The organism is Streptococcus pseudopneumoniae (assembly GCF_001072925.1).
Classification (GTDB): domain Bacteria; phylum Bacillota; class Bacilli; order Lactobacillales; family Streptococcaceae; genus Streptococcus; species Streptococcus pseudopneumoniae_Q.
This window is the reverse complement of sequence record NZ_JVHE01000054.1, coordinates 1-57,671: the sequence shown is the minus strand read 5'-3', so window position 1 is coordinate 57,671 and position 57,671 is coordinate 1. Positions and strand designations below refer to the sequence as shown.

General features: G+C 37.6%; 53 protein-coding genes and 1 pseudogene. 28 read left to right on the top strand and 26 right to left on the bottom strand.

All coding sequences use genetic code 11. The features are described 5' to 3' along the window. Nucleotides 1-378: 378 nt before the first annotated feature. Nucleotides 379-630: pseudogene (locus ADH81_RS11665) on the top strand (IS5/IS1182 family transposase); the annotation flags it as partial. Here ADH81_RS11665 and ADH81_RS02820 read toward each other — a convergent pair. Further along, the gene (locus ADH81_RS02820) at nt 620-1,315 is read right to left on the bottom strand and encodes a VIT1/CCC1 transporter family protein (protein WP_049526351.1); all 696 of its coding nucleotides are present in this window, start codon (nt 1,313-1,315) and stop codon (nt 620-622) included. The pseudogene ADH81_RS11665 and the gene ADH81_RS02820 overlap by 11 nt on opposite strands. 218 nt (nt 1,316-1,533) lie before the next feature. Here ADH81_RS02820 and ADH81_RS02815 point away from each other — a divergent pair, with 218 nt between their 5' ends. Beyond that, on the top strand, nt 1,534-2,814 hold the full coding sequence (locus ADH81_RS02815) for an O-acetylhomoserine aminocarboxypropyltransferase/cysteine synthase family protein (RefSeq protein WP_049526362.1): 1,281 nt from the start codon (nt 1,534-1,536) through the stop codon (nt 2,812-2,814). A gap of 63 nt (nt 2,815-2,877) precedes the next feature. Then, on the top strand, nt 2,878-3,558 hold the full coding sequence (radC, locus tag ADH81_RS02810; protein ID WP_049526348.1) for a RadC family protein: 681 nt from the start codon (nt 2,878-2,880) through the stop codon (nt 3,556-3,558). A 23-nt stretch (nt 3,559-3,581) separates the two neighbouring features. Here the strand turns inward: radC and ADH81_RS02805 are convergent, their stop codons facing one another. The 7 genes from ADH81_RS02805 to ADH81_RS02775 all read right to left on the bottom strand — a co-directional run bounded on the left by ADH81_RS02805 (nt 3,582) and on the right by ADH81_RS02775 (nt 8,356). Further along, nucleotides 3,582-4,271 carry a gamma-glutamyl-gamma-aminobutyrate hydrolase family protein gene (locus ADH81_RS02805; RefSeq protein WP_049526345.1) on the bottom strand — a complete coding sequence of 230 codons (690 nt, stop codon included), beginning with the start codon at nt 4,269-4,271 and terminating at the stop codon, nt 3,582-3,584. A 15-nt stretch (nt 4,272-4,286) separates the two neighbouring features. Beyond that, nucleotides 4,287-4,928, bottom strand: coding sequence for a redox-sensing transcriptional repressor Rex (locus ADH81_RS02800; protein WP_049526344.1), 642 nt, complete (start codon nt 4,926-4,928; stop codon nt 4,287-4,289). Nucleotides 4,929-5,009: 81 nt separating this feature from the next. Next, nucleotides 5,010-5,225: a DUF4649 family protein gene (locus ADH81_RS02795; RefSeq protein WP_049526343.1), complete on the bottom strand. Its 216-nt coding sequence runs from the start codon at nt 5,223-5,225 to the stop codon at nt 5,010-5,012. Nucleotides 5,226-5,234: 9 nt separating this feature from the next. Continuing rightward, the gene (locus ADH81_RS02790; RefSeq protein WP_049526341.1) at nt 5,235-5,582 is read right to left on the bottom strand and encodes a DUF1831 domain-containing protein; all 348 of its coding nucleotides are present in this window, start codon (nt 5,580-5,582) and stop codon (nt 5,235-5,237) included. A gap of 4 nt (nt 5,583-5,586) precedes the next feature. Then, complete coding sequence (locus ADH81_RS02785; protein ID WP_049526339.1) at nt 5,587-6,702, bottom strand: cysteine desulfurase family protein; 1,116 nt, start codon at nt 6,700-6,702, stop codon at nt 5,587-5,589. A 15-nt stretch (nt 6,703-6,717) separates the two neighbouring features. Further along, nucleotides 6,718-7,662, bottom strand: a complete 945-nt coding sequence (locus ADH81_RS02780; RefSeq protein WP_049526337.1) for a ribose-phosphate diphosphokinase — start codon at nt 7,660-7,662, stop codon at nt 6,718-6,720. A gap of 124 nt (nt 7,663-7,786) precedes the next feature. Then, nucleotides 7,787-8,356 (bottom strand): CYTH domain-containing protein, encoded by a 570-nt coding sequence (locus ADH81_RS02775; protein WP_049526335.1) that lies wholly within the window; start codon nt 8,354-8,356, stop codon nt 7,787-7,789. Between the two features lie 134 nt (nt 8,357-8,490). Here ADH81_RS02775 and ADH81_RS02770 point away from each other — a divergent pair, with 134 nt between their 5' ends. The 22 genes from ADH81_RS02770 to ADH81_RS02670 all read left to right on the top strand — a co-directional run bounded on the left by ADH81_RS02770 (nt 8,491) and on the right by ADH81_RS02670 (nt 28,319). After that, on the top strand, nt 8,491-9,162 hold the full coding sequence (locus ADH81_RS02770; RefSeq protein ID WP_000627444.1) for a GTP pyrophosphokinase: 672 nt from the start codon (nt 8,491-8,493) through the stop codon (nt 9,160-9,162). Next, nucleotides 9,146-9,964: an NAD kinase gene (locus ADH81_RS02765; protein WP_049526333.1), complete on the top strand. Its 819-nt coding sequence runs from the start codon at nt 9,146-9,148 to the stop codon at nt 9,962-9,964. Before ADH81_RS02770 ends, ADH81_RS02765 begins: the two co-directional genes overlap by 17 nt. Then, on the top strand, nt 9,961-10,860 hold the full coding sequence (locus ADH81_RS02760) for an RluA family pseudouridine synthase (protein ID WP_049526331.1): 900 nt from the start codon (nt 9,961-9,963) through the stop codon (nt 10,858-10,860). Before ADH81_RS02765 ends, ADH81_RS02760 begins: the two co-directional genes overlap by 4 nt. Before the next feature lie 15 nt (nt 10,861-10,875). After that, entirely contained in the window at nt 10,876-11,850 is a 975-nt protein-coding gene (gene pta, locus ADH81_RS02755) for a phosphate acetyltransferase (protein ID WP_049526329.1), read from the top strand. 104 nt (nt 11,851-11,954) lie between these two features. Then, nucleotides 11,955-12,248, top strand: a complete 294-nt coding sequence (locus tag ADH81_RS02750) for a hypothetical protein (RefSeq protein WP_049509199.1) — start codon at nt 11,955-11,957, stop codon at nt 12,246-12,248. After that, complete coding sequence (locus ADH81_RS02745) at nt 12,241-12,579, top strand: type II toxin-antitoxin system RelE/ParE family toxin (RefSeq protein WP_049509216.1); 339 nt, start codon at nt 12,241-12,243, stop codon at nt 12,577-12,579. The genes ADH81_RS02750 and ADH81_RS02745 overlap by 8 nt, the downstream gene beginning before the upstream one ends. Before the next feature lie 74 nt (nt 12,580-12,653). Next, entirely contained in the window at nt 12,654-13,346 is a 693-nt protein-coding gene (locus ADH81_RS02740) for a YjjG family noncanonical pyrimidine nucleotidase (RefSeq protein ID WP_049526327.1), read from the top strand. 435 nt (nt 13,347-13,781) lie between these two features. After that, nucleotides 13,782-14,873: a hypothetical protein gene (locus ADH81_RS02735; RefSeq protein WP_239682079.1), complete on the top strand. Its 1,092-nt coding sequence runs from the start codon at nt 13,782-13,784 to the stop codon at nt 14,871-14,873. Nucleotides 14,874-15,306: 433 nt separating this feature from the next. Continuing rightward, nucleotides 15,307-15,684, top strand: a complete 378-nt coding sequence (locus tag ADH81_RS11385) for a hypothetical protein (RefSeq protein WP_152904374.1) — start codon at nt 15,307-15,309, stop codon at nt 15,682-15,684. A 26-nt stretch (nt 15,685-15,710) separates the two neighbouring features. Continuing rightward, a complete protein-coding gene (locus ADH81_RS11380) occupies nt 15,711-16,217 on the top strand; it encodes a hypothetical protein (protein ID WP_204374224.1) in 507 nt (168 codons plus the stop codon). 120 nt (nt 16,218-16,337) lie between these two features. Next, nucleotides 16,338-17,093 carry a DUF4336 domain-containing protein gene (locus ADH81_RS02725; protein ID WP_049526324.1) on the top strand — a complete coding sequence of 252 codons (756 nt, stop codon included), beginning with the start codon at nt 16,338-16,340 and terminating at the stop codon, nt 17,091-17,093. A gap of 11 nt (nt 17,094-17,104) precedes the next feature. Continuing rightward, nucleotides 17,105-17,758 (top strand): uracil-DNA glycosylase, encoded by a 654-nt coding sequence (locus ADH81_RS02720; protein WP_049526323.1) that lies wholly within the window; start codon nt 17,105-17,107, stop codon nt 17,756-17,758. Between the two features lie 9 nt (nt 17,759-17,767). Continuing rightward, nucleotides 17,768-18,232, top strand: coding sequence for an NUDIX hydrolase (locus tag ADH81_RS02715; protein WP_001135775.1), 465 nt, complete (start codon nt 17,768-17,770; stop codon nt 18,230-18,232). 12 nt (nt 18,233-18,244) lie between these two features. Beyond that, a complete protein-coding gene (locus ADH81_RS02710) occupies nt 18,245-19,516 on the top strand; it encodes a dihydroorotase (RefSeq protein WP_049526322.1) in 1,272 nt (423 codons plus the stop codon). A gap of 10 nt (nt 19,517-19,526) precedes the next feature. Continuing rightward, on the top strand, nt 19,527-19,787 hold the full coding sequence (locus ADH81_RS02705; RefSeq protein ID WP_049526320.1) for a hypothetical protein: 261 nt from the start codon (nt 19,527-19,529) through the stop codon (nt 19,785-19,787). An 11-nt stretch (nt 19,788-19,798) separates the two neighbouring features. Continuing rightward, complete coding sequence (locus ADH81_RS02700; protein WP_049526319.1) at nt 19,799-21,139, top strand: MATE family efflux transporter; 1,341 nt, start codon at nt 19,799-19,801, stop codon at nt 21,137-21,139. Between the two features lie 177 nt (nt 21,140-21,316). Next, on the top strand, nt 21,317-22,285 hold the full coding sequence (locus ADH81_RS02695; RefSeq protein ID WP_000105346.1) for a thiamine pyrophosphate-dependent dehydrogenase E1 component subunit alpha: 969 nt from the start codon (nt 21,317-21,319) through the stop codon (nt 22,283-22,285). A 17-nt stretch (nt 22,286-22,302) separates the two neighbouring features. After that, nucleotides 22,303-23,295, top strand: coding sequence for an alpha-ketoacid dehydrogenase subunit beta (locus ADH81_RS02690; RefSeq protein ID WP_049503338.1), 993 nt, complete (start codon nt 22,303-22,305; stop codon nt 23,293-23,295). A 441-nt stretch (nt 23,296-23,736) separates the two neighbouring features. Further along, nucleotides 23,737-24,780 carry a dihydrolipoamide acetyltransferase gene (locus ADH81_RS02685; protein ID WP_049509678.1) on the top strand — a complete coding sequence of 348 codons (1,044 nt, stop codon included), beginning with the start codon at nt 23,737-23,739 and terminating at the stop codon, nt 24,778-24,780. 38 nt (nt 24,781-24,818) lie between these two features. After that, complete coding sequence (lpdA, locus tag ADH81_RS02680) at nt 24,819-26,522, top strand: dihydrolipoyl dehydrogenase (protein ID WP_049526318.1); 1,704 nt, start codon at nt 24,819-24,821, stop codon at nt 26,520-26,522. 58 nt (nt 26,523-26,580) lie between these two features. Beyond that, nucleotides 26,581-27,570, top strand: a complete 990-nt coding sequence (locus ADH81_RS02675; RefSeq protein WP_006150700.1) for a lipoate--protein ligase — start codon at nt 26,581-26,583, stop codon at nt 27,568-27,570. A gap of 107 nt (nt 27,571-27,677) precedes the next feature. Continuing rightward, complete coding sequence (locus tag ADH81_RS02670; RefSeq protein ID WP_049526317.1) at nt 27,678-28,319, top strand: hypothetical protein; 642 nt, start codon at nt 27,678-27,680, stop codon at nt 28,317-28,319. A gap of 82 nt (nt 28,320-28,401) precedes the next feature. On the opposite strand, the gene xerS is transcribed toward ADH81_RS02670, so the two are convergent. The 14 genes from xerS to ADH81_RS02595 all read right to left on the bottom strand — a co-directional run bounded on the left by xerS (nt 28,402) and on the right by ADH81_RS02595 (nt 50,047). Beyond that, entirely contained in the window at nt 28,402-29,472 is a 1,071-nt protein-coding gene (xerS, locus tag ADH81_RS02665; protein ID WP_049509685.1) for a tyrosine recombinase XerS, read from the bottom strand. Between the two features lie 365 nt (nt 29,473-29,837). After that, a complete protein-coding gene (locus tag ADH81_RS02660) occupies nt 29,838-31,388 on the bottom strand; it encodes a ClC family H(+)/Cl(-) exchange transporter (protein WP_049526316.1) in 1,551 nt (516 codons plus the stop codon). An 11-nt stretch (nt 31,389-31,399) separates the two neighbouring features. After that, nucleotides 31,400-32,182: a ribonuclease HII gene (locus ADH81_RS02655; protein WP_049526315.1), complete on the bottom strand. Its 783-nt coding sequence runs from the start codon at nt 32,180-32,182 to the stop codon at nt 31,400-31,402. Continuing rightward, complete coding sequence (ylqF, locus tag ADH81_RS02650) at nt 32,169-33,020, bottom strand: ribosome biogenesis GTPase YlqF (RefSeq protein WP_049526313.1); 852 nt, start codon at nt 33,018-33,020, stop codon at nt 32,169-32,171. The genes ADH81_RS02655 and ylqF overlap by 14 nt, the downstream gene beginning before the upstream one ends. Before the next feature lie 575 nt (nt 33,021-33,595). Beyond that, on the bottom strand, nt 33,596-35,608 hold the full coding sequence (locus ADH81_RS02640) for a glucosaminidase domain-containing protein (protein WP_049526310.1): 2,013 nt from the start codon (nt 35,606-35,608) through the stop codon (nt 33,596-33,598). A 214-nt stretch (nt 35,609-35,822) separates the two neighbouring features. After that, nucleotides 35,823-36,269 carry a hypothetical protein gene (locus ADH81_RS02635; protein ID WP_049526358.1) on the bottom strand — a complete coding sequence of 149 codons (447 nt, stop codon included), beginning with the start codon at nt 36,267-36,269 and terminating at the stop codon, nt 35,823-35,825. After that, the gene (locus tag ADH81_RS02630) at nt 36,250-37,161 is read right to left on the bottom strand and encodes a phosphodiester glycosidase family protein (RefSeq protein ID WP_049526308.1); all 912 of its coding nucleotides are present in this window, start codon (nt 37,159-37,161) and stop codon (nt 36,250-36,252) included. The genes ADH81_RS02635 and ADH81_RS02630 overlap by 20 nt, the downstream gene beginning before the upstream one ends. Then, nucleotides 37,158-38,207 (bottom strand): bifunctional glycosyltransferase family 2/GtrA family protein, encoded by a 1,050-nt coding sequence (locus ADH81_RS02625; RefSeq protein ID WP_152904372.1) that lies wholly within the window; start codon nt 38,205-38,207, stop codon nt 37,158-37,160. Before ADH81_RS02625 ends, ADH81_RS02630 begins: the two co-directional genes overlap by 4 nt. 275 nt (nt 38,208-38,482) lie before the next feature. Continuing rightward, nucleotides 38,483-40,321 carry a peptidase gene (locus tag ADH81_RS02620; protein ID WP_049526304.1) on the bottom strand — a complete coding sequence of 613 codons (1,839 nt, stop codon included), beginning with the start codon at nt 40,319-40,321 and terminating at the stop codon, nt 38,483-38,485. Between the two features lie 207 nt (nt 40,322-40,528). Continuing rightward, a complete protein-coding gene (locus ADH81_RS02615) occupies nt 40,529-41,026 on the bottom strand; it encodes a YkgJ family cysteine cluster protein (protein ID WP_049526302.1) in 498 nt (165 codons plus the stop codon). A 127-nt stretch (nt 41,027-41,153) separates the two neighbouring features. Beyond that, nucleotides 41,154-42,332, bottom strand: coding sequence for a hypothetical protein (locus ADH81_RS02610; RefSeq protein WP_049526300.1), 1,179 nt, complete (start codon nt 42,330-42,332; stop codon nt 41,154-41,156). A gap of 16 nt (nt 42,333-42,348) precedes the next feature. Further along, nucleotides 42,349-45,996 carry a helicase-exonuclease AddAB subunit AddA gene (gene addA, locus ADH81_RS02605; protein WP_049526298.1) on the bottom strand — a complete coding sequence of 1,216 codons (3,648 nt, stop codon included), beginning with the start codon at nt 45,994-45,996 and terminating at the stop codon, nt 42,349-42,351. Continuing rightward, the gene (gene rexB / locus ADH81_RS02600; protein WP_049526357.1) at nt 45,993-49,244 is read right to left on the bottom strand and encodes an ATP-dependent nuclease subunit B; all 3,252 of its coding nucleotides are present in this window, start codon (nt 49,242-49,244) and stop codon (nt 45,993-45,995) included. Before rexB ends, addA begins: the two co-directional genes overlap by 4 nt. A gap of 137 nt (nt 49,245-49,381) precedes the next feature. Next, a complete protein-coding gene (locus ADH81_RS02595) occupies nt 49,382-50,047 on the bottom strand; it encodes a CPBP family intramembrane glutamic endopeptidase (RefSeq protein ID WP_049526297.1) in 666 nt (221 codons plus the stop codon). A gap of 179 nt (nt 50,048-50,226) precedes the next feature. On the opposite strand from ADH81_RS02595, the gene ADH81_RS02590 reads away from it, so the two are divergent. From ADH81_RS02590 to ADH81_RS02580, 3 genes are all read left to right on the top strand, one after another. Further along, the gene (locus ADH81_RS02590; protein WP_049526295.1) at nt 50,227-51,036 is read left to right on the top strand and encodes a Cof-type HAD-IIB family hydrolase; all 810 of its coding nucleotides are present in this window, start codon (nt 50,227-50,229) and stop codon (nt 51,034-51,036) included. Nucleotides 51,037-51,200: 164 nt separating this feature from the next. Beyond that, on the top strand, nt 51,201-52,109 hold the full coding sequence (locus ADH81_RS02585) for an ATP-binding cassette domain-containing protein (protein ID WP_049526292.1): 909 nt from the start codon (nt 51,201-51,203) through the stop codon (nt 52,107-52,109). A gap of 10 nt (nt 52,110-52,119) precedes the next feature. Then, entirely contained in the window at nt 52,120-52,878 is a 759-nt protein-coding gene (locus ADH81_RS02580; protein WP_049526291.1) for an ABC transporter permease, read from the top strand. A 39-nt stretch (nt 52,879-52,917) separates the two neighbouring features. Here the strand turns inward: ADH81_RS02580 and ADH81_RS02575 are convergent, their stop codons facing one another. The 4 genes from ADH81_RS02575 to pcrA all read right to left on the bottom strand — a co-directional run bounded on the left by ADH81_RS02575 (nt 52,918) and on the right by pcrA (nt 57,465). Further along, nucleotides 52,918-53,796: a sensor histidine kinase gene (locus tag ADH81_RS02575; RefSeq protein ID WP_049526289.1), complete on the bottom strand. Its 879-nt coding sequence runs from the start codon at nt 53,794-53,796 to the stop codon at nt 52,918-52,920. Next, nucleotides 53,793-54,494 carry a response regulator transcription factor gene (locus ADH81_RS02570; RefSeq protein WP_049526288.1) on the bottom strand — a complete coding sequence of 234 codons (702 nt, stop codon included), beginning with the start codon at nt 54,492-54,494 and terminating at the stop codon, nt 53,793-53,795. The genes ADH81_RS02575 and ADH81_RS02570 overlap by 4 nt, the downstream gene beginning before the upstream one ends. Before the next feature lie 105 nt (nt 54,495-54,599). Beyond that, a complete protein-coding gene (locus tag ADH81_RS02565) occupies nt 54,600-54,860 on the bottom strand; it encodes a SemiSWEET family transporter (protein ID WP_049526286.1) in 261 nt (86 codons plus the stop codon). Between the two features lie 316 nt (nt 54,861-55,176). Further along, the gene (pcrA, locus tag ADH81_RS02560) at nt 55,177-57,465 is read right to left on the bottom strand and encodes a DNA helicase PcrA (protein WP_049526284.1); all 2,289 of its coding nucleotides are present in this window, start codon (nt 57,463-57,465) and stop codon (nt 55,177-55,179) included. Nucleotides 57,466-57,671 lie beyond the last annotated feature (206 nt).

The window sequence follows — 57,671 nt, the reverse complement described above, 5'->3', positions numbered from 1 at the left end:
CAATAATTGAGCAGTTGTTGCTTCATTTGATATTTCAGAGGTTCAGTACCAGTATTTTATGAAAGAATCACTTTCTCATGTCATGCTTTATAATTACAGTAACAAAGAACACATAGAAAATCCTGATAATGTTTACAGGTTATAACATAAATCGGTTGAGTTTGGAAGTAATTCTGTTCTGTTATATTCTAACAACTCATGAATATTAAATGATTAGTTTATTTGTTGACAGTATCCCAAGTCAAATGTTTCTATAGGAAAATTCTCATACTGGTTGCCCTAGATTTCATCCAACTATGTTTATGAAGATGCACTGTTGACTTATGCTCTTCAAGTGTTATCTGTAAGTAAATTCGTTCTAATTAACTGTGATAATGTAGAGTAAAGATTGTTTTTTTCCTGCGAAGAGTTCATATTTGAGGCAAACAAGCCATTTAAACAGAGTTAGGATTCACTTTCATGACTATGAATTTCACAAAATTAGTCAAGAATCCAGCCTCTAAAATATCTATTATTCAAAAACCACACAGTATTTCTTTCTTCTTGATGGAATTCAAGACTGAAATCACTGTGTGGTTTTATTTTAAAGCTAGTTTTTACCCAGCATCATTTTTTTCTCTTAAATACTAAACAACTGTCCGAATAGATAGGTAACTCCCATAGTCAACAAACCGATACAAAGGTTACGGATCATGGCTGTTTTTGTTGGGGCTTTCCCGAGTTTGGCACTGGTGTAGCCGGTAACTAATAGAGAAATCGCGACGATAACAACAGTAGCAGGGATTCGGTAGTCACTTGGAAAGATTGTAACGGAAAGCATTGGTGGTAAACTACCAAGAACAAAAGCGATGAAGCTAGATGCTGCAGCATGCCAAGGATTTGTAAACTCTTCATACTCGATTCCGTATTTTTCCTCAACCAAAGCCTTGAGTGGATTTTTCAAAAAGGCTTTGTTGGTTAGTAGTTGAGCTGATGTTTCACACTCACCATTTTGAAGATAAGCAGCATAGAGGGATTTTTTAGCAGCATCCAAATCCTTATCTAAAAGAAGTTGTTCACGGGCAACAGCGGCTTCCTCAGTATCTTTTTGAGTTGATACAGAGACATATTCACCTCCAGCCATAGAAAAGGCACCTGCTAAGATTGCTGCTAAACCTGAGAGAAAGATAATCCAGATGTTGGTGGTTGCACTAGCAACCCCGATAACAACTCCAGCGATAGAAATAATCCCATCATTGGCTCCTAGCACACCAGCACGCAAAATGTTTAAACGGCCAGCAAAGTTTGTATCTATTTCATGTTTATTTTCTGACATAGTATTCTCCTTTTTATCCATTATAAAGTATAGGAATAATGAAGACAAACTTTTTTAACTATCTGAAAAAAGTTCTACAATTCTAATAAAAGATATCTCCTTTTCTCAATCATGCATTGCCATAGCTATTTCTTATGTCAAGATATAACAAAGTTGTATTTGTAACCTGAGTGATTAGGTGATACAATGAACCTAATGAAATCTTTGGAGGTCTGATGATGACTCGTGAATTTAAATTTGAAACCCTACAATTGCATGCAGGGCAAGTGGTAGATGCGACTACCAAGTCTCGTGCTGTACCAATTTACCAAACAACATCCTTTGTATTCGATGATACACAAGAAGGTGCAGAACTCTTTGCACTTCAGAAAGCTGGTAATATCTATACTCGTATCACTAATCCAACAACTTCAGCCTTTGAAGAGCGCATTGCAGCTCTTGAAGGTGGTGTTGGTGCTCTTGCCACAGCTTCTGGAATGGCAGCTCTTACTTACACTATTCTTGGACTTGCTCACGCAGGCGATCATATTGTTGCAGCTTCAACTATCTACGGTGGTACCTTTAACCTTTTGAAAGAAACCCTTCCTCGATATGGCATTACCACAACTTTTGTAGATATCGATAATCTAGAAGAAGTGGAAGCTGCTATTGGGGAAAATACCAAACTTGTTTTGATTGAAACTTTTGGTAATCCAGTTATAAACATTCCTGATATCGAAAAAATAGCTGAAATCGCTCACAAACAACAAATTCCTTTAGTTGCTGATAATACTTTCGCAACACCTTACCTTATCAATGTATTTTCTCACGGTGTAGATATCGCAGTTCACTCGGCTACCAAGTTTATCGGTGGTCACGGTACAACAATTGGAGGTGTTATCGTTGATAGTGGTAAGTTTGATTGGGCAGCTTCAGAGAAATTCCCTCAATTCGTCAATGAAGATCCAAGCTATCATAATTTAAGCTATACTCGAGATGTAGGTGCAGCAGCCTTTATCGTTGCTGCTCGTGTCCAATTGCTTCGCGATATGGGTGCCGCCCTTTCACCGTTTAACTCATTCTTGCTCTTACAAGGTCTTGAAACACTTTCTCTCCGTGTTGAACGCCATGTTCAAAATGCTGAGAAAATCGTTGATTTCCTTGTTAACCATCCAAAGGTTGAAAAGGTAAACTATCCAAAACTTCCAGATAGTCCATATCATGCATTAGCTGAAAAATACCTACCTAAAGGTGTAGGTTCTATCTTTACTTTCCATGTTAAAGGTGGAGAGGCAGAAGCACGTAAAGTGATTGACAGCTTAGAAATCTTTTCAAACCTTGCCAACGTAGCAGATGCAAAATCATTGGTAGTTCATCCAGCAACTACAACACATGCTCAGTTGTCTGATTCAGATCTGGAAGCAGCAGGAGTGACAAAAAATCAAATTCGTCTTTCAATCGGTCTTGAAAATGTTGATGATTTGATTGAAGATTTACGTCTTGCTCTTGAAAATATTTAAAATTAGATAAAATTTACTTGGTTTACCGTCCTTCTCACGAATAATAAAGCGAGGAGGATTTTTATGTATAGTATTTCATTTCAAGAAGATTCGCTTTTGCCAAGAGAACGCCTGGTATCAGATGGAGTAGAGAGTTTGAGTAATCAGGAATTACTAGCTATTTTACTAAGAACGGGAACTCGTCAATCTACTGTTTTTGAAATCGCTCAAAAAGTATTAAATCAATTAAGTTGCTTAACTGATTTGAAAAAAATGACCCTGCAAGAATTACAGACTTTATCAGGTATCGGTAGAGTGAAAGCTATTGAACTGCAAGCCATGATTGAGCTGGGAAGTCGTATTCACAAGCAAGAAACCATTGAGTCAGAGAGTATCCTCAGTAGTCAAAGGTTGGCTAAAAAGATGCAGGCTGAGCTGGGAGATAAAAAACAAGAGCACCTGGTGGCACTCTATCTTAATACTCAAAATCAAATTATTCATCAGCAAACCATTTTTATCGGCTCAGCTACTAGAAGTATTGCTGAACCACGGGAAATTCTCCACTATGCTTTGAAGCATATGGCAACCTCCGTGATACTGGTTCATAATCATCCATCCGGTGCTGTTATGCCTAGTAGAAATGATGATCATGTTACCAAGCTTGTTAAAGAAGCCTGCGAATTAATGGGTTTGGTCTTATTGGATCATCTTATCGTCTCACACTCCGATTATTTTAGTTACCGTGAGAAGACGGATCTGGTATAAAAAACCTGTATATGATACAGGTTTTACAATTCATTGACGACATAGTCGAAAAGTGTTTTATCTTTGGGGCGATTTTCAAAGAGAAATTCTGGATGCCATTGAACACCGAGGAAAGGGAAACCATCCGTTGTTGTAACAGCCTCGATAATTCCATCTTTAGGATCATGAGCTACAACCTTGAGATTTGGAGCTAGGTCCTTAATACTCTGATGGTGGAAAGAGTTGATATGGGAGATTTCTCCATAGATATCTCGAAGAATAGTATCAGGCTCGGTGACTAAACGTTGAGTTGTATACTCGGCTGAAGTATCCTGCCAATGGTCTTCAATATCTTGATAAAGAGTTCCTCCCATAGCCACATTAAAGAGCTGAGTGCCTCGACAAACAGAAAAAATTGGTTTCTTTTGTTTGATTGCTTCTTCAATGAGTGCTAACTCAAAAATATCGCGTTGAAGGTGGTAGTCATCACTATCGATTGTTTTAGGCTCACCGTAGAACTTTGGATCGACATTTTGTCCACCTGTTAAAATGAGTTTATCAATCAAGCCAATGTAGTAACTAGCCATTTCTTGATCACCAATTGGTAGGATAATGGGAATTCCCCCAGCTTCCTTGACTCCTTCAACAAAGCCTTTCGCAGCATAGCTCATCATAAGCTCATCATCAGGATGAGCTTTTTCGTTTCCTGTAATCCCAATAACTGGTTTTTTCATAAATGCTTTCGCTTTCTAATCCTCTTTTCTCATGAAATAGAGGAGAGTTTGCAATTCACTAGTTAAATCTACATACTGAGCTACCACATCTTTTGGTAGTTGGAGATGAACGGGTGAAAAGCTTAAAATTCCTTTAATACCTGCTTCAACAAGAAGATTAGCTACTTCTTGTGATTTGACACTCGGAACTGTTAAGATTGCAGTTTTAACATCTGCATTCTTTATTTTATCCTTGATTTGGGAAATTCCATAAATTGGGATTCCATCAGGAGTTTTTGTCCCAACTTCAGGATGATCATCCAAATCAAAAGCCATAATGATTTTCATTTTGTTTCGTTCGTGAAAACGGTAGTGAAGGAGAGCGTGCCCCATATTACCAATACCCACCAACATAACATTTGTAATAGAATTATCATTTAGAAGATCAGCAAAAAACGTCATTAGTTTTTTGACATCGTAGCCAAATCCACGGCGACCAAGTTCACCAAAGTAGGAAAAATCTCGTCTAACAGTAGCAGAGTCAATACCAATGGCATCGGCAATTTGTTTTGAGTTGGCTCTTTCAATTTTTTCTGCATGAAATCTTTTAAAGATACGATAATAAAGAGAAAGTCTCTTTGCTGTTGCTTTTGGAATAGCAGACTGTTTTTCTTTCACAAAATCACAACCTTTCTAAATACTATTTTATAGAAAGATTGTGAAAAAATCAACAAAAACAAGAAAAAACTAAGAAAAATCTTAGTTTATCTTCGTAAAATCATAGTGAGATAGAAAACGATAGAGATTTCCCAGAAGCCCCTGATAGATTTCTTTTCCATTGTAGGTCAGAGAAGTAATAACAGTAGTATCTGGAAGAGTCACACAGCCTGAAAGTGATAGCATGAGTGCTTCATAATCTTCGTATTCTAAAACGCGATCGACTTGATAGGTGTCTTTGTAAGTTAATCGAAACATAATTGCCTTCTATCTTTCACTTTTAGTAAAGACATCACGTTCAACAAGACTATCCATCAAGAAGTAAAATTTCTCTTGGTGGATATGAGTTTCTTCTGACTTAAAGATATCGACTAAACGTAGACCGAATTTATCAGTGATGTTGATTTTTGCACCTGTTAAGTCTTTGTTGATGATAATTTTAAGTTGGAAACCTTCCCCACTATTTGGAACTTTTTCAAGAAGACGTGTTAGTTCATAGTTACCAACCTTAGTTTCAAAAAAAGTGTTATCTTTTAGAGTGAACTTTTTGACGGTTGGGCTAAGTGTGTAATCATAACGGCAATTTTTAAGACTAATGGTTTTTTCGAATGCCATTGAGTTAACCTCCAATGATTTCTTTTAGAGTTTGTGCGAGAGTGATTATTTCTTGCTCTGTATTTTGAGGTGAAATGCTGACGCGAACGGATTCGTGTAAGCGAGGAGAGTCTTCACCGTAGAAAGCCTGAAGAACATGACTAACCTGAACGACACCTGCAGTACAAGCAGAGCCAGTTGAAATAGAAATACCTTCAAGATCTAGACGAAGGAGTAGTAGATCATTACGTTGACCTGGGAATCCAATATTAAGGACATAAGGTAGCTGGTCTTTCCCTTGATTGAGATAATAGTCTGTGTCAGCCATTTCCTTTAAGAATGTTTCTTTTAGTTTTTGAACCTTTTTAAAGTTTTGTTCTTGGTTTTCAAGATCATCCTTTAGAGCTGCTACCATTCCCACAATGGCAGGAAGATTTTCTGTTCCTGCTCTTTTTTTCTGCTCTTGATCGCCACCATGAAGGTAGGAGTCAAAATCTGTAGATGCAGCATAGAGAAAACCAACTCCTTTTGGACCATAAAATTTGTGTGCAGAAGCGCTAAGAAAATCAATTCCCAATTTTTCGGGAAGAATCTCTAATTTACCAACTGCCTGAACCGCATCGACATGATAGACGGCTGGATGATTTTTTAGAACTTCACCAATTTCAGCAATAGGTAAAAGTGTACCAGTTTCATTGTTTGCAAACATAGTAGAAACAAGAATGGTATCTTCACGCAGTGCATTTTCGACCTGGTCTGCAGTAATTTCTTGTTTTTCAGGCTGTAAAATAGTCACTTCAAAACCGAAATTTTCAACCAAGTATTTGATGGGTTCTAGAACAGCATGGTGCTCAATCGCAGTAGTGATAATGTGCTTTCCACGATTTTGATGGCGAAGGCAGTAGCCGATGATAGCAGTATTATTGCTTTCAGTACCACCAGTGGTAAAGAATATATGTTGTGGCTTTGTTCCTAGTAAACTTGCTAGTTCTTGACGAGCTTCTCGTAATAGTTTACCTGCTTGGCGCCCATGTCCATGAATACTAGAAGGGTTGCCATAAGTTTCTTGCATGACTAGAGTCATTGCTGAGATAGCTACTGAAGACATCGGAGTCGTTGCAGCATTATCCAAATAAATCAAAAACTCACCTAATTTCTATTTAAATAGTGGACTAACTGGTTTTCTTTCATGAATACGAACCATAGCATCACCAATCAATTCGCTAGCAGTGATATATTGTACGTTTTTAGGTTTTCTACTTTCTGTCAATACAGAATCTGTAACCAAGATTTCCTTGATATTTGTTGCATCTAATAACTCTGCTGCACCGTTAACGAATAGTCCATGACTTGAAACCGCATAGATTTCAGTTGCGCCGTCGCGTTCCAAAATTTTAGCAGCTTCAGAGAAGGTGCGGCCAGTGTTCAGAATGTCATCGATCAAGATTGCCTTTTTACCTTCGACATCTCCAATGATGTAACCTTGACTGCGTTCAGAATCATCTTGTGCATAATCAATGATGGCAATTGGAGCATCAAGATATTCAGCAAGACTACGAGCACGTTTTACACCAGAGTTTTTAGGACTAACAACAACCACATCTGAACCAGTCAAACCTTTATCGCAGTAATGTTTTGCAAAAAGTGGGATAGTATAGAGGTTATCTACAGGAATGTCAAAGAATCCTTGAACCTGAACGGCATGGAGGTCAAGAGTTAATACACGACTAACTCCTGCTTTCACCAACATATTTGCAACCAGTTTTGCAGTAAGTGGTTCGCGCGAAGAAGCGATACGGTCTTGGCGAGCGTAGCCGAAGTATGGAAGTACAACGTTAATGGTATTAGCACTAGCACGAACACAAGCATCAACCATAATCAAGAGTTCCATCAAGTGGTTATTTACTGGATAACTAGTTGATTGGATGATATAAACATCATATCCACGAACACTTTCTTCGATGTTAACTTGGATTTCACCATCTGAAAATTGGCGTGAAGATACTTTTCCAAGTGGAACACCTGCAGCATCTGCGATTCTTTGAGCAATTTCCTGGTTGGAAGATAGTGCGAAAAGTTTCATGTTTTTTGTATCTGACATCGATAAACCGTCCTCTTTAAACTAAGTGAATCGCTGTAGTAAAACACTTTTAGTGATAAATGTTCTCTACAACAGATTCTATTATTTTTCATCCCTTTTATTTTATCAAAAAAAGAAGATTATTTCAGTATTTTTTCATATTTTCTATAAAACGAACCAATTTCGAAGGAGCTTTTTTGTAATGGATTTCATTGACTTGTAAAAATTCTTGGAAATCAAGGCTACCTTGCTTACCATCTTCTACTTCTAATTCAAGCTCATAGTCAACAATATCAAAGTATTCGCTTTGATCAAGAGCCATGAGTCCGATAGGAGTTTCCTTTTCGTAACGAACAGTAGTTAGGCAACCTAAAACTACCCAGCCACTGGTTGAAAGTCCACGGCTAGTCAATTCGTCAGAAATCATTCCTTGTGGAAGTTTACATTCTTTAAGACAATGGTTTGCTTCCTCAAGGCTTAGATCTTGATTGTACTCCATATTCCCAACTGCTTGGGGAATTTTTATGGTCAATTCAGCGCTATTATCAAAAGTACGAATGCGCATAGCGATTTTATGTTGGCGAAGGTAAAAATCAGGCGTGTCTAGGTAGTAATTTTTTTGTGTAATAGGTGTGACTCCTGAAAAGTGCTCCTGTAATCTTTGATATTCATCCTTTTCTAGAAGTGTTTTCATTTCAATTTCTAAATGTTTCATTTTTTTTACTTTTTCCTTATCTTTGAAAGCGATTGTATGGTATAATAAGCATTGTATTTATTGTATAAGATTTTTCCTAGAAAATCAAAAACTAGATAAATCGAAGTGTATAGAGAATTGGATGAAAAAGATATATGATTACAGAATGGGAAGAATTTTTAGATCCTTACATTCAGGCTGTCGGAGAGCTGAAGATAAAACTCCGAGGTATTCGAAAACAATATCGCAAACAAAATAAACATTCTCCAATTGAGTTTGTAACTGGTCGAGTCAAACCGATCGAAAGTATAAAAGAAAAAATGGCTCGTCGAGGGATTGGATACGATACGTTGGAACAGGACTTGCAAGATATTGCAGGTTTACGCGTCATGGTTCAATTTGTGGATGACGTGAGCGAGGTTGTTGCCATCCTTCGTAAGAGGCAAGACATGAGAGTTGTTCAAGAACGCGACTACATTACTCATCGAAAGGCTTCAGGCTATCGTTCTTACCATTTGATTATTGAGTATACAGTTGATACGATCAATGGGGCAAGAACGATTCTGGTGGAGATTCAGATTCGTACCTTGGCTATGAATTTCTGGGCTACCATCGAGCATTCTCTCAATTATAAATATCAAGGGGATTTTCCAGAAGAAATTAAGAAACGTCTGGAAATCACAGCAAGAATCTCTCACCAATTGGATGAAGAAATGAGTAAAATTCGTGATGATATCCAGGAAGCACAGGCACTCTTTGATCCATTGCATAGAAAGTTAAATGACGGGGTAGGTAATAGTGACGATACCGATGAAGAATACAGGTAAACGAATTGATCTAATCGCTAATCGCAAACCTCAAAGTCAACGAGTCTTATATGAATTAAGAGATCGACTAAAAAAGAATAACTTTATATTAAATGATAAACATCCCGATATCGTGATTTCCATAGGTGGGGATGGGATGCTTTTGTCTGCTTTTCACAAGTATGAAGACCAGCTGGATAAGGTTCGCTTCGTTGGTGTTCACACAGGTCATTTAGGTTTCTATACGGATTATCGTGATTTTGAACTAGATCAATTGTTTACTAATTTACAGTTGGATACTGGGGCTCGTGTGTCTTACCCACTGTTAAATGTAAAGATATTTTTGGAAAATGGAGAAGTGAAAATTTTCCGAGCTTTGAATGAGGCTAGCATTCGGAGAGCTGATAGGACTATGGTTGCCGATATTATCATTAACCAAGTTCCATTTGAACGTTTTAGAGGAGATGGCCTGACGGTATCGACGCCAACCGGGAGTACAGCCTATAATAAATCTCTTGGTGGAGCTGTTTTGCACCCTACTATTGAGGCCCTACAATTAACAGAAATTGCGAGTCTCAACAATCGTGTCTACCGAACCTTAGGTTCGTCTATCATTGTGCCTAAGAAGGATAAGATTGAATTGATACCGACTCGCAATGATTATCATACGATTTCTGTTGACAATAGCATTTATTCTTACCGTAATATTGAAAGAATAGAATACCAAATAGACCACCACAAGATTCACTTTGTCGCAACACCAAGTCATACTAGTTTTTGGAATCGTGTCAAGGATGCCTTTATTGGTGAGGTGGATGAATGAGGTTTGAATTTATTGCTGACGAACATGTCAAGGTAAAGACCTTTTTAAAAAAAAACGAAGTCTCGAAAGGTTTACTTGCCAAAATCAAGTTTCGAGGTGGAGATATTCGCGTAAACGGTCATCCACAAAATGCAACCTATCTCTTAGATATTGGGGATGTGGTTGTCATCGACATTCCTCCTGAGGAAGGTTTCGAGACACTGGAAGCAATTGATTATCCACTGGATATTCTGTTTGAAGATGAGCATTTCTTAATTCTAAATAAACCCTTTGGTGTGGCCTCGATTCCTAGTGTCAATCATTCCAATACCATCGCCAACTTTATCAAGGGCTACTATGTGAAACATAACTATGAAAATCAGCAGGTTCACATTGTAACCAGACTAGATCGCGATACTTCGGGTCTCATGCTTTTTGCTAAACATGGTTATGCTCATGCTAGACTAGACAAGCAGTTGCAAAAGAAAGCCATTGAAAAGCGCTATTTTGCACTCGTTAAAGGAGATGGTTTTCTGGAACCTCAAGGTGAAATCATTGCCCCGATTGCCCGTGACGAAGATTCCATTATCACTAGGCGAGTGGCAAAAGGTGGTAAATATGCCCATACTTCCTATCGCATAGTGCAGTCTTATGGCAATATTCATCTAGTTGATATTCGACTACATACGGGAAGGACACACCAGATTCGTGTTCATTTCTCCCATATCGGTTTCCCTTTGCTTGGTGATGACCTCTATGGTGGTAGTCTTGAACATGGCATAGAGCGTCAAGCTCTGCATTGCCATTACTTATCGTTTTATCATCCTTTTCTTGAAGAGCAGTTGGAGATGGAAAGTCCACTGCCGGATGATTTCAACACTCTTATAACTCAGTTATCAAATAATAATTTATCTTAAAAGGAGTCAAAACTCATGGAAGTTTTTGAAAGTTTAAAAGCCAACCTAGTTGGTAAAAATGCACGTATTGTCTTGCCAGAAGGTGAAGAACCACGTATTCTTCAAGCTACAAAACGCATCGTAAAAGAAACAGAAGTTATTCCCGTCTTACTAGGAAACCCTGACAAAATTAAAATTTATCTTGAAATCGAAGGAATCATGGATGGTTATGAAGTCATCGATCCAGCACATTATCCTCAGTTTGAAGAAATGGTAGCATCACTTGTAGAACGTCGTAAAGGAAAAATGACTGAAGAAGAAGCTCGCGAAATCTTGGTTAAAGACGTGAACTATTTTGGTGTTATGTTGGTTTACATGGGCTTGGTAGATGGAATGGTTTCAGGAGCTATTCACTCTACTGCGGCAACTGTTCGCCCAGCCCTTCAAATCATTAAAACTCGTCCGAATGTTAGCCGCACTTCAGGTGCCTTCCTCATGGTTCGTGGTACTGAACGTTACCTCTTTGGTGACTGTGCCATCAATATCAATCCTGATGCTGAAGCTTTGGCAGAGATTGCGATTAACTCTGCAATTACAGCTAAGATGTTCGGTATTGAACCAAAAATTGCTATGCTAAGCTATTCAACTAAAGGTTCAGGTTTTGGTGAAAGCGTAGATAAAGTTGTTGAAGCAACTAAGATTGCTCATGATCTTCGTCCTGACCTTGAAATTGATGGGGAATTGCAATTTGATGCTGCCTTCGTTCCAGAAACAGCTGCTCTTAAGGCGCCAGGAAGCAAGGTTGCTGGACAAGCAAACGTCTTTATCTTCCCAGGTATCGAAGCAGGAAATATTGGCTACAAGATGGCAGAACGTCTCGGTGGCTTTGCAGCAGTTGGTCCAGTATTGCAAGGTTTGAACAAACCAGTTAATGACCTTTCTCGTGGATGTAACTCAGATGACGTCTTCAAACTTACATTAATCACAGCTGCACAAGCTGTACACCAATAAAATATAAGATAGCTCCTTTTCTGTTAAAGGAGCTTTTCGTTGAATTTCAAATCTAAAGATGATAAAATGTATTTACAAATCATCTTTACAAAGAGGTATTAATCATGGCAAGTACTCAACCTGTTAATTTTCGAGCAGATTCGACTTTTTACCAACAAACGAAAGAAATCTTAGCTGATGAAAAGTTAACTCTATCAGATATTTTTAATGCTGCACTTCGTAAAATTGCGACAGGTGCAGTTGATCCTAAAGAGTTCGTATTTAGTGATTTACAAGAGACTCAATATCAGGTTGCTTTTGAAGACTTGAAAAAGGAAATCTTGATGGGACATCAAGAAATTGAGCAAGGTAAACTAACGTCTTTGGCAGATGTAAGAAAGGAATTTGGACTTGACTAATCATAAGCGTTACCATGTTTCTCTTACGGATCAAGCTAAGAAAGACTTGAGAGAAATACATGATTATATTGTACTGAATTTTTACAGCCAGCAATCTGCCGATAGTAAACTAGACCTTATTCTAACGGCACTAGAAACTTTAGAAACCTTTCCAGAAGCATGTCCTTTGGTTTCAAGTCGAGGTTATGGTGAATTAACAGATGACGGAAAACGTTATCGATATATGCCAATTGAAAATTACTTAGCTTTTTATTATATCGACAAATATGAGGTTTATGTCTCCAGAATTTTAAATTCCAAGCAGAATTGGGCTAAGTTATTCAATAAGTAGAGGTAAAATTTTTTATATTTTTTTGAATCATTTAGTCCCACTCTTTGTCACCCCAAGAAAGGAAGTTTTTAAAATTGAAATACAAATTTCTATTATTCGACCTCGATCACACCTTACTCGATTTTGATGCTGCGGAGGATATAGCTCTAACGCAACTCTTAGAAGAAGAAGGAGTAGAGGATATCCAAACTTACAAAGATTATTATGTGCCCATGAACAAAGTCCTTTGGAAGGATTTGGAACAGAAAAAAATTACAAAGGCTGAGTTAATAAACACTCGTTTTGAAAAATTGTTTGCTCATTTTGGTATTGAAAAAGATGGGTCCTACTTAGCAGAGCGCTACCAGTTTTTCCTATCAAAACAGGGACAAACTTTCCCAGGTGTGGAAGATTTATTAAAAACTTTGATACATCAGGGCTATGAACTCTATGCTGCTACAAATGGAATTACCTTTATTCAGACAGGTCGTTTGGAACAATCTGGTATTGCACCATTTTTCAAGGAGATTTTCATTTCAGAACAGCTCCATACTCAAAAACCAGATGCTGCATTTTATGAGAAAATTGGAGCTCGCATCCCTAACTTTGATAAAAATCATGCCCTTATGATTGGTGATTCCTTATCAGCTGATATTCAGGGTGGAAATAATGCTGGTATCGATACCATCTGGTACAATCCTCATCATCTGGAAAACAAGACCCTAGCTCATCCAACTTATGAAGTCGACTCTTATCAGGCTCTTCTTAATTGTTTGGGGATCCTTTAAAAATCACAAAATTTAAAAGGTTCTGGAAAACATGGTGCATGAAGTGCAAGAAATTTTGATAATATTTTGAAAACGTTTTATTTTTTGATATAATAAATCATACAAGGATATAATGACAAGAATATTGTGATTGTCATGTATCGTTAAGCTCTCAATGGGCATTGAAGTAATAGTGCTGTTTATCAAATAGATGTTAAAAAAGGGGCATCAAAGCTAGTCAATCATTTGCCTATTAAGCTGCTAGACAAATTGGAAAGCCTTATAACAAATAATTTTCAATCGTGATACTAGTAACAAATTTTAATCTTCTCAGTAGTTGCAACAGGGATTAACCTGTGACTGGAGTAGATGTGGGTACCTGAGATTAGGTTTATGCTATTCATCTGTTTGAACTTCTTAAATTGGTATAAAAAAGCTATATAGGAGCAAATCAGTATGATATTGAAAAGAAATAAAAGAGCTATGAACTTCATGTTGATGATTATAAGTGCTTGTTGCTGTCTTATTTGGCTAAGTGCCTGTCAGTCAAATAAGGTAAATTCGGTAGATGATTATAAAATGGCTATCTGGGATAGCGATAAAATAGCTGTCTTTGATGATTATGATTTAAATGAGTTCAAGGGTAATATAGCCAGAAAAGAAAAATACATCTATTGGGCAGAAAGTTTTTCAGATGCAGGATCCTATTCAACTGCAAAAACAAAAGATACCCCTGCTCTAAAAAGATTTGTATCTAGAATTAATAAGGAAACTTTAAGTGAAACATTTAAATTAGCAGAAGGAAATGATGCTTATGCCTCCATAACAGATGGGGATTATTTGTATGCAACTGCTGTCTTTACAGATAGAATTGAATTTTATAAATATGATAACAATTTAGAAGTTGTAACTAATGTTGCCATGAAAAATGATGGACAACTAAATGCTAGTCAACAGTTTGTTATTGTAGATAATTATTTATACTTACTTGTAAGCACATTGGATTTATCCACTCAAGTTCCTAATGCTGAAATTTGGAAAATGGATAAAGAATTCAACATCGTAGAAAAATACAATCTAGACGAAACATCAGCATATATGAGAATGGTTAATGTAGGTGATGTCTTGTATATTGTGGAAGCACTTGATGGACGTAATTCTAATGGGGAATATAAGTCAGGAAATAAATTATTGGTTTTTGATATAAAAAGTCAAAACAAGGATTATATCGATATTCCAGATAAGTATCCAACAAATATTCACTTTGATGCTAAAAATAACCAATTGATTATAGAAAATGAGGGGTTGTATAATGGCGAATTTTCCTTTACTACTGTCAATCTAGCCAATTTAGAAGAAGATATTATTCATCTAGAAGGCTTTAGTACAGAGCAATATATTGCACCGTATTTTACATTTAAAAACAACATCTATTATTTCTTATTTAATGATTTTCTGGTTAAATATGATATTGTTGATAAGAAACAAACCATTATCAATCTAGAAAAATATAAGATAAAAGACGCACATTATTTGATTGTTAAATAGTTTATTTAGAAAGTTTTAAAAATAAAAGTTTAATCTAAAGGATTTAATTAAGTATAATTCTAGTAATCTAGTTTATTACAGATGATATAGAAAATTCTGCAAGGAAAAGATTTGAAATATTTTATGATAGTTTTTGAAATGCTTAGCTATCTTTCTAATTGGTGAAGCTGTTATAGCGAAGCTTTTGTAGGATTTTTGTATTATCGACAAAAATTAACTGATGAATTTAAGAACTGTGCCACAAAGAAATTGAATAAATAGTTTAATGAAAATCTAAATAATCGAATTCAAATGATTTTCTATGAAATTGGCAAAGATTTTATACTTTCTAATACTTCACAGGGGATTGAATAAATGCTCTTTTGTATAGATTCTTTGCAAAACCTTGTAAAATATTTAGAACTTTTTAAAAGTAGATAGGAGTCTATAAATTATGGGAACATGGGATGCAACGATTTTTGGAAATGACACTTCCTTAGATATTAAAGAAGAATTCTTCGAGAGATACAATCAAGGAGAAGATGCAAATACAATCAAAAATGACCTGACATCAGATTTATATGATGACGATATGTATGATGTCTTGTTCGCCTTAGCACACTGTTTATGGGAAGTTGGGCAATTAGATGACGAATTCTTGCTTGAAATTAAAGAAATCATTCTTAACAAAGAAGATTTAGAACTAGCCCAAGAATTAGGGGCAGATAGTGAATTTTTAGAACAAAGAAGTGAAAATCTAGATAAGTTTTTAGAAAAGATAAGTGAAAAAAAGACAAGCCCAAAAAGAGAATTGCTCCACCTGTTCCTGTAGAAAGCAAATATAGGAACGGTGCTGTGATGGTGTTTCAGTATGAAGATGGTATGTATGGTGCTTTGATAGCGGTAGATGGAGCTTTCTTTGATAAGGAAACCTATTATGCTTATCTGCAGACTGATATTAAAATGACCACAAAACCCACCATGAAAGATGTGCGATTAGCACGAATTCTCGATCCAAGTTTTCATAGTGTAGAATTCAATTCATTTCGTGACTCTAAGTATTACTACTCTTTTGTAAATTGTATTTCAGGCTATCTAAAAAGTTCTGCAACTAAAAAATTTGAAAAATACAATGATAGTGTTTTTGAAATAATAGGCTATCTTTCAGATTGGGGGAGTTGCTGTAGTGCGGCTTCTGGAGGATTTGATTACTATAAACAAAAATCAAGTGATGAGTTTAAGATAAGCGTTGTAAAGGAATTGAATAAGAGATTTGATGAAAAACTTAATACTCGAACAGAATTGATTATTGATGAAATTGACAAAGAATTTATCCTTTCTAATATGAGAAATGGGGTTGAATAAAGGCTCTTTAGTATAAATTCTTTCTAAAACTTCTCAAATCTTAATAGATACTTTTAAAAGTGGTTTAGATAGCCACTTTTTGCTATAATAGAGGCAGTATTAACGAAGGAGTAGTTAACGATGTCAAGGCCAGAACTTTCTCTTTATGAACCATTGTATACACTAAAGGAAGTTGATCAAAATATCTGGATAGTAGATGGTGATTTGATTCAAATGGATATGAAGATCTTCAAGCTTCCTTTTCAGACACGTATGACGGTGGTTAAGTTAAATGATGGCAAACTTTGGATTCACTCTCCGATTGCGCCAAATGAGGGACTGTTTACTGAACTAGACGCTTTGGGCAAAGTCGCTTACCTGATTTCACCAAATAAGATTCACTACGCCTATATTGCAGATTGGAGAAAAAGATATCCTTATGCGCAAGCATGGTCTAGTCCAGGAGTTGAAGAGAGAGCGAAAAGTCAGAATGTCAAGGTGAAATTTGAAGCTTCCTTAACAGATAAGGCTCCTGACTTATGGTCTGATGAGATTGAACAGCTTATTTTTAAGGGAAGTTCTGTCATCGAAGAGGTCGTGTTTTTTCATAAATCAACTAAAACACTTATTGTAACAGACCTTATAGAGAATTTTGAACCAGAAAAAATAGCTAGTCCAATCCGCAGAAAATTCTATCGTTTAGCTCGTGTAACAGCCCCTAATGGTCAAACTCCTATCGATTATCGGATGACTTTTTTAGGAAGACAAAGGGAAGCAAAGGTTTCCTTTTCCCGTATGTTAAACTGGAAACCGGATAAAATCATACTCGCACATGGTTTATGCTTTTTTAAAAATGGTACGGATGAATTAAAACGTGCTTTTAGATGGATACTATAAAGGAGATTAAGATGCAACACTCATCCTGGCATGCTTTGATTAAAGAGCAATTACCTGAGGGTTATTTTGGGAAAATCAATCACTTTATGGAGCAAGTCTATGCTCAGGGAACTGTTTATCCGCCAAAGGAAAAGGTTTTTCAGGCTCTTTTAACAACTCCTCTAGAAGAGGTTAAGGTGGTGATTCTGGGGCAGGATCCTTATCATGGGCCTGGGCAGGCGCAGGGATTGAGTTTTTCCGTTCCAGATTCTATTCCAGCCCCTCCTTCTTTGCAAAATATTTTAAAAGAACTTGCGGATGATATTGGGGTAAAACCGTCTCATGACTTGACCTCTTGGGCTGAGCAGGGAGTCTTGCTTCTCAATGCTTGCTTGACTGTCCCTGCTGGCCAGGCTAATGGTCATGCTGGTCAGATATGGGAACCATTTACAGATGCTGTTATTAAGGTCGTCAATAACCTAGATAGGCCAGTAGTTTTTGTACTTTGGGGAGCCTACGCCCGTAAGAAGAAGTCCTTGGTTAAAAATCCTCAGCATTTGATTATCGAATCAGCCCACCCAAGTCCTCTTTCTGTTTACAGAGGATTTTGGGGTTCTAAGCCTTTTTCTAAGGCCAACGCATTCTTAAAAGAAACAGGACAAGAGCCAATCGATTGGCTTAGATAAGGAGAGAATATGCCTCAGCTAGCGACAATTTGCTACATTGATAATGGAAAAGAATTGCTCATGCTTCATCGCAATAAAAAGCCTAATGATGTCCATGAAGGAAAATGGATCGGTGTAGGTGGAAAGTTAGAGCGTGGAGAAACTCCACAAGAATGTGCTGCTCGTGAGATTTTAGAAGAAACTGGTCTAAAAGCAAAACCAGTATTAAAAGGAGTGATCACCTTTCCAGAGTTCACACCGGACTTGGACTGGTACACCTACGTCTTTAAGGTAACAGAGTTTGAGGGTGAATTGATTGACTGTAATGAAGGAACATTAGAATGGGTTCCTTACGATGAGGTTTTGAGTAAACCGACTTGGGAAGGAGACCATACCTTTGTTGAGTGGCTTTTAGAAGATAAGCCCTTCTTTTCAGCAAAGTTTGTCTATGATGGTGATAAATTATTGGACACTCAAGTGGATTTCTACGAATAAAGGAGTATAGTTATGTTAGTAATCAAAAACGGCCGTGTGATGGATCCAAAGTCTGGTTTGGATCAAGTTTGTGATGTTTTGGTTGATGAAGGGAAAATTGTTCAAATCTCTCCTGAAATCCAGGAAGAAGGTGCTCAAGTAATAGATGCTACTGATCTTGTGGTTGCGCCTGGATTGGTAGATATCCATGTTCATTTCCGTGAACCTGGTCAAACACATAAAGAAGACATCCATACAGGAGCACTAGCAGCAGCTGCAGGTGGTTTTACGACAGTCGTAATGATGGCTAATACCAATCCAACTATCTCAGATGTTGAGACTTTGCAGGAAGTCCTTCAATCTGCGGCCAAGGAAAAAATTAATGTAAAATCTGTCGCAACGATTACCAAAAACTTTAATGGCCAAGATTTGACAGATTTTAAGGCGCTTTTAGAAGCTGGTGCTGTTGGTTTTTCTGATGACGGAATTCCTCTTGAAAGTAGTAAAGTTGTCAAGGAAGCTATGGAAAAAGCTAAAAAACTCAACACCTTTATTAGCTTGCATGAAGAAGATCCTGGTTTAAATGGTACGCTTGGTTTTAACGAAAATATCGCAAAAGAACATTTCCATATCTGCGGTGCTACTGGGGTTGCAGAGTATGCAATGATTGCGCGTGATGTCATGATTGCCTATGCAACCAAGGCTCATGTTCATATCCAGCATTTGTCTAAGGAAGAAAGTGTTAAAGTTGTAGAGTTTGCTCAAAATATGGGAGCAAACGTAACTGCAGAAGTAGCACCCCAGCATTTTTCTAAGACTGAAGCTCTGCTTTTGACTAAAGGAAGTAACGCTAAGATGAATCCACCTCTTCGTTTGGAATCAGACCGTCGCGCCGTCATTGAAGGTTTAAAATCTGGAGTCATTTCTGTCATTGCTACTGACCACGCGCCTCACCATGCTGACGAAAAAAATGTTGAGGATATTACCAAAGCTCCATCAGGTATGACAGGTTTGGAAACTTCTTTGTCACTAGGTTTAACCTATCTGGTGGAAGCTGGCGAGTTGAGTTTAATGCAATTGCTAGAAAAAATGACCTACAATCCAGCCAAACTTTATAATTTTGAAGCAGGTTATCTAACTGAAAATGGTCCAGCTGATATTACGATTTTTGATGATAAAGCTGACCGAATCGTTGACACACATTTTGCTTCTAAAGCAGCTAATTCACCATTCATTGGTGAACAATTAAAAGGGCAGGTTAAATATACTATCTGTAAGGGACAAATCGTTTATCAAGCAGATTAGGAGCTTGAGGATGAATTATTTTCGTAAACTTAGAAATCGTAAACGAAATGCTTGCCATGGAGTATATTGTCCAGCCGCTAACCGTGCTAAAATTCAGTATGAAACCAAGGGAAAAGCTGACCATGCTGTAGAGTATGATAATGGTGGTTTGGTTAGAAGCTATTATTGCGTCTCATGTAATTGTTGGCACACGACATCAAAAGCTAGTAATCCACCCTTGAGCTTGAGAAAATATGGCTTAAAGCTTTTTGGCTTGGATGAAAAGGAGTAGAAAGAGTAGGTATGCATACAACAAAAACTATTAAAGACAAAATCATCTTATTTTTAAAAATTTTCTTTCCTATTCTAATTTATCAATTCGCTAATTTTTCCGCATCTTTTATCGATACCACGATGACAGGCCAATATAATACACTGGATCTAGCGGGTGTTTCAATTGCAACTAGTTTGTGGAATCCTTTCTTTACCTTCCTGACAGGGATTGTCTCGGCCTTGGTCCCTATTATTGGTCACCATTTGGGACAAGGAAAAAAGAAAGAAGTTTCTTCGGATTTTTATCAATTTCTTTATTTGGCTTTAGCCTTATCTATCGTACTTTTTGGCTTGGTTTTCTTTTTAGCACCAATTGTCTTACAATTCATGGGGCTGGAAGTGGCTGTATCCAGTGTTGCCATACGTTATCTGTGGCTCCTAGCCATCGGTATTATTCCACTTTTGCTTTTTAGTGTTATTCGATCGCTACTTGATACGCTAGGACTGACAAAGTTGTCTATGTATCTTATGCTTCTTTTACTTCCTTTAAATAGTGGATTTAACTATTTACTAATATATGGAGCTTTTGGTTTTCCTAAGTTAGGAGGTGCAGGAGCAGGTCTGGGGACTTCCCTTGCGTACTGGGCTTTGTTGCTGATTTCGACTTTGGTCTTGTTAAAGCATAAAAAGCTCAAGGAATATCAACTCCAAAAACCTATGCCCCTACAAATCAAAAAAATCAAGGAAGCTATTTATCTTGGTCTACCAATTGGTGGGACGGTATTTGCTGAGGTAGCCATTTTTTCAGTTGTTGGTTTGATTATGGCGAAATTCTCATCACTTATTATTGCCAGTCATCAGTCAGCTATGAACTTTTCAAATCTGATGTATGCTTTTCCTATGAGTATTTCAACTGCCATGGCCATTGTGATTTCTTATGAGGTTGGAGCTAAACGGTTAGATGATGCTAAACAGTATATCCATATTGGTCGTTTAACAGCTTTGGTGTTTGCAGTTTTAACACTTAGTTTTCTTTACATCTATCGTGAAAATGTAGCCAGACTATATGGTCAAGATTCAGAATTTATCCAACTGACAGCATCTTTTATGACCTATAGCTTGTTCTTCCAGTTAGCTGATACCTTTGCGGCACCTTTACAAGGAATTTTAAGAGGTTACAAGGATACGATTGTTCCTTTTTGTCTTGGTCTTCTTGGATACTGGGGTGTTGGGATTCCGCTTGGGTTATATCTTGATTATTCGACTAGTTTAGGTGCGTACTCCTATTGGATTGCTCTTATCATTAGTTTAATGGTAAGTGGAATTCTTTATCAGTGGCGTTTACAAGTTATTATGAAAAGATTCAAATAATTTGTTGAAAAATGATGAAAAAAGCTTGTGAAATTTGTATTTTATATAAAGAAAAGTCTTGATTTTACTGACTTTTCTTTTTTTATATTGTGAAAAATTGCAAGCATATTTTTTGACACTAATTAACCTATAAAGTAAAATAGAACTATAAGAATTTAAACTTAGAAAGGCAAGATTATGTCAACTTTAGATAAAAATCTTTTGCTTGAGATGTTCCGTAAGATGGAAGAAATTCGTCGTATGGACTTAAAAATTGCTCAATTAGTAAAAAAAGGAAAAGTGCCAGGAATGACGCACTTTTCTGTTGGTGAGGAAGCTGCTAACGTCGGGGCTATGTTAGCTCTAAACGCAGATGACCTGATCACTTCAAATCACCGTGGTCACGGTCAAGCCATCGCTAAAGGTATTGACCTTAATGGTATGATGGCTGAAATCCTAGGTAAATATACTGGAACTTGTAAAGGTAAAGGCGGGTCTATGCATATCGCTGACCTTGATGCAGGTAACCTTGGTGCCAACGGTATTGTAGGTGGTGGTATGGGAATCGCAGTAGGTGCTGCCCTTACTCAACAAATGAAAAACACTGGTAAAATCGTTGTCTGCTTCTTTGGTGACGGTGCAACAAACGAAGGTGTCTTCCACGAAGCGGTGAATATGGCTTCAATCTGGAATCTTCCTGTTATTTTCTACTGTATCAATAACGGATACGGAATTTCAGCAGATATTAAGAAAATGACCAATGTTCAACATATCCATGAACGTAGCGCAGCTTACGGTATTCCTGGTATGTTTATCGAAGATGGTAACAATGTAATCGATGTCTACGAAGGATTTAAGAAAGCAGTGGACCATGTTCGCTCTGGTAAAGGTCCTGTATTGATCGAAAGTGTAACCTACCGTTGGCTTGGTCACTCATCTTCAGACCCAGGTAAATATCGTACACGTGAAGAAGTAGAAGAGTGGAAACAAAAAGACCCAATCGAAAATCTTCGCAAGTACCTTGTTGAGAACAAGATTGCAAGTGCAGAGGAACTTGAAGAAATTCAAGCACAAGTTAAGGAAGCAGTGGAGGCATCTGTTAAATTTGCAGAAGAAAGTCCATTCCCTCCACTAGAATCAGCATTTGAAGATATTTACGCAGACTAAGGAGAAGTAGAGAAAATATGGAAACTAAATTAATGTCTTTCCGCGATACCATTATCCTTGCAATGTCTGAGGAAATGCGTCGTGATGAAAATGTGCTTTTGATGGGTGAAGATGTCGGAGTTTTCGGTGGAGACTTCGGTACTTCAGTAGGTATGCTTGAAGAATTTGGTCCAGAACGTGTTCGTGACTGTCCGATTTCTGAAGCTGCAATTTCTGGTGCAGCTGCTGGTGCTGCAATGACTGGACTTCGTCCAATCGTAGATATGACTTTTATGGACTTTTCTGTAATTGCCATGGATGCTATCGTTAACCAAGCCGCTAAAACTCGTTATATGTTTGGTGGAAAAGGTCAAGTACCAATGACAATCCGCTGTGCAGCTGGTAATGGTGTAGGTTCTGCAGCACAACACTCACAATCATTAGAAACATGGTTTACGCATATCCCAGGATTGAAAGTAGTAGCTCCAGGTACACCAGCTGATATGAAGGGACTTCTCAAGTCTTCTATTCGCGATAACAACCCTGTTATCATTCTTGAATACAAATCAGAATTCAACCAAAAAGGTGAGGTTCCTGTTGATCCAGACTATACTATCCCACTTGGTGTCGGAGAAATCAAACGCGAAGGTACTGATGTAACAGTAGTAACCTACGGTAAAATGCTTCGTCGTGTCATGCAAGCAGCTGAAGAATTGGCTGAAGAAGGGATTTCAGTAGAAGTGGTAGATCCACGTACTTTGGTTCCACTTGATAAAGACATCATTATTAATTCAGTTAAGAAGACTGGAAAAGTAGTTCTTGTCAACGATGCCCACAAGACAAGTGGTTTTATCGGTGAAATCTCAGCTATCATTTCTGAATCAGAAGCATTTGATTACTTGGATGCACCTATTCGCCGTTGTGCAGGTGAGGATGTACCAATGCCTTATGCACAAAATCTTGAAAATGCAATGATTCCGACAGTTGAAAGCATCAAAGATGCCATTCGTAAAACTCACAACAAACAATAATACATAACATAAATTATGTAATATGCATTAGTATTTTATCTTTCGTTTTAAATTGATAAAAAGCGACAAGGAACGAATCGAATCGTTATCATTCGATGAGTGACTTAGTAAGACTACTAGGTTGATCGCTTGATAGCTACAACAGTTGTAACTTGAGATATATTTTGTATCCAAGTTGATTGTATAGTTGCGACAGTTTTTTGACGAATCGATAATATTTGGCAAAAAACTTAGTAAGTCTACTAGGTTGGCCGCTCGATAGCGGCAACCGTAGCAACTTGAGACACGTTCCGTGTCCAAGTTGCTTGTAGAGTTGAACTCGGGCTAAAGTCTGTGTGAAAAAGATAAACTTTCCTGGAAACTAAAGTTTCTTCGTCAAGTTTCCTATTTTCACTGTGACTTTTGACGCCCTTAGTATCTTATAATAGAATAGGAGAGGCCATGGCTGATGATAAGCTAAGAGCGACTCCTGCAGCTAGAAAATTAGCAGATGATTTAGGGATCAATCTCTACGACATTTCTGGCTCAGGCGCAAACGGTCGTGTCCACAAAGAAGACGTGGAAACATATAAAGACACTAATGTGGTTCGCATTTCACCACTCGCAAAACGAATTGCACTAGAGCATAATATTGCTTGGCAGGAAATCCAAGGAACTGGTCACCGTGGTAAGATTATGAAGAAGGATGTTTTAGCCTTCCTTCCTGAAAATATCGAAAACGATACGATTAAATCACCTGCTCAAATTGAGAAAGTCGAAGAAGTTCCAGATAACGTGACACCTTATGGAGAAATCGAACGTATTCCGATGACTCCTATGCGTAAGGTTATTGCACAACGTATGGTTGAATCATACTTGACTGCTCCAACCTTCACGCTTAACTACGATGTAGATATGTCTGAAATGCTTGCCCTTCGTAAGAAAGTTCTTGATCCGATTATGGAAGCAACAGGTAAGAAAATCACTGTTACAGATTTGCTTTCACTTGCGGTTGTTAAAACACTTATGAAACACCCATACATCAATGCTTCATTGACAGAAGATGGTAAGACAATTATCACCCACAACTACGTCAACCTTGCGATGGCTGTTGGTATGGATAATGGATTGATGACACCTGTTGTTTATAATGCAGAAAAAATGAGCTTGTCTGAATTGGTTGTTGCATTCAAAGATGTCATCGGACGTACTTTGGATGGTAAACTAGCTCCTAGCGAATTGCAAAATTCAACCTTCACAATCAGTAACTTGGGGATGTTTGGTGTTCAATCATTTGGTCCTATCATCAATCAACCAAACTCAGCAATTCTCGGGGTTAGCTCAACAGTTGAGAAACCAGTTGTAGTTAATGGTGAAATCGTGATTCGTCCAATTATGAGTCTTGGATTGACAATTGACCACCGTGTCGTAGATGGTATGGCTGGTGCTAAGTTTATGAAAGACTTAAAAGCTTTGATTGAGAACCCAATCTCAATGTTGGTTTAAAGTATTTGTTTTAGAAAAATAGATAGAGGAAGTAAGATATGGCCTTAGAAGTAATTATGCCAAAAGCCGGCGTGGATATGACAGAAGGACAAATCGTCCAATGGAATAAAAAAGTCGGAGAATTTGTAAAAGAAGGAGAAATCCTTTTGGAAATCATGACTGACAAAGTCAGCATGGAATTGGAAGCAGAAGAAGACGGTTATTTGATCGCTATCCTAAAAGGTGACGGAGAGACTGTCCCTGTTACTGAAGTTATCGGTTATCTTGGTGAAGAAGGGGAAAATATCCCAACAGCTGGAGCAGCTGCACCAGAAGCTAGCCCAGCACCTGCAGTAAGTGCCTCAAACGATGATGGTAAGAACGATGATGCTTACGACATCGTTGTTATCGGTGGTGGACCTGCTGGTTATGTTTCTGCCATTAAAGCAGCTCAATTGGGTGGTAAGGTTGCTCTTGTTGAGAAATCTGAACTTGGTGGAACTTGCTTGAACCGCGGATGTATCCCAACTAAGACTTACCTCCATAACGCTGAAATTATCGAGAATATCGGTCATGCAGCAAATCGTGGTATCGTGATTGAAAATCCTAACTTCACTGTTGATATGGAAAAACTATTAGAAACTAAATCTAAAGTTGTTAATACTCTTGTTGGTGGGGTTGCAGGATTACTTCGTAGCTATGGAGTTGATGTTCATAAAGGTATCGGTACTATTACTAAAGATAAGAATGTCTTGGTAAATGGTTCTGAATTGCTTGAAACTAAGAAGATCATCCTTGCTGGTGGTTCAAAAGTAAGCAAAATCAACGTTCCTGGTATGGAATCATCTCTTGTGATGACTAGTGATGACATCCTTGAAATGAACGAAGTACCAGAAAGCCTCGTTATCATCGGTGGTGGAGTTGTCGGTATCGAGCTTGGCCAAGCCTTCATGACATTTGGTTCAAAAGTAACTGTTATCGAAATGATGGATCGTATCGTTCCAGCTATGGATGCTGAAGTATCTAAGAATCTTCGTTTAATCCTTGAACGTAAAGGTATGACTATCTTGACAGACACTAAACTTCAAGAAATCATTGAAGAAGATGGCAAACTTCGTATCAAGGTTGAAGGAAAAGATGATATCATTGCGAACAAAGCTCTTCTATCAATCGGACGTGTTCCAGATCTTGAAGGTATTGGTGAAGTTGAGTTTGAATTAGAACGTGGTCGTATCAAAGTCAACGAATACATGGAAACTTCTGTTCCAGGTATCTACGCACCAGGTGATATCAACGGTACTAAGATGTTGGCTCACGCCGCCTTCCGTATGGGTGAAGTTGCGGCTGAAAATGCGCTTAAAGGAAACCACGCTGTTGCCAAATTGAACTTGACTCCTGCAGCTATTTATACACTTCCTGAAGTAGCAGCAGTTGGTTTGACAGAAGAACAAGCTCGTGAAAAATACGATGTTCAAATTGGTAAATTTAACTTTGCAGCAAACGGTCGTGCCATTGCATCAGACGCAGCTCAAGGTTTCGTTAAAGTTATTGCTGACAAGAAATATGGTGAAATCCTTGGAGTCCACATCATTGGTCCTGCAGCTGCAGAATTGATTAATGAAGCGTCAAGTATCATTGAAATGGAAATCACTGTTGAAGAAATGCTTAAGACTATCCACGGACACCCAACATACTCTGAAGTAATGTACGAAGCGTTTGCGGATGTTCTTGGAATGGCAATCCATTCACCTAAGAAAAAATAAAGATAGATAGACTAGACTGGAATTATTTTCCAGTCTCTATCGTATTAGAAGGTAACTTATGAAATACATTATCAATCATTCAAATGACACTGCCTTTAATATTGCTTTAGAGGAATATGCTTTTAAACACCTTTTGGACGAGGATCAAATTTTCCTGCTTTGGATTAACAAACCATCTATCATTGTAGGTCGTCACCAAAATACCATCGAAGAAATCAACCGAGACTACGTTCGTGAACACGGAATTGAAGTAGTACGTCGTATCAGTGGTGGTGGAGCAGTTTATCATGATTTGAACAACCTCAACTATACAATCATTTCAAAAGAAGATGAAAACAAGGCCTTTGACTTCAAGAGCTTCTCAACTCCAGTTATCAATACCTTGGCGGAACTTGGTGTTAAAGCTGAATTTACAGGCCGCAATGACCTTGAGATTGACGGTAAGAAATTCTGTGGGAATGCACAAGCTTATATCAACGGACGCATCATGCACCATGGTTGTCTTCTATTTGACGTAGATTTGTCAGTCCTAGCTAACGCACTTAAGGTTTCTAAAGATAAGTTCGAATCAAAAGGTGTTAAATCAGTTCGAGCACGAGTAACCAATATCGTAGACGAACTGCCTGAAAAAATCACTGTTGAAGAGTTCCGTGACTTGCTTTTGGAATACATGAAAAAAGAATACCCTGAGATGACTGAGTATGTATTCTCAGATGAAGAATTGGCTGAAATCAATCGAATCAAAGAAACTAAGTTTGGAACTTGGGACTGGAACTATGGCAAATCACCTGAATACAATGTCCGTCGTGGAACTAAATTCCCAAGCGGTAAGGTTGAAATCTTTGCTAATGTTATTGAATCAAAAATTCAAGACATCAAGATTTACGGTGACTTTTTCGGTATCGAAGATGTTGCAGCAGTAGAAGACGTTCTTCGTGGTGTCAAATACGAACGTGAAGATGTCCTCAAAGCACTTCAAACCATTAACCTAGGTCGTTACTTCGCAGGGATTACTGCTGAAGAAATTGCTGAAGCGGTAGTAGAATAAAATCAAAAGAGATCCATGTAATGTGGATTTCTTTTGTTTAAATTTGATATTAAACATTGATGAGAGTATAATATAGTAGAATTAAAAATAAAAGAGGAATAACATCAATGATAAAAGTTCCAATTGAAAATCTTGGTCTATTTGAACAGTTAGATCGTACTGTGGTAGCATTTTTTAAGAATCAAAAAACTACAAATCCATACGATTTGAATGTCAGTATCACACAAGAGCACTTTGATAAGAAAAGACAAGAGTTAGAGCCTTTAGGTTTTCAAGCTGTCCAAATCCCTCTTGGAATGGCCTTAGACAATGTTATTCAGCAAGCTCATTTTAAAGACTTGATTATTGGGGGTCTTGCACCTAAAGAAATTATCGTTAGTAAAGAAGCTTTGCTGTATATGAAAGACATCGTGGATAGTTTTTGTATTATGTATGCTGCAGCGAATAACCGACTTGAAAATACTAAAGCTTATGAATTAATGAAAAATAAAACAGTCTACTTTATTGGAAAACTTCTTACTGACATTCCTCAAAAAGGTGATGAAATTGCTTATATGGGTATTGATCGTACAGCTAGTGATGGTACGCGATATGAAGCTGTTAAATGTTTTTTAACGAAAGAAAGTGCTGAGAAGTACAATGAAGAAAAAAGACCCGTAACCCCTGCGAATCTGGCTTATCTAAAGTCATTTTGGGGAAAGCCAGTCATAATTGAGCCACACAGAAATTATTGGATCGAATTTTTATAGAATAATAAAAGAGCGTAAGATTCGAAAAAATCCTACGCTCTTTTTCTAACTCTAAAACGTTACATAATTTATATTATGCATCTTATAAACTATCCAAGGCATTCTTTTGCTCATCATTAACGATATGGGTATACAAATCGGTAACTTGTGTGCTTGCATGTCCCAGCTGGTGACTGACCAAAACCTGTGATTTGGTTGCATCATATAGACGCGTTGCAAGTGTGTGGCGTAGTTTGTGGGGTGTCACTCGGACTTTGAAATCTTCAGAATACTTTGCCACCATCTTTTCGACACTAGAAGCGTCAATACGGTTTGGAACACCTCTATATAAAGTTAGAAAGAGGGCTGTATCAGTCTTTTCTGTCTTATAACGTTTGTCGCGAATAGCAAGATATTGCTCTAGATAAGGCTTAGCAAAGGCGGCTACATTTACCGAGTCGCGTTTCCCACCCTTACGAGTAACATCAATCACCATCATTTTGAGGTTGAGATCACGAAGGTCCAGGTTAACCGCCTCAGAGAGACGGACACCAGAGGCAAGAAGCAGTGCAATGATGGCTAAATCTCGCTCTTTATTCTTATTAAAAGAGGATAGGGCGCGATTTGAGAGAGTTTTGGGGTATTCTTCATCGATATAATTCAAAAATCCCTCTGTTTCATCGCCTAAAAAGAGCTTTTGTTTGATATTTTCAGCTCGAGCCGCCAAGGTTTCTTTCTTTTTCTTGGTAGCAACTTTCTTCATAACATTGCGGTAGAAATAAGGTTCTCCTTGCTCATTTTCAACCTCTTCAGTCAAATACTTATAGAGACTAGAAAGCGCTGATAAAGTACGATTAATGGTTGTTTGGGAAACTCCATTTTTTGTCGTATTAGCATTAAGCAAAGGACGTTCACGTAAGTAAAGAATAAAAGATTCCATATCTTTCTTGGTCATGTTCTCCAGAACATCCAAAGGAATATTTGCCATAGTATCAGCATCCGATATACCCGATTCCAAAACCCAGGTGAAAAATCGATCGTATTCCTTTAAATATTCGTACAAGGTTGTAAAACTGTAGGGAACAGCCAGTTTTGATTGGTAGTATTCGAGAACATACCAGGGCATGACTTGTTTGAGTTTATCAATCCGTTCTAATAAGATTTCACGTTTCATGTTTTTCTCCAAATCTTTCTATACTAGTAGTATAGCATAGCTAACTATATTTTTCAAGAAAATTATAGTTTTTCGGAAAGATGTAATAGGTGATATATAGGATTGTCTTAGTAAGCTATATAATGGAAAAATCGCTTAAAATTTTGTAATTCATTGCTTCATTGAACTTATAGTTTTAAAATTTTTTTAACTTTTACAGTCTATTCGAATATAATATAAAAACTCGATCTCATCATCTAGAGACCGAGTTTTTGTTTTTATATTGTTTTCATCTATAAGAATCTGTCGATCAAATAAATCTGAAAAATCTTTTTCTTAAATCATTATCTAATACTACATAACATAAATTATGTAAATTAATACTACTATAAAAGCAAATCTTTTACTTTTCCAATTTCACTTTTTGGAATCACGAGATGAATCATATCACCTAGATACATTCTTGTAGAACCATTAACTGTCTTACTTTTACCATTATGTACTTGGGTTGTGATAAGTACGTTATGTGGTAAATTGAGTTCGTGTACTTGTTTACCAGCTATTTTGTCTGAAACCGGAATTTCTATCAGTGTAATTTCTCCATCATCAGTTGCTGATTCAGGTAGCATTTTCTCCAACATGGCTTCATAGACAGGCGCTCCTTTGAGCAAATCCATGACGATGTAAGCTACTAGGGTCACCATACCTAAAGGCATAAGGTTTCGGATGTCACCAACCATTTCAGTTACAAGAATCATAGCTGTCAAAGGTGCTTTTGAGATAGCCCCAAAATAACCGCTCATTCCAAGAATTACAAATATAGGAAATTGCTGTTGGGTAACAAGGCCTAGATTGACACAAATAACGCCTACTAGGGCACCAAGTAAAGAACCTAAAGCTAAAATAGGTAAGAAAATACCTCCTGGCAGTCCACTTCCGTAACTAATCATGCTCCAGATAAAGCGAATGATAAAGTAAAGTAAGAGAATTTGGAAGCTATAATCTTGTTCTGTTAAGGATAAGACAACCTGATTCCCGCCACCAAGTATTTGAGGCAGAAATATTCCAACTGGAATGATTAGGATAAAAGCAAAAATTGGATGATAAGCTTTATCAATTTGAACCTTTTGGCCAATCCAATCATAAACTTTTCCGACATTTAGAACGGCTTTTTCATAAAGAAAACCTGAGAGCCCAAGAAAAATTCCCATCACCAGATAAATCCAATATTGATTCAAGCTCATGAGAGGGATATCATCTGGCATATCCAGAACGGGTGTTAAGCCGAAGATGAGAAGGGAAACAAAGTTTGCTACCAGACTAGCTGCCAAAGTAGATACCCAGAAAAATCTTGAAAAGTGATGGTAAACTTCTTCTACTACAAAAAGCAGACCTGCTATTGGTGCATTAAAGGCAGCAGCAAGTCCAGCAGCAGCTCCGCTAGCAATCAAAGAACGCTCCTCAACAGGGCTAGACTTGAGCCATTTGGCAATTCCTTTTCCTCCTACGGCACCTAGCTGAATACTGGGACCTTCACGACCGAGCATGAGTCCGCTCGCAATGGCCAAGATACCTAGAATGTATTTCTTCCAGAGGACACTCCACCAATTGAGAGACATGAGACCTTTTAACTCCGCTTCAACTTGAGGAATACCAGAACCTTTAATATCTTTTTCTGAGCGTGTTAATTTGGCACTAAGCAAGCAAATTAGAATATAAAACAATAAAATGATCAATAGATTTCGAAGTAGATTTTCTTGGTCTAGATATAGTCCTTGAACGACATGAAAGCCTTTTTCAATCAAAAAACGAAATGACCCAACAATAAGTCCTACGATTAATCCAACAATAATACCTCGCCCTACTTGAGCTAAGATCGTACTGGACGCGAAGGCAAATTCTTTCTTGGAACTAAGTGTTTCCGACTGTTCCTCCATAATTTTCTCCTTTAATTATCTTTTTCAGCTTCTGAAACGATCGTTTTAATCGGTTCAAAGCTTGTGCGATGAATGGGTGTAACACCGTGCTTTTCTAAACCTTCTAAATGTTTAGCCGTTCCATAACCAGCATTTTGAGAAAAATCATAACCTGGAAATTCTTGATCATAGTTTGCCATGATTTTATCTCTGGTAACCTTAGCAATGATCGATGCTGCTGCAATGGATAGGGAATTCGCATCTCCTTTGATGATGGATGTCTGAGAAATCGGCAAATCCAACTTCATAGCATCAATCAAAAGATGTTCTGGTTGAGGGTCAAGCTGAGAGATAGCTTCTTTCATAGCTAGTTTAGTTGCTTCATAGATATTGACTTGATCAATGACTTGATTGTCCATAATGCCAATACCAATTGCTAGAGCATTGTCCTTAACGGCTTGGAAAATCTCCTCATGTTTTTTCTTTGGAATTTTTTTACTGTCATTCAAGCCTTTAATTTTACAATTTTTGGGAAGAATGACAGCTGCAGCCACCACTGGACCAGCTAGAGGACCACGTCCAACTTCATCTACACCAGCAATTAGGAATGTCCCTTTACTATACAGATCTTTTTCATAGCGAAGCATGCCTTCTAAGCGAAGATTTTCATCTATTTCTGCTTGGATGGCTTTTTTACGCTTTTGAATTTCCTTTTGTACACCAGCTCGTGGATCTTTTTCTAATTCTTTAAAGACTGAACTATCTAAGTCTATGATAGTTGTTAATTTTTCTTTTATTTCTTTAATCGTTGCCATTGAGATCATCCAATGTATCTAATGTGTAATTCCCCAGTTTACCATCACGAACCTCTTTGACAAAGAGATTGTAAAATCGATCATAATCATCACGGAAACCAAGGATACGAGTCATATCCATGATAATTTCAGGAGCCTCATCGTCCAGATTCATTTGTTTAAAACGTTCTTGAAGCTTTTCAGGATAATGCGTTTTAAAGTAATTGAGACCGAAAATCGTTACCTCATCCATAGGAAGTAACTGATCTTTGATCGCTCCTGTCAGTGCAAGTTTAAGGGCGACGGTTTCGTCTTCGAATTTTGGCCAAAGAATCCCTGGAGTATCCAAGATTTCAAGATCCTTATTTGTTTTGAGCCATTGCTGACCTTTTGTAACACCTGGTTTATTACCAACTACAGCAATTTTCTTACCAGCCAAACGGTTCATTAGCGTCGATTTACCAGCGTTTGGAATACCGATTATCATGGTACGCAAGGTTTCAATTTGAATCCCACGTTCCTTTTGACGAGCAATCTTATCTGCCATGAGTTTCTTAGCAGCATCTGTAACGACTTTAACTGTAATTTGCTCTTTAGAATTGATTGCCAGTGTTTGAATGCCTTGTGATTCAAAGTATTGACGCCACTCTTTTGTTAATGCTGGGTCTGCTAGGTCTGCCTTGTTCAAAATCAATAATCTTGGTTTATCTCCGATGATTTTAGTCAGCATCGGATTTTGACTAGACAAGGGCAAACGTGCATCGACTAAAACTGTTACAAAATCAACAAATTTTAAATTTTCCTGAACCTGACGACGCGCCTTAGACATGTGTCCAGGAAACCATTGAATAGTTGCCATTCTGTAAAATTCCTTTCTCTTATTGGATTTGTATCTATTTTTCTAGATTAAAAAATTAAATAGATATCCTTTTTCTAAAAATAAATCACTATCTTCTATTATAACATGATTTCTCGTATTTGACGCTTGATTCATTGTCGATTGTAAAATGTTTTCTAAGGAAATCAGTCACAAATGAAATTCCTCATTGTCTAAAACGATTGAAAAATAATAGTGTTCACCATGATTTTTTACATAGTTGCTGATATACTTTTCTGTTTGGAAAATGGATTTACTGCTATCAATAGTTGGATCTTGTTTCTCTTAATACGAATTTTCATAAGTATGTGTCTATTAGCCATTCTTGTAGCAAAAAATCCCCACTTAGTATAATTTGATTATTGGCTTTGAGATTATCAAGTAAGTCTGAGATTATTGAATAATCATAAGCATATGCGTCAATCCCTAAGTCACGTAAATCAATTCCTCTTTTATTTGTATTCTCAAAATTCTGCTTCATAAAGTTCATTTTTCAAGTTTTTCTTGATAAGCAAAATCGATAACCACTATACAGTCGTTATCGATTTTAATGAATTTTAATCTTTTTCACCAAGCTTGCTGTTAATTGACATCATGATGCTTGCAATTTTTTCTCCCCAGTATGGATCTGAAGCATAAAGGACATTCATACCTGATGATTTATTTCCTAGGTGTGTTCTCCCATTATCGATGTAATTTTCGCGAATCCACTTAGCTGCACCTAAGATACCCTTATCAACATCGTCAAAGCTTTTAGCTGAATCATATGGTGTTGTATCATAAGCAGCGATACCAAAGAAGTTATTTTTATCCTTAGCGATTTGGCTACGTCCCCATGAACTTTCAAGGGCGCTATGGGCGATTAGATAGAGAGCGTTGATTTGATAGCGTTCTTCAGCTTCTTTAAAGATTGCACCCTTACCTGCCAGACGACTTCCCTTGATATTCATAAGAGAATAGACTTTATCTAATTCTTCAGCTGTGTAATTGCTTGGTTTTCTTAAATCTCTAAATAAGAAAGGATTTTCAACTGTAAAGTCTTCAAAGTTCATACCATCAGCTGAATAGTATTTTTTGCCAATTGCCATTGATGAACTATGAGGTGCTACACGGATACTTGCGTATGGTGACAATTCGTGGTAGAGATAGTTACCATCAGTGGCATAGTGAGGAATAAAGTCACTATCAGAGCTGACCGCTACTAGATCACTCTTGTTCATATATCCTGAAAGACCTGAAATTTTGACTGGAAGTCGACCGTCTTTGGCTTCTGCTCCATCAATCGCTACAATACTTCCTTGCGAAATATAGCTGAGTTTCTCACCAGAAGCGCTATATACATTTGCTGTAATTGGTTTTACTTTATAGTATGCTGCTGTATCAGAAATCCATTTTCCATTGCTTTGGAACGTATAGTCTTTCCCGTTAATGGTGAAGTTACCAGTTACATAAGCTCCGTCTTCTTTTAGATAATACCAAGCATTGTAGTCCTTATCGAAAATCCATTCATTTTTGGCCATATAACCAAAAGGTTTGAGATAGTAAGAACCTACCCATTGATTTTCGGCATAGGTGCCGTCTGATTTGAGATAGAACCAGCTCTTGTATTTTTCATCGAAAATCCATTCGCTTTTGGCCATGGCCCCACTATCTTTTAGATAGTATTTCTCTTTCCATTGGCTACTTAACATGACACCGTCTTTATTAAAATAGTACCATGAACCGCTGATTTTCTCCCACTTGTCGCGAATAATTTTTCCTGATGCTGTAGTATAATACCACTTATCTTCGAGTTTTGCCCAGGCATTTTCCGCCATAGCTCCACTAGTCTTAAGAAGATAGTCTTTATAAATAGTAGCACTTAGCATGACACCAGATTCATCAAATCGATACCATAGGCCATCAATCTTTGCCCACTTGTCACGATTGATTTTTCCTTCTTGATTACCGTAGTACCATTTATCACCAATTTTTACCCAGCTATTTTCAGCTATGGCACCACTTGCTTTGAACAGATAATCATCGTAAACAGCATTGCTGATCATGATACCATTTTCATCGAATCGATACCAAACACCAGCTATCTTTTTCCAATTATTACGAGTAACTTTCCCGTCCTCAGTGGCATAGTACCATTGGTTGTCAATTTTTACCCAAGAAGATTCTGCCAAGGCACCGCTATTATTCAATAGGTAGTCATTAAAGATAGTATTACTAAGCATGATGCCATCTTGATTAAAATAGTACCAAACACCAGCTATTTTTTTCCAATTTGAAACTGGCTGATTATCCTCATAATAACGCCATTGGTTATTTTCTTTTTGCCAACCTTCTTTGTTAACTACCTCTACTACTGTTTCTTTTGAAGGTTGTTCTTTGGTTTCTGGAGTTTGAGAAGCTGCTTTTTCAGCTTCGCTTTGATTTTTCTTCTCATTGCTTACTGTATTGGTAGCAATCTTTTCTGATGATTGAACATTATTGGTAGCTTGAGAATCCTCGGCATAGACGGTCGTTTTTGCAAAACCCGCCATAGAAAGGGCAACTGTACTTGCCAGCAATATTTTTTTCATTCTTTTCTCCTTACAAATACCTAATTAGTGTATTTGACGTTTCTATATATTGTGTAAAAAACAGTATTTATCCACTATATTATACAATATTCTGTTAAATATAAAAGCAGTATCTTTCAGAAGAAAAGAACTTGTAATATTATTAAAATATTTTAGAAATAAAAGTTAATAAAAAGTAGTCGAACATCAGCTGAACGACTACTTTTTTATAAAATTATACCTGACCATAGACTTCTTTGCGATTTGTTTTAGTTGCTTTAGCAGAATTCTTCCAAAGATTTGGATTGATGAAAATAGTAACGATCGCTAGTATTGCAAAACCGATCCCAACATACCAGTAAGGTGCATCCAAGGTTGTAGAACGCCCTGAAAGATTGACAATCCCGCGGAAAAGTGTACCCGCTGTAATAATCGCTACTGCCGAATTCCATAGATTTAGACTAATACGAGAAAAATGAGGGAGAACCTTGAGAAAGATTGCTAGTAGAATTCCTCCAATAAGAGGTACTGCAAATAAATAGTGCATATGAACAGAAGTTTCTCCAAAACTAAAAGCTTCGTAAATTCTAGAAAATGCAAAGAAGAAAATAGTGATTAGTGTATAAGAAATGACCGTTTTTTTAAATCGTTTTTTTCTAAAATTAGTAACCAATGTAGACAATGTCACTCACCGCCCTTTCTGAAATTTTGTTTCCACCAGTCGTTGGTTTATTGATAACCTGACCGTTGAAGTAAAGTGTAGATGATCCACCACCATCAAGGTTGTAGGCTGTTTTTGCTCCATAAGATTTCATGACCTCAGCTAGCTGATAAAGAGATAGACCTTCACTTTCAGAGGTACGTCCATCTGAAACCACGATGATATAGTGGTTTTCATCAATAATACCAATAGCTGTACGAGGATTTGAAGCCATGGCCTGTCCTACTTCTGTATTGGTATCAACTGCAATCTCACCATTTTCGACCAAGGCTGGTCCAAAAGCCAAGAGATTGACGACACCGTCATTTACTAGTTGCTCAGCTGAGATCTGATCTTCGTAAATAACCTTGAAAGAGCCGTCTTTATAAATAGCTAAGTCCCCATTACTAGAATCTTCACGAACAGTATCACGATAAACAACTCCATTACGGATAACATAGCCTGTAGAGTTTGCACCATAGTAGTCCCCATTTACCGCTAAAATAGCATTGTTGTCAGCTGCTGTTACAGAGGTTTTTGCAGTTACGTTAGTTCCATAAGCATTTTGAGCAAAGGCAGTTTTCAGATAATCTGATGAGCTCAGCGTAATATCAGCAACGTAGACTTGGGTATTATTGACCGTCGTTTCAGACAAATTGACAGAAATATTGTCATCTTTATAACTAGAGTCAGTGACAGTAGCTGTTTTAGCAGCTTGACTTGCTGCTGCAGCATTGGAACTTGTACTAGTTGTGGCAACTGTCGAGATAGTTTCAGCGAGGACAAAGGTCTTTAGCATTGAGTAACTAAAGGATCCTGTCAAGAGTAGGCCAAGAACTGAGGCGTAAGCATAGCGTTTCTTTAAAAATTTCATAATACAGTTGATGTCCTTTCTTTAAAGATGAATTTCTTCTGAACTGTCCAAGAAACAGCGAAGAGAAGGATGCCGACGATAACTTTAGCAATCAGAAGGTTGATACCAAAGACTGTAAAGAAGAGACGAATCAGTAGCGTGTCTAAGATAAAGAGGACGACTGCTAGACCAAAGTATCCCATCCCTGTTTTCACAAGGCTATCGTCATTTTTAAAGACTAGTTTTTTATTTGTAGAATAGTTGAAAATAGAGCTAGTCACACGAGCGACTCCGTTTGCTAGAAAGATTCGTAGACTCGTCGGAACTGTCGGCAAAATCAAGATTGCTAGGGCGTAAACGACATAGTCTACAACAAAGCTACTGAGAGATGACAGGGCAAATTTAAAGATATTTTTATAAATCATGAGCCCGTCTTGGATTGGGCGGAAGTGTGAAGCCTCATTATCGTTGATATAGACAGTTTCAATAGGCACTTCTAGAATCTCGTATTCTTTTGTTGCCTCGAGCAACATATTCATTTCATATTCATAACGTTGGCCTTCTATTTTTAACATAAAAGGAATCAAGTTTGTCGTAAAAGCACGAAGGCCTGTCTGCGTATCTGTTACTCCTACTCCTGTTTGAAGCTTAAAGAGAGCTTTGGTTAAGCTGTTACCAAAACGGCTGCGAAGGGGAACTTTCCCAGAAAAGGCACGTACACCCAAGATTAGCTTGTTTGGATTTTCGGAAGCTTTATTAGCCGTGCGGAAAATATCCCATACCTTGTGCTGTCCATCCGCATCTGCTGTGACAACCGTACCATAAATGTTTTGTTCTTGGATATAAGTAAAGGCTGTTTTTAGAGCCTGCCCTTTACCTTGGTTCACTTGGTGACGAATGACAGTAGCAAATTGTTTTGCTTTATCAAAGATTTTTTGGCACTCTGATGAACTGCCGTCGTCTATGACTAAGATATGAAAATCACTCTTTTCGTGAATTTTCTCGATGAGTTTGATAAGTTTATTATCTGGTTGATAAGCTGGAATTACTATGTAGTTCATATCGATACCTCTTTCTTTGATGATGGTATAACTATACAGAACATCGCTTAAAAATACCTTATATCAGTTTTCTTTAAGAAAAAGTTTAAAAAACTTTAAGCTTTAAAAAGGACTTATCACTTAATAAGAAATTTAGTTTGAATTTTCAGATAAAAATAAATATACAAAAATCTAAAAAATTAAAGCCTATTTTGTATGGAGATTTACTATAGAAAAATAGTTGGCTACAGGCTACACTAAAAAGCCATCCAATTTGGATGGCTTTTTATAAAACTATCTACTTAACTCTCTGATTTTTTACTTATTTTGAAAAGTGAAATACCAAAGATTCCAGCTATAATAGCAAGAAGATTCATAGCTAATGGCGAATCAGAAGTACCTGTATTTGGTAACTGATCTTTTTTAGGAGCTACTTTTTGCTCAGAAGATTGAACTTTATCTTGTTGAATAGGTTTAGGAGCTGGTTCTGGATTTGGTTTTGGAGCTGGTTCTGGATTTGGTTTTGGAGCTGGCTCTGGATCTGGTTTTGGAGCTGGCTCTGGATCTGGTTTTGGAGCTGGTTCTGGATCTGGTTTAGGAGCTGGTTCTGGATTTGGTTTTGGAGCTGGTTCTTTCTCATACTCATAGATAACATGAGTTGTTCCTTCTTTTAGCTCACCTGTTTCTGGGGCAGAAGTTGAAGAAATTCCAACTAGATTGTATTTTTGACCATCTACAGTGATAGAAGACGGACGCTCATCTGTGTTCTCACCAGTATTATAGGTCACAAGTTTTCCATCAGATCCATAAATAGAAGTTAATGGTGTGTCTTTATAAGTTTTCTTAATAGATTGATTTGTTCCCTTAATAACATAATCCACCACTACATCTCCATAATGAAGCGTAGAAACATCCTGGTCAGCCATATCTTCAAATTCTGAAGCATAATATTTAACAGGACCGTATTTCAAATGAAAAATTTTGACATAATTAAAGAAGGTCTCAGGATTAATATTAACATCATGAGGAATAGTTTTCCAGTCACCGTTATTTGGTGTGATATGAGTATTTTGGTTTGAAACTGATCTAATTAGATGGCCATTCTGAACATAAGTATCATCTACTAAACTTGGATTACCTAGGGCGCCATAAGTTACTTCTCCGTTACTGTTTGCATAATACGGATGATAGAGAGAATATTCCTCTAAATGTTGACAACCTTCTTCATAAGAGCTGATTCCACCTTCTTGGCTACATTTCCATTGAAATCTAGCATCAATTGGTAAGTACTTAATCTTCTTAGCTTCTTCCAAAGGTACAGTTACTGACATATGAAAAGCTATTGATCTAAGTGTTTTTGAACTCACAGCATATACGTTAACAGTTCCATCACCTAAGTCATCATCTTCCATATTAACAATAGCTGGTTTCTTTCCAGTTGCTAGTTCTTCCGCAGTTGGAATAACTGATGAATTTGAGTTTAAATTAGATTCAGGATTAGGATCTGCAATAATCTCATCTCTAGTAATTTCTTTCATTGGAACATTAACAGATACTGGATTTTCATTAGCATCACGTGTTCCAATCAAAGTGAAATCGGCCTTCGCACCTGCAATTTTAGGAATACGAACACGAATATCACGGACTGTTTGGCCTCTATCACTTGAGTGCATTCCTTTAAAGGCTACAGTGTAATTATAGACTACACTTTTACCATCTTCACTAAAATGTGCTGGAAGTCCTTCTACATTGACATAACCGCCTTCGTCAATGATATTGCTACCATCTGGTTCGCAACTAGCGCCTGGGGCTGAGCCTGTTGAAGTCCCAGGAGAGCAGGTTGAATCTTCTTTCCCGCCAGTTGTAGCTTCTCTATTAGTTGAGATTTCTTCAGCTTTAAGTGAGGAAGTATTGGCATCCTCTGCGTCTGATTTTGATGAAGTATCACTAGTAGTGTCCGCTTCAACCCTATTGTCTCCTAAAGACGTGTTCTCAGCATCACTTGAATTAGTAATACCTAGTGTCACTGAAGCTTTTGCTGGTTCGCTATTAGTTTCATCAGCTTGAACTATTGACTGTGAAACCAAGTTTAGAGCAAAAACAGACATTGTGATAATGCCAAATTTAGTGAGTTTTTTCATATACTTTTTCTCCTTATATGAAAGGGGATAATGCATAAGCAAAATCCGATAGTTTGATAATGTGTTCACATATAGTATACAATGTAAACGCTTAATTCGCAAACATTTATCTAATAAATTTAGGAAAGTTACATATTTTTTAAAAAAAGGAGAAAGATTGTTAAATATTGCATCATAAAGTACATAAAAAATCGAATTAATACTCCTCTATTCTATTTTCTCTCTCAATCTTTCAACAAAGAGATAGGCCGCGGGACAGGTTAGGGTATTTTTAATAGTAAGATTATTGATTTGGTAAATCTTCTTACGGTCAGTATGTGGAAATTCTCTACAAGCCTTGGGACGGACATCGTAGATGGAACAGAGATTATCGCCTCCTAGAAATGGACAGGGCATAGATTTGAAGACCTTATCTCCATCCTCGTCTACCTGCAAAAACTCAGCTTCAAAGGCTGGCAATTTCATTTTAAAATACTTGGCAATACGTGTGATATCTGCTTCTTTAAAGTCTGGACCAAGACTCTTGCAGCAGTTAGCGCAGGCTGTACAATCAATTTCTTCAAAAACCTCTTGATGGATTTCAAGCGCAATTTTATCTAAATTTTTAGGAGCTTTCTTCTTTAGATTTCCTAAAAACTTACGATGCTCTTTTTGTTTTTGCAAGGCTAGTTGGTGATAATATTCGATATCGATTTCTTTTGACATAGTTTCTTTCTAATTTTTAATGTTGATACAAACATTTTTATTTTATACATAAATAAAAATATGTAAAATGATTTAGAGACATAATTTTAACAATAATGAGTCTATCCATTCAGGACGAAAACTACCGCTATACTATCATTCTTTCTAAAAAAGGTTTGATGCAGTTGGTTAAAATGCCTTCTATCCAAGATTTTTGTGCGGACGATAGATTCTCCGCATCTAAACATTCCTTTAGAAAATCACGTACCTGATCAGGTGCTATTTCAAATTCAAAAGCCTTCATTTTGTAGAAAAAGTCAAACAAAGTGTTAGAGAGGTAGTCAGTTGAAAATGGAATTTCTCCGGTTTTTCGATACATGATTAGAAGTCGAGAAAAACGAGCTTTTTCTTCGGGTATATCCTTAAAATACGAGTTAACCAACCAAACTTGCTTTTGTTTTCTTTCAAGAGGATCTTGACTAGCAATGCGTTGATCCTTTTCGAGTTCTCTTTGGTACTGTTTTGATTTTATAGAACGTTCTGTCCGATTTTTACCGAAGAGAATCTTTTCCCACTGGCGTTCCTCTAGAGTCAGTGTTTCGCTCAGTCCAAAGTAATCCTGATAGGCACGTTCAGCTGGTCCCATTGCTAGAACCAGGTTATCCGCATATTGTTTAGCAATCTTGTCTCGCTTCTTTCGCTCCTTTTCAGCCTTGATGCGAAGTTCCTGCTCATAGTCAATTTTTTCTTTTCCTAGTTTAACAAGATAGAGCTGATCGTCAGATTTTCCAAGTAGAAAGGGTTTGATAAATTTTTCAAGTACTTCCTCCATACGAGCTTTCTTCAAAGGCTCTGCCTTACTCCAACTTCCACCTTGAAAAACTTCCAAAAAGAGTTGATAATCCTTTTCTGGTGAAAATTGATTACCTCGATTTGACTTAAAAGCTCCCTTTTCCCATAGCCAGTTGATTAGTCGCTCATCAAAATCCGTTTTATTAACTCGAATGGCTTCTTTTTTCTGGGCCTTTCTGGTTAGATTTTCAAGCTTTCTGAGAAGTTTTTCCTCCTCTTCTAGCTGTTGATCTAGGCTTATTCTTTGGAAATGACGCACACAGTCACTCCCAATGGGAAAAAGTCGTTTGCCAGTAACTCCGTTAAAAAGTTCATAAGCATACTTAATAGCATTACCGCAGACACAATTGCTTCGACCGATTCCATTAAAAATCAAGGAAACTTCACTCCACTCTTTGGTAGCTTGTTCCCAAGTATCAGCTTTAGAGGCCTCTAAAACTGCATCATATAAGTTTTTTCTAACAGGAATGGACATGATGTCTCCTTTCTTTTTAAAGTTTAACGACTTCTACCATATCTTTACCAAGTAAAGTCAAATATTTCTCAACGGTTTCTATCTGATAGGAACGAGATAGAGCCTCTGCATAGAGTTCTAATTGACCACGATAACGTTCAATAAGCTGACTAGCATGCTCATAACGGTCTGTCTTGTAGTCAAAGAGAGCAATCTTATCATCGTAGAGGAGATAACCATCTAAGATTCCACGGACAACAAAGTTTTCTTGGCTCTTCTCGTCTCTTTTTAACATTGAGAAAGGTTGTTCTCGATAGAGTTTATCTTGATTTGCAAGAATTTCTTGACCGAGAGCTGTATCAAAGAAGGATAAAATTTTTCCTAGATTGATTTTGGATTTGACAGCTGAACTTACTTGAACTTGCTCCAAGGCCTCTGTTAAAGTCTCTAAAGTGGGTTTCTTAGCTAGATTAATTCTCTGCATGAGTTCATGGGTAGCACTACCAATCTCAGCACCAGTAACTTTCTTAGTTTTAGAGAAATCAGGAAGCTTGAATTGAACCGTACTTTCTTTTAGTTGACTTTGACCAGCAACTACGACTCCTTCCATATCCATGACTGGTTCATAAAACTTCTTAATCTGACTTGGGGTTTGTACACTTGGAAGATTGATTGCTGCATGGTGGATTTGGTTATACACTTCCACTTCTTTTAGCATTTCCAACGCATCTTTGATGGTTTCTGACTGGCGATTATCTGCTTGGGATTGGTCTTGGAGCTGGCTTTTATTTTCCAATTCTCCGATAGCTTCTTTGGTTAGGTCTTCTTCACCTTCAAAGCGCACAGTGAAATGCAAATCCTCCTTAGAAAATGCTTGATAAATGGCCCAAATCCAATCTTGGAAATTAGTAGCGTCTAGTCTAGTTTCTCGAGTCAAAAGACCTTGCCCATTTGTCGGATATTCTTTGGCTTCTAACTTTTCACGAGAACCTTTTCCAACTAAATATAATTTTTTCTCAGCACGTGTCATGGCTACATAAAGCAAACGCATGAGTTCAGAATAACTTGCTAACTGAAGTTCTTCTTCGTTTTGCGTATAGGTCAAGCTAGGGATAGATAATTTAATCGTAGATGGAACGTATTCCTCTTTGGCATTTGTAGCAACTTTAGCAACATACTTGAGACCAAGGCCATTTCTTCGACTTAGGATGACCTCAGACATGGAATCTTGCTTGTTGAATTGCTGATCAATGTTAAGGATAAAGACATAAGGAAACTCAAGGCCCTTACTTTTATGAATACTCATAAGTTCTACAGCATCCTTAGGTGGTGCCACAGCGACATTAGCAAGATCATGCTGGGCTTCCAAGACTTGGTCAATCATTCCAATAAAGCGAGATAATCCCTTGAAATTACTCTTTTCAAACTGATCTGCTCTTAAAGCAAGGGCATAGAGATTTGCCTGTCTAGCTTGACCATTTGGCAAAGCACCGACATAGTCATAGTAAAAGCGGTCGCTATAGATTTTCCAAATGAGATCATAAAGTGAGTGCGTTTTAGAATACAAACGCCAAGCCTGGACAGTTTCCATGAAGAAGTTTAGTTTCTTTTGTAATTCAGCTTTGATTAAATCCTTTTGAAGACCAATTTTCTTCTGAGCATTAACTAGTTTCTCATAAAAGTTTTCTTGAACCTCATCCTCGGATTTTTGGAGAGCAAGACGAGCTAATTCATCCTCGTCAAAGTTAAACATTGGAGACTTCATTAAAGCCACTAAAGCGAAATCTTGAAGAGGGTTGTGGATGACACGAAGAGTATCCAACATAACCTGGACTTCTAGGGATTGCAAATAGTTTGATTGTGCGCCATCTGTCTTAACTGGAATACCATACTCAGACAAGGCAAGTAGGACCTGGTCATTGCGACTTCTGCTAGCAGTTAAGAGAGCCATATCCTTGAAAGAGACACCCTTATCATTATGAAGGCGAATTATCTCCTTAAGCACCATGCGCATTTCACCAGTTAATTTGTTGGTTGCAAGTTCCTCCTCATCATCAGTATCGCTATCATCATCCTTATCGTACAAGAGAACTTCTGCCTTGTTTTCAGGATTTAATTGAATATCAGTATTTCCAAAAACAAGTTGATGCATACCATCGTATGAAATTTCCCCAACTTCCTCGTCCATAAGATGCTTAAAGACATCATTCGTAGCATCTAGAACTTCTGAACTACTACGGAAATTTTCCTTAAGCAGAATTAACTGACCTTCTTCACTTTCCTGAGCAAATCTATGAAATTTTTCGTTGAAGATCTGTGGGTCGGCCTGTCTAAAACGATAAATAGACTGCTTAATATCTCCTACCATAAAACGATTATGACCGTTTGAGAGGAGTTCCAGCATTCTCTCCTGGATGTGGTTGGTATCCTGATATTCATCGACCATGACTTCGTGGAAGCGTTCCTGATACTCTTGTCTAACCTGTGGGAAGTTTTCTAAAATCTCAATGGTATAGTGGCTAATATCAGCAAATTCGAAGGCATTTTCTTCACGTTTACGTTGTCGATAGGCATCAACAAAATCACTCATGAAGACTTGGAAAATCTTTGCCAAGTCCCAGGATTCTTGATGATAATCTTCTTGGAATTTCAATAAAGTGATTTGATCATTGAGTGCAATCAGCTTTTCAAATTTTGCTTTTCTCTCTTGGTTGTAGGTTTCTTTCAAGTCTTGCAGTTCGGCCTTACGACTGGCATTTGTAAGAGCACGACCTCCCTTATCCTTAGAGATACTAACAACTTGGTCTAAAACTTCTAGATATTCCTCAAAAGTAGATTCATGGCTTAAAGAACCAATCTCATCAAGAACTTGTTGTACAGATTCTAAATAAGCTGCTTTGCTAAATTCCTTGGCATCATTATCCAAATGATAATGGAAAAAGCTTTCTAAATCCCAAAGTCTTTCTTTTATATCCTCTGCAAGGGTTTCTTTAGCAACCGTAAAATCAGCCTTTTCAAAGCCTTTTAGAAAGGAATTTTCTAGCCAAGCATGAGGATTGCTAGTGGATTGCAAAAAGTCATAAATCATATAGACCTGTTTACGCAAACCACGCGCATCCTTGCTTCTACCTGCAAAGTTTTTGACTAGCTGACTAAACTTGCCTTGTTCTTTGCCTTGGTAGTGATGTTCAAAAACTTGTCGAAAAACCTCATTTTTTAAGAGAAGCTGCTCACTTTCATTCTGAAGAATGCGAAAATTTGGAGAGAGGTCAAGGAGATAACCATGCTTGGTCAGAAATTTCTGGGTAAAAGAGTCCATGGTCCCAATCGCAGCATTGGGTAAATCAGCTAATTGTCTACCAAGGTGTTTTTTTAGTTCCAAATCTTGTGTCTCTTGGATTTGTTGGCTGATTTTCTTTTCCAAGCGTTCTTTTAACTCGGTAGCTGCCTTGACTGTAAAGGTTGAGATAAAGAGTTGGCGAATCTCAACACCACGCGCTAGTTGGTCAAGAATTCGTTCAGCCATGACAAAAGTTTTTCCCGAACCAGCTGAAGCTGAAACCAAAATATTTTGACCAGAGCTATAAATAGCTTGAATTTGTTCAGCTGTTTTCTTTGGTTTCTTGTTAGACTGAGCTTCTGCTACTTGCAAGGCTGCAATCTCTTCTTGGGTTAAAAATTTCATCGCTCCAACTCCTCTCTGATTTTATTAAACCAAGCTTCCTTGGAATTGCTCTTGGCAACTTTCTCTAAAAATCTCGCCTGACCTAGATGGTAATTGGCTTCGAAACCTGTAATAGCTTGATATTGTTGAACATAGGGTGCAATGCTTCTACCGTTTTCTGTATAAGGGTTGATCGCAAATTCACCAGATAAAATCTTCTCTGCCGCTTTTTTGTAGAGAAGGGCATTATAATCCAACAATAACTGGAATTCCTCATCAGACAACTGATAAGTCTTGTTTTTATTGTAAAACTCTCCAAGGTTTTTTATCTCTTTCTCAAGAAAGAGTCCTTGATACTTCATGCTCTTATTCGCTTCTGCTACAGCCTTTGAAAGAGTTTTATTGGCTTGTAGAGATTGAATCGGTTCAGTCATCTCTAAATACATGGCACCAAAGAAGTCTCTATTCCCTTCTTTTTTAAGTGCAGCAAGATAAGTCGGTAATTGCGAATTAAGACCGTTATAAAAGAGAGGAAACTTGAACTGAGTCAAAGAAGACTTATAATCTACAACACCGATAGCTCCATCTGATTTTAGACGGTCAATTCGGTCAACCTTCCCACGAACATAGACATTACGACCATTATCTAGCTGAATAAAGGCTTGGTCCTTGCCACCAAAGACAGCTTCTTCCTGAATCGTTTCAACATCCTCATTATGTCGAAGAATATGTCCAGTAGCGCGTGCTACATCCAAAAGAACTTCCTTAGTAAATTGAGCCTCCAAACTTTCCTGATAAATAGCTTGAAACTCACGTTCTTGACTGGTTTCAGAGATAGCTTGTTCTAAACGACGATCAAAAGATTCGTTACTCGGAAGTTTCATAGCTCGTTCAAAGATACGATGCAAGAAGTTACCATGACTTCGTGCATCAGGACGCAAACGCAATTCTTCCTGCAAACCTAATACATAACGAAGGTAATAACTGTATTCATTACGGTAAAACTCCGTTAGTCCAGAAGTAGATAGATAGAAATCTTGTTCCTGCGGATATAAAGCTTCCAGTGTATCATTAGCTAAAGCCTTGCTTTTCGGACTTGTCGGTAGGACAGGATTTTCCAAACCTTTGTCTTCCAACTTTTTCCCCATCACACGAGCCAGAACTTTTACAAAAGTTAAGTCTTGGTCGCTTATCTCACTCTCACCTTGCTGATGATAGGCAACCAGACTAGACAAAAGGCTGTGATAAGAACCAATGTCATCTTTCGATAGATTTTTTCGGTCAATTCTCTTTTCAATCTTGCTAAAACCAAAGTCCTGCAATTCTTTCAGATAAACTGACTCTTTACTCTCATTTTCATTGAGTAAACTTGGTGCCGATAAGATCAATTGCTTCCTAGCAGAGTTGACCAAAGAAAGCATGGTATAGCGGTTCTTCTTAAGGTTTTCTTGACTTGCAATCAGTAATTGAGAACCTTCTTGAGTTGCTTGGTTTAGCACTTCTCTTTCTTCATCGCTCAACAAACTGGTGTTTTGAGCAATTTTTGGCAAGTGATCTTGAGTTAAGCCAAGTGCATAGATGTAATCAGATGTCAAAGGTGCAATCAAATCATAACTTTGAACCAGGACAGTATCTACTGTTGCTGGGATTGTACGATAATTGGACAAGCTCATACCTGAATGAAGAAGTGCCAAGAAATCATCTAAAGTGACCTGGGAACCTTCAAACACGGTTGCAAATTGCTCCATTACATGGCAAAAGGCCTTCCAGACCTCCTCTTGCCTTTCTTGCTCTGCTACTTCCATCGTTGCAGATAAGGTTTGTAACTGCTTGGTCAAATGAGCTTCCTTCAAAAAGTTGTTCCATTTTGCAAGAATATTTTCAGCTTTTTGCTTACGACTAGATAATAAAGTTTCTAGTGGATTTAGAACACGAACACGAAGCTTATTTAATTTTTCTAAATCAAATTTCCCATGATGATTTTTTGTAAATTCTTGTTTAAAACTAGAAAGACCATCAATACCTAGATAACGAAGATATTGTTCAAAGGCGTCAATTTCCTCTTGGTTAAGGTCAGTATACAAGCCAGTGCGTAAGAGATTAATCAAATCTTCTTGACGGAAATTGTATCGTTTGAGACGTCCCACAGATTCTACAAATTGAGTCAAAGGATGATGAGCCATGGACTCACTCTTCCCAAGATAAAATGGAATCTGATACTGATTAAATATTGTCTGCAGAGACAGTTTATAAGACTCTACATCTCCGAGTAAGATACGAAAATTCTTGTAGCTAAGTTTTGGCTCTTGGTGCAATTTCTGACGAATACTTCGAGCAACTAACTCCAACTCTTCTTTTTGTGTCAGACAAGACCAGATTTGCAAGTCCTTTCTATCTTCGTCATTCACGTCTAAATCAATTTCGGAATAATCATAAGCACTTTCCAGTAATTTTGAGGCTTTGGCAAAGGCATCAAGATTTTCATGTTCTTGACATGCATTCTCTGCCTTGGTCTGATATTTAAAGGCCAAATATCTCAAAAACTCAACACTGGCTTGATAGAGATTCCCTTCAGTAAACAGACTTGTATAAGCCTTTTTAGTCGCATACACACCAATGACAATCTCAACACCCTTACGGTGCAACAAATCCACTAGGTGTTCTTCTTCTGAAGAGAAACGAGTAAAACCATCAATAACTAAGGCAATCTGGCTAAAATCACTACTTACCTTGTTTTCTTCGATAGCATTGATCAGATAGGTTAATGGACTCCCTTGCGAAACTTGACCTTGATTCAGATAAGCTGTTACCTTTTCAAAAATCAAGAGTAAATCAGAACGTTTATCAGCATCAGATAGACTTTCTAAATCCAAAAAGCTCATCTTCGCAGTTGTCATTTCATGATAAATCTCAATCAGTTGTTGGATGAATTGCGGATCTTGCTTAATAGCCCCGTAAACACGCAAATCCTTAGCGTCTATCTCAGACAAACATTTATAAAAAACCATACCCAGACCAATATCATCGAGACTTGACTTCGCGGGTATATCGTTTAAAACCAGATAACGAGCCATCTGAGCAAAGCGCGTGACTGTGATCGCAAAAGAAGCCTGCTGACTCAAGCACTCCAGCACGGCACGTTCCTTTTCAAAAGAAAGAGAGTTAGGAGCTATGTAAAAGACTCGTTTGCCTTGGGCAACCAGTCCTTGAGCCTCCTTGGTCAGGATTTCTGTCAAAGAAGTCCGAATATCGGTATAAAGTAGTTTCATCTCTGCCTCGTTTGATTTTTTCATTACCTTTCATTATACCATTTTTTGACTGCTAATCCTATAAATAGAAAGTTCTTAAACTACTGATAAAAAGTAAAATGCCAGAAATTTCCGGCATTGATCGATAAGCACTAACTTCATGAAAATACAAGCATCCATAAATCCCAAAATGCAGTCATGTTAATCAAGATATGGAGCAAAATGGGATAATAGAGAGAATGAGTTTTTCGGTAGAGGAATGCACAAATTGCTCCTCCACTTGCATAGGTGAAAAAGGCGAGTGGTGTTAAACCTGAGCTGACATGCACATAGCCAAAGACACAGGCTGATAGCAAAACATCTCCATACCAAGGTGAATCTTTTAAAAATGTATTCATAAGAACTCCTCGGTAAACCAATTCTTCTGAAATTGGTCCTAGCAGACAAGTAATAAGCAAAAAATATAGTAACTCTTGTCTCCCTGTCATCTCAATCAATTCATTTAAAGCGATTTGATTGGACGTTGCTGGGGTAAAAAAAGAAAACACAATATCTGAAAGATAACTGACTACATAAGCAAGAAGCAAATAAACTAGATATCTCCATTTCCACTTCAACTCAAGAATTTTCCTACCTTCGAATACTAGTAAATAAAGAATAGCTAGAAAAGTAACGCTAAACTCTAAAAAAGCAAGAATTTGAAAAAATTCTCTACTAGCAGGTACAAGCCTACCTGCAAAATGATTAAAAATCCACCAAAACCAAGTCTTCCTATAAATGATTACCAATAAGGCTAGTAAGATCTGTACTGTTTTTCTTTTCATGATAAACCCTCTGCTTTTTTATCCACTATCAGTATGTTGCGAGTTTAGTATAGCATATATTTGCCAAAAAGCTTCTTCAAATCATGAATTGTAATTGAAACGTCCTAAATTGACATAGTAATCCTTATTTCATCCAAAATATGCTATAATATAGACAAAATACGTGAAAAGGAACTACTATGATTAAATTACTTGCTCTTGATATGGATGGAACTCTGCTCAACGAAGCCAAGGAAATTCCTCAGGCTCATATTGATGCCATTCATAAGGCTATAGACAAAGGCGTCAAACTGGTTCTCTGTACTGGTCGTCCTCTCTTTGGGGTTCTTCCCTACTACAAGAAACTAGGACTAGATTTGCAGAATGAATACGTTATTGTCAACAATGGTTGTTCTACCCACCAAACTAGTGATTGGGGCCTTGTTGACTGGAGAGAACTTAGCAAATCAGACATTGAATACCTGAATGAACTTGCAGAAAAAAGTGAGGTTCAATTGACTCTCTTTGACGAGGAACACTACTTCGTTCTCGGAGGCGAACCAAATCCTATCGTAAAATACGATGCGACACTCGTCTTTTCTGACCTGACTGAAATTTCACTAGAGGAAGCTACCAGTGGTAAATATCGCATGTTCCAGGGTATGTTCTTAGGTACAAAAGAACAAACAGATGATTTTGAACAACGATTTGCTGATGAACTTTGTCAGAGATTTAGCGGAGTTCGTTCACAACCAGTTATCTATGAAGCAATGCCACTCGGTACAACTAAGGCTTCTGCACTTTCTCGTTTGGCTGAGATTTTGGATATCCAACCTTCTGAAATCATGGCAATGGGTGATGCCAATAACGACATTGAGATGCTAGAGTTTGCTGGTCTTGGGATTGCCATGGGAAATGCTAGCGACTATGTCAAATCTCTCGCGGATGCCGTAACTGTCAGCAATGAAGAAGACGGTGTTGCACGCGCTATTGAGAAATATATTTTGTAGAAAATAAGCCCAGTCAACTAGTATTTCTAGCCAATTGGGCTTTTTATTTTTTAGAAACTTAAAAACTTTAGAAACACTTTAGAAATGCTTGACGATTCTTTGATATCTATGCTTTATACTAGAATTATAAAAATAAAACATCTTAAAGGTTAAAGGAGAAAACTATGAAAACAGTCCTCGAAATCCATGGCTTGTCCAAACAATTTGGCAAACAACCCATTCTACAAGATCTTAATCTCTCAGTGAAAGAAGGAGATATCTATGGACTTATCGGAAAGAATGGTGCTGGTAAAACCACTCTGATTAAAATTATTACTCAATTATTATCTGCTGATCATGGAACCATTTCCCTCTTTTCCAGTCAAGGTTATAAGGAATGCACAAAAGCACTATCTCGAGTAGGTTCAGTCATTGAATCTCCAGTAGCTCATAATCATTTAACGGCCTATAAAAATCTTAAATATTATTGTACTATTCGACATATCCCAAATGCTGATCAAGTCATTCAGGAAACGTTAAAGTATGTAGGGTTAACAGATACAGGTAGAAAAGTTTTTCGAGATTTCTCTCTTGGGATGAAACAACGTCTAGGCATTGCTATTGCTCTTCTATCAAAACCAGACTTTCTCATCCTTGATGAACCCATCAATGGTCTCGACCCAATCGGTATCAAAGAGTTTCGTCAAATGATTCAACGTCTGAATCAAGAGAAAGGAATGACCATTCTCATCTCTAGTCATATCTTGTCAGAACTTTATCTTGTTGCCAATCGCTTTGGAATTCTGGACCAAGGAAAAATCATTCGAGAAATCAGTAAGGCCGAATTTGAGACACTCAATGAAGACTATATTGTTCTGAAAACAAGTGAAAAAGAAAAAGCTAGTCAAATCTTAAAAGACAAAGTGAAACTTGAATTTAAAGTTGTTAATTCAGATAATGAGATTCATATTTTTAGTCATGAACAAGATGTCAAACGAATTCTCAAAGAACTTACTCTAGCAGATGTCGCTGTTGATGAGATTTACTATGCTCGTCAAAATCTTGAAGAATACTTCACACAATTAGTAAAATAGGAGGAAGATCATGATTCATACAATTCAAGCAGACTTTTACCGTCTTTTCCGTTCCAAAGGTTTTTGGATTACAGAGATTGTTCTCTTTGCACTCATGTTAATGGGAGCTACTATTGGGGCTACAGGACATCTAATGTCAGTTAATACAACGCCCCCAGAATCAGAAATTCCAACCCAAGGTTGGAATGGTGTGCAAGCCCTGATTAACGCATCTAGTCAAGGTTCAAACCTTGTTTTTCTCTGTATTATCCTTGCTTGCCTCGTTCTGGGAGTTGACCTTATCGGAAAACTCTATAAAAACAGTTTGACAGTAGGGGTTTCTCGTACAGAATTCTTTCTAGCCAAATCTGTTGTATTAGCCAGTATCGCTCTAATGCAAATTCTTGTTAGCCTAGTTATTGCTTTCGTACCAGCAACTATCCTAAACGGAGTTGGAACGATGCCAGAAGGATTTATTGGCAATCTCCTTCTAACGATTGGTCTTCAATTTCTCTGCCTTCTTGCTTGGCTATCCATTATTTCCTTCATTCTCTATGTGACTCATTCTTATCTGGCTGTTTTCATTGGCTATTTAATCAGTTCTATCTTACTTTCAACGCCGATGCTTATCTTTCCAGATGTTGAGATTTTACGCTATTTATCCTTAAATGTTGCCTATGCCATGACTGCCTATAGTCAAGCTGTTCTATACACCATTGTCGTTACAGTAACTATTATTCTATTCTTTACCATTAGTGGACTTGCTGTTTTCAAAAAGAAAAGCTTATAAAAATGACCTCCTCTGTTCAAACAGAGGAGGTTGCTTGTTTTAAAAGAGTATCTTAACTGTAAACCAAGCACCATCAGTACTTAGTTGTAGTTCTGCACCAAGTAGATGGGATAATTCTTCTGTGATATAAAGACCTAAACCTGATGATTCTTCAGTATCTGAGAGGTTTTCAGAGTAAAATCGTTGACTGAGATTTTCAATTTTACGAATGGGTTGTTTGACCAGATTTGAAATTTCCAAACAAATGTGATTATCCACTTCCTTCAAAGAAAATCTCGCTTCATCCTTACCATGTTTTAGAACATTGCCAATAAGATTTTGTAACAAACGCTCTAATAAATCTGAATCTGTCAGTAAATACAAACCAGGTTCTACTTGCAAATCAAGGTCAATCTTTGCCGTCTGAAAAGAATCATAATAGGTCAGTAATTTTTGCGTCATAAATGTCGAAACTTCTAACTCAGATAAGTCAGGTTGAACTGCTCCTTCCATTAACCGACGATAATCCAAAAGAGCCTCTAGCCGTTTTGAAACTTGATTGAGATGATGAGCAATTTTTTTCAAGCTCACAGACTCAGGATTTTCTGTTTTAAGCAATTGCTGAGTATAACCCGACGCAATCGTTAAAGGCGTCCGAATATCATGGGCAATATTGCTAATAGCCATGTCTAAAGTCTGCTTCTCACGCTTCATAATCAAACGTGACTGCTCAACTTCTTGAAAGAGATGATTGATTTGCTGGTAAAGATGTAAAAAATCCTTGGAGAAAGTTGACACTCCGATTCTCTTCATACTTCCAGTATGAATCTTGTCTTCAACTTGTTGGCTCAAGTTTACGAGTGCTAGATGATAGCGAATCAACCCTATCGTCAATAGGATAATAACCAGCAATAGCAAAGAAAGTAAAATATAGATCATTGCTCATCTCCTTTTAACCGAACACCAACTCCCCAGATAGTTTCAATATACTCTTGCTCTGGATCCAGTTGGCCTAATTTTTTACGGAGATTACTTAAATGAGTGTTGAGAGTATTGTCGCCTGGTAAATAAGTATCCTCCCAGACTAATTCATAGAGTTCTTCTTTCGTGAAAATTTTCTTAGGATGTCCCAACAAGGTTTGGAAAATCAAGCATTCTTTCTTAGCTAGGCGAATAGTTTCCTGGCAATTTTTGATTTCAAAACTATCTGCATCAAATTGAATATTTTTTAACTGTTGAATCAACTTGTCTGGATGTTCGATTTCAGCTGGTTTCTTGTCACTATTTTGACGTAATTGAACCGTAACCCTGGCAAAAACTTCATCCAAATCAAAAGGCTTTACGATATAATCATTAGCGCCATCTAAGAGATATTGGCTGATGAGCTTTTTATCGCTTAGGGCAGTTAGCATAATGACAGGTACTGAACTAGCTTGTCTAATAGTTTTTAAAACCTGATCACCATTTTTTCCCGGAAGCATAATATCTAGCAAGATTAGATCAATGCCACCTTGCTCAAATCGAATCATCCCTTCGGTACCAGAAAAAGCTTGAATCACCTCATGTTCCTCAGAAAGAAGAGTTTTCAAAATTTCTTGAATCTCATTATTATCTTCAATGATAAGTATTCTAGCCATAAACACCAACCTTTCTAATAGTATTATATCATGTTTTTTTAGGAATTTCGGATAAAGAAAAACTCTCCCTCATAACTAGATACGAAGAAGAGTTTACTTTATGTTTTAGAATAAAGCTGTCAAAGCGGTGATAAGTCCAAAAACGATACCAGGTGCATTAGCTGCTGCCAAAGGGATATCTCGTTCTTTTTTAAAGAGACCGTAGTAAACCCAAAGACTGCAGTTAAGTGCAGCTACTGCCGGTTGGATAAAATTCCCTTTTTGACCCGCAAGATTGTTCATAATTTGTGGAATATAAGAGACATACATCATTACAGACATAAAGGTTGCAATCCAACCCAGTGTTTTCATTTGTTTTTCAGACATTTTCTTCTCCTTTCAAAAACAATTTCCATTATACACTTTTTTTAAAAATAATGAAGTTTAAAAAGCTATTTGTTAAAAACTTGTAAATTATCACAAGATTGTGATAAGAGAATTCGTAAAAATGGCGGTGGGACAGAAATCGATAGACAATGTCTCGATTTCGTAGTCCCAGCCCCGCGAGGATGATATTAGGAGCTTTTTGGAGTCTAAAAGACGAACAAAAGGTTCAATCAGCTACCGCGTCAAAGTTTGATTGCTAATAAAAAGTGAGGTCGGAATCTTTTGTCCCAACCTCACTCTTATTCGTTTAGAAAACTTACTTCTTCTCAATCGGTGCTACACTGGCTAAAAGTTTTTTAAGGCCAACTTCTGGGAAATTGATTTTCAATTCCTGAGTAGATCCACTTCCTGAAACTTCTAGAACAGTTCCTTCGCCCCACTTCTTATGAAGGGCAATATCACCAATAGACCAGCTGGTTTCACTTGAAGTTGATTTTGATCCAGTAGCAAATTGTCCAAAAGGTAGTCCTTTTGATTCAATTGATCTTGGTGCTGCGTTGCGTTTGCGATCTTGTAGAGCTTGAGCTAGGCTCATGCCTTGACCAAAGGCGACACCACCACTGCTATAATATGCTTTGAAGCTACTATTAGCTGGACGCGCCAAACCTTGATAAGTTAGCAAATCTGAACTAATCTCATTGATAAAGCGTGTTGGGCGATTATAGTTCGTTCGACCAAACAGCAAGCGTGAGTTAGCATTAGTCAAATAGAGAATTTTCTCTGCGCGCGTGATACCGACATAGGCTAGACGGCGTTCTTCTTCCAATTCATCCATGTCTTCTGCTGCACGACTAAGTGGAAAGACATTTTCTTCCATCCCAATCAGGAATACAACTGGAAACTCCAGTCCCTTGGCAGCATGGAGCGTCATCAAGGTTACTTCTGATGTTTCCTGACTGCCAGAGTCTGTATCTGCAATCAAGGCCAAGTCATTGAGGAATCGACTGAGTTTATCCAGTCCAGTTTCTTCTTCTTGATTATCTGGATTATCATCGAAATTCTTGGTGACAGAAAGGAACTCCTCGATATTTTCAACCCGAGCCTTGCTTTCCAAAGTCGCTTGGGCATTGAGAATATCCACGTAGCCTGTCTTTTCCAAGACTGCTTCTACTAACTCAGTAATGCTTAATTGGTCCAGTTGCTCCCGCAAATCAAGAATCATATTGGCAAAATCCCAGATAGACTGGGCTGCCTTACCTTTAATTCCTGATAACATGATGTTAGCTGAAGCATCAAGCATCGACATATTTTGTAGGTTGGCAAAGTCACGGATTTTCTCTACTGTTCCTGGTCCAATGCCACGTTTTGGTTCATTGATAATCCGCTCAAAACTAATATTATCACTCAAATTGGCAATGAGATTCAGATAAGCGATAATATCACGGATTTCCTTACGGCTATAGAACTTAGTTCCACCGACCATAGTATAAGGAATATTAGACTTAAGCAAAGCTTCTTCAATAGTACGAGATTGGGCATTGGTACGGTAAAGAACTGCAAAGTCCTTGTGGAGGAAGTTTTGGCTTCGACCAAGTTCATCGATGGTTTTGGCTACAAAGACAGCCTCGTCTTGTTCATCATTAGCACGATAGTAGACAATCTGTTCCCCATCAGTATTTTGAGTCCAGAGATTCTTAGGACGACGATTTTTATTGTTTTTGATAACGTCATTAGCAGCTTGGAGGATGGTCTTGGTTGAGCGGTAATTTTCCTCCAATAAAACAACCTTGGCTTGAGGATAATCCTTCTCAAAATCCAAGATATTCTGCATATCAGCACCACGCCAACCGTAGATAGACTGGTCAGCATCCCCTACTACGCAGATATTTTGGAAACGAGAAGCCAAGAGTTTAACGAGTTGATACTGGGCGTGGTTAGTATCTTGATACTCATCAACGTGGATATACTGGAACTTCTGTTGGTAATAAGTCAAAACATCGGGATTTTGATCAAAGAGACGCAGAGTCAACATAATCAAGTCATCAAAGTCCACCGACTCTGACTGACGAAGTTCTTTCTGATAGGCCGTATAACACTTAGCTACAATTTGCGTGTACATATCTCCTGCCTGGGCAGCATAAGCAACATCGTCAATCAGATCATTCTTAGCATTGGAGATGGTTCCCAAAATAGTGCGTTCATTCCATTTTTTAGGATCCAAGTTCAACTGCTTGAGAATGCGTTTCATGAGCGTTCGCTGTTCTCCAGGATCCACAATCGTGAAATTGCGATTATAGCCAATGTGGTCCGCATCGCGTCGTAGGATACGCACGCACATAGAGTGGAAGGTCGCAATCAAACAATCCTGAGTAGCTGGATTGAGTCCATAAGCACGCTCCTTCATTTCACGTGCAGCCTTATTGGTAAAGGTAATCGCTAAGATATTCCATGGATTGACCATCTTTTCATCAATTAAGTAGGCAATACGGTGGGTTAAAACACGAGTCTTACCAGAACCCGCCCCCGCCATGATCAGCAAGGGTCCTTCTGTGGTTTGAACGGCCTCGGATTGACGGTCATTCATCCCCTTTAATAATTCGTTCATTTTCTCTTCCTTATTCTTCAAGTCAATGTTTCTATTATATCAAAAAAGTTTGAAAATAACTTTTCTTAGAACTCTTCTGATTATTTTAGTTGGCAAGACAAGAAGAGGCTGGGACAAAAGTCCTAGCCTCTCAATTCTCTTTTGATTGTCGAGCAAGACGCAGTGGTTGAGTGGGCTCTACTACGCTGATTTCATCAGCTTTTACA

Bases quoted from the DNA above. Each gene is read 5' to 3' on its own strand.
- ADH81_RS02820 (WP_049526351.1), bottom strand. From the start codon at position 1,315: ATGTCAGAAAATAAACATGAAATAGATACAAACTTTGCTGGCCGTTTA.
- ADH81_RS02815 (WP_049526362.1), top strand. From the start codon at position 1,534: ATGACTCGTGAATTTAAATTTGAAACCCTACAATTGCATGCAGGGCAA.
- radC (WP_049526348.1), top strand. From the start codon at position 2,878: ATGTATAGTATTTCATTTCAAGAAGATTCGCTTTTGCCAAGAGAACGC.
- ADH81_RS02805 (WP_049526345.1), bottom strand. From the start codon at position 4,271: ATGAAAAAACCAGTTATTGGGATTACAGGAAACGAAAAAGCTCATCCT.
- ADH81_RS02795 (WP_049526343.1), bottom strand. From the start codon at position 5,225: ATGTTTCGATTAACTTACAAAGACACCTATCAAGTCGATCGCGTTTTA.
- ADH81_RS02790 (WP_049526341.1), bottom strand. From the start codon at position 5,582: ATGGCATTCGAAAAAACCATTAGTCTTAAAAATTGCCGTTATGATTAC.
- ADH81_RS02780 (WP_049526337.1), bottom strand. From the start codon at position 7,662: ATGTCAGATACAAAAAACATGAAACTTTTCGCACTATCTTCCAACCAG.
- ADH81_RS02775 (WP_049526335.1), bottom strand. From the start codon at position 8,356: ATGAAACATTTAGAAATTGAAATGAAAACACTTCTAGAAAAGGATGAA.
- ADH81_RS02770 (WP_000627444.1), top strand. From the start codon at position 8,491: ATGATTACAGAATGGGAAGAATTTTTAGATCCTTACATTCAGGCTGTC.
- ADH81_RS02765 (WP_049526333.1), top strand. From the start codon at position 9,146: ATGAAGAATACAGGTAAACGAATTGATCTAATCGCTAATCGCAAACCT.
- ADH81_RS02760 (WP_049526331.1), top strand. From the start codon at position 9,961: ATGAGGTTTGAATTTATTGCTGACGAACATGTCAAGGTAAAGACCTTT.
- pta (WP_049526329.1), top strand. From the start codon at position 10,876: ATGGAAGTTTTTGAAAGTTTAAAAGCCAACCTAGTTGGTAAAAATGCA.
- ADH81_RS02750 (WP_049509199.1), top strand. From the start codon at position 11,955: ATGGCAAGTACTCAACCTGTTAATTTTCGAGCAGATTCGACTTTTTAC.
- ADH81_RS02735 (WP_239682079.1), top strand. From the start codon at position 13,782: ATGATATTGAAAAGAAATAAAAGAGCTATGAACTTCATGTTGATGATT.
- ADH81_RS11385 (WP_152904374.1), top strand. From the start codon at position 15,307: ATGGGAACATGGGATGCAACGATTTTTGGAAATGACACTTCCTTAGAT.
- ADH81_RS11380 (WP_204374224.1), top strand. From the start codon at position 15,711: ATGGTGTTTCAGTATGAAGATGGTATGTATGGTGCTTTGATAGCGGTA.
- ADH81_RS02725 (WP_049526324.1), top strand. From the start codon at position 16,338: ATGTCAAGGCCAGAACTTTCTCTTTATGAACCATTGTATACACTAAAG.
- ADH81_RS02720 (WP_049526323.1), top strand. From the start codon at position 17,105: ATGCAACACTCATCCTGGCATGCTTTGATTAAAGAGCAATTACCTGAG.
- ADH81_RS02715 (WP_001135775.1), top strand. From the start codon at position 17,768: ATGCCTCAGCTAGCGACAATTTGCTACATTGATAATGGAAAAGAATTG.
- ADH81_RS02710 (WP_049526322.1), top strand. From the start codon at position 18,245: ATGTTAGTAATCAAAAACGGCCGTGTGATGGATCCAAAGTCTGGTTTG.
- ADH81_RS02705 (WP_049526320.1), top strand. From the start codon at position 19,527: ATGAATTATTTTCGTAAACTTAGAAATCGTAAACGAAATGCTTGCCAT.
- ADH81_RS02700 (WP_049526319.1), top strand. From the start codon at position 19,799: ATGCATACAACAAAAACTATTAAAGACAAAATCATCTTATTTTTAAAA.
- ADH81_RS02695 (WP_000105346.1), top strand. From the start codon at position 21,317: ATGTCAACTTTAGATAAAAATCTTTTGCTTGAGATGTTCCGTAAGATG.
- ADH81_RS02690 (WP_049503338.1), top strand. From the start codon at position 22,303: ATGGAAACTAAATTAATGTCTTTCCGCGATACCATTATCCTTGCAATG.
- ADH81_RS02685 (WP_049509678.1), top strand. From the start codon at position 23,737: ATGGCTGATGATAAGCTAAGAGCGACTCCTGCAGCTAGAAAATTAGCA.
- lpdA (WP_049526318.1), top strand. From the start codon at position 24,819: ATGGCCTTAGAAGTAATTATGCCAAAAGCCGGCGTGGATATGACAGAA.
- ADH81_RS02675 (WP_006150700.1), top strand. From the start codon at position 26,581: ATGAAATACATTATCAATCATTCAAATGACACTGCCTTTAATATTGCT.
- ADH81_RS02670 (WP_049526317.1), top strand. From the start codon at position 27,678: ATGATAAAAGTTCCAATTGAAAATCTTGGTCTATTTGAACAGTTAGAT.
- xerS (WP_049509685.1), bottom strand. From the start codon at position 29,472: ATGAAACGTGAAATCTTATTAGAACGGATTGATAAACTCAAACAAGTC.
- ADH81_RS02660 (WP_049526316.1), bottom strand. From the start codon at position 31,388: ATGGAGGAACAGTCGGAAACACTTAGTTCCAAGAAAGAATTTGCCTTC.
- ADH81_RS02655 (WP_049526315.1), bottom strand. From the start codon at position 32,182: ATGGCAACGATTAAAGAAATAAAAGAAAAATTAACAACTATCATAGAC.
- ylqF (WP_049526313.1), bottom strand. From the start codon at position 33,020: ATGGCAACTATTCAATGGTTTCCTGGACACATGTCTAAGGCGCGTCGT.
- ADH81_RS02640 (WP_049526310.1), bottom strand. From the start codon at position 35,608: ATGAAAAAAATATTGCTGGCAAGTACAGTTGCCCTTTCTATGGCGGGT.
- ADH81_RS02630 (WP_049526308.1), bottom strand. From the start codon at position 37,161: ATGAAATTTTTAAAGAAACGCTATGCTTACGCCTCAGTTCTTGGCCTA.
- ADH81_RS02620 (WP_049526304.1), bottom strand. From the start codon at position 40,321: ATGAAAAAACTCACTAAATTTGGCATTATCACAATGTCTGTTTTTGCT.
- ADH81_RS02615 (WP_049526302.1), bottom strand. From the start codon at position 41,026: ATGTCAAAAGAAATCGATATCGAATATTATCACCAACTAGCCTTGCAA.
- ADH81_RS02610 (WP_049526300.1), bottom strand. From the start codon at position 42,332: ATGTCCATTCCTGTTAGAAAAAACTTATATGATGCAGTTTTAGAGGCC.
- addA (WP_049526298.1), bottom strand. From the start codon at position 45,996: ATGAAATTTTTAACCCAAGAAGAGATTGCAGCCTTGCAAGTAGCAGAA.
- rexB (WP_049526357.1), bottom strand. From the start codon at position 49,244: ATGAAACTACTTTATACCGATATTCGGACTTCTTTGACAGAAATCCTG.
- ADH81_RS02595 (WP_049526297.1), bottom strand. From the start codon at position 50,047: ATGAAAAGAAAAACAGTACAGATCTTACTAGCCTTATTGGTAATCATT.
- ADH81_RS02590 (WP_049526295.1), top strand. From the start codon at position 50,227: ATGATTAAATTACTTGCTCTTGATATGGATGGAACTCTGCTCAACGAA.
- ADH81_RS02585 (WP_049526292.1), top strand. From the start codon at position 51,201: ATGAAAACAGTCCTCGAAATCCATGGCTTGTCCAAACAATTTGGCAAA.
- ADH81_RS02580 (WP_049526291.1), top strand. From the start codon at position 52,120: ATGATTCATACAATTCAAGCAGACTTTTACCGTCTTTTCCGTTCCAAA.
- ADH81_RS02575 (WP_049526289.1), bottom strand. From the start codon at position 53,796: ATGATCTATATTTTACTTTCTTTGCTATTGCTGGTTATTATCCTATTG.
- ADH81_RS02570 (WP_049526288.1), bottom strand. From the start codon at position 54,494: ATGGCTAGAATACTTATCATTGAAGATAATAATGAGATTCAAGAAATT.
- ADH81_RS02565 (WP_049526286.1), bottom strand. From the start codon at position 54,860: ATGTCTGAAAAACAAATGAAAACACTGGGTTGGATTGCAACCTTTATG.
- pcrA (WP_049526284.1), bottom strand. From the start codon at position 57,465: ATGAACGAATTATTAAAGGGGATGAATGACCGTCAATCCGAGGCCGTT.